Source organism: Streptomyces echinatus, from assembly GCF_014203595.1.
Classification (GTDB): domain Bacteria; phylum Actinomycetota; class Actinomycetes; order Streptomycetales; family Streptomycetaceae; genus Streptomyces; species Streptomyces echinatus.
In genome coordinates this window covers 115,344-172,713 of record NZ_JACHJK010000010.1, presented here as the reverse complement: position 1 = coordinate 172,713, position 57,370 = coordinate 115,344, and the positions used below count along the sequence as shown (strand labels likewise).

General features: G+C 72.4%; 47 protein-coding genes and 1 pseudogene (2 of these 48 only partly in view). 32 read left to right on the top strand and 16 right to left on the bottom strand.

Annotation, left to right across the window (positions count from 1 at the left end):
- Positions 1 to 390, bottom strand: partial view of a methylmalonyl-CoA mutase gene (scpA, locus tag FHS34_RS26640; protein WP_184969864.1) — the beginning only. It extends 1,785 nt beyond the left edge of the window; only the first 390 of its 2,175 coding nucleotides appear in the window; the start codon lies at positions 388 to 390; its stop codon lies beyond the left edge, outside the window.
- A complete protein-coding gene (locus FHS34_RS26635) occupies positions 390 to 2,195 on the bottom strand; it encodes a methylmalonyl-CoA mutase family protein (protein ID WP_184969862.1) in 1,806 nt (601 codons plus the stop codon). The genes scpA and FHS34_RS26635 overlap by 1 nt, the downstream gene beginning before the upstream one ends.
- A 633-nt stretch (positions 2,196 to 2,828) precedes the next feature.
- Here FHS34_RS26635 and FHS34_RS26630 point away from each other — a divergent pair.
- From FHS34_RS26630 to FHS34_RS26615, 4 genes are all read left to right on the top strand, one after another.
- Positions 2,829 to 3,218 carry a cell division protein SepF gene (locus FHS34_RS26630; RefSeq protein WP_184969860.1) on the top strand — a complete coding sequence of 130 codons (390 nt, stop codon included), beginning with the start codon at positions 2,829 to 2,831 and terminating at the stop codon, positions 3,216 to 3,218.
- Between the two features lie 191 nt (positions 3,219 to 3,409).
- The gene (locus FHS34_RS26625; RefSeq protein ID WP_184969858.1) at positions 3,410 to 4,660 is read left to right on the top strand and encodes an AAA family ATPase; all 1,251 of its coding nucleotides are present in this window, start codon (positions 3,410 to 3,412) and stop codon (positions 4,658 to 4,660) included.
- A complete protein-coding gene (locus FHS34_RS26620; RefSeq protein WP_184969856.1) occupies positions 4,657 to 5,034 on the top strand; it encodes a nucleotide pyrophosphohydrolase in 378 nt (125 codons plus the stop codon). The genes FHS34_RS26625 and FHS34_RS26620 overlap by 4 nt, the downstream gene beginning before the upstream one ends.
- A gap of 167 nt (positions 5,035 to 5,201) precedes the next feature.
- Entirely contained in the window at positions 5,202 to 5,687 is a 486-nt protein-coding gene (locus FHS34_RS26615) for a DUF6099 family protein (RefSeq protein WP_184970126.1), read from the top strand.
- A 72-nt stretch (positions 5,688 to 5,759) separates the two neighbouring features.
- Here FHS34_RS26615 and FHS34_RS26610 read toward each other — a convergent pair whose 3' ends face one another.
- Positions 5,760 to 5,945, bottom strand: a complete 186-nt coding sequence (locus FHS34_RS26610) for a hypothetical protein (protein ID WP_184969854.1) — start codon at positions 5,943 to 5,945, stop codon at positions 5,760 to 5,762.
- A gap of 237 nt (positions 5,946 to 6,182) precedes the next feature.
- Here FHS34_RS26610 and FHS34_RS26605 point away from each other — a divergent pair, with 237 nt between their 5' ends.
- Positions 6,183 to 7,106 (top strand): LLM class F420-dependent oxidoreductase, encoded by a 924-nt coding sequence (locus FHS34_RS26605; RefSeq protein WP_184969851.1) that lies wholly within the window; start codon positions 6,183 to 6,185, stop codon positions 7,104 to 7,106.
- Positions 7,107 to 7,253: 147 nt separating this feature from the next.
- Here the strand turns inward: FHS34_RS26605 and FHS34_RS26600 are convergent, their stop codons facing one another.
- Positions 7,254 to 8,207 carry a D-alanyl-D-alanine carboxypeptidase family protein gene (locus FHS34_RS26600; protein ID WP_184969849.1) on the bottom strand — a complete coding sequence of 318 codons (954 nt, stop codon included), beginning with the start codon at positions 8,205 to 8,207 and terminating at the stop codon, positions 7,254 to 7,256.
- A gap of 298 nt (positions 8,208 to 8,505) precedes the next feature.
- Between FHS34_RS26600 and FHS34_RS26595 the strand changes: the two genes are divergently transcribed.
- From FHS34_RS26595 to FHS34_RS26560, 8 genes are all read left to right on the top strand, one after another.
- Positions 8,506 to 9,984 carry a 3' terminal RNA ribose 2'-O-methyltransferase Hen1 gene (locus FHS34_RS26595; protein ID WP_184969847.1) on the top strand — a complete coding sequence of 493 codons (1,479 nt, stop codon included), beginning with the start codon at positions 8,506 to 8,508 and terminating at the stop codon, positions 9,982 to 9,984.
- Positions 9,981 to 12,524 (top strand): polynucleotide kinase-phosphatase, encoded by a 2,544-nt coding sequence (locus FHS34_RS26590; protein ID WP_184969844.1) that lies wholly within the window; start codon positions 9,981 to 9,983, stop codon positions 12,522 to 12,524. The genes FHS34_RS26595 and FHS34_RS26590 overlap by 4 nt, the downstream gene beginning before the upstream one ends.
- A gap of 50 nt (positions 12,525 to 12,574) precedes the next feature.
- Positions 12,575 to 12,712 (top strand): hypothetical protein, encoded by a 138-nt coding sequence (locus tag FHS34_RS26585; protein WP_184969843.1) that lies wholly within the window; start codon positions 12,575 to 12,577, stop codon positions 12,710 to 12,712.
- A gap of 2 nt (positions 12,713 to 12,714) precedes the next feature.
- Entirely contained in the window at positions 12,715 to 14,562 is a 1,848-nt protein-coding gene (locus tag FHS34_RS26580) for a RiPP maturation radical SAM C-methyltransferase (RefSeq protein ID WP_184969841.1), read from the top strand.
- Positions 14,559 to 15,098, top strand: a complete 540-nt coding sequence (locus FHS34_RS26575) for a DUF5825 family protein (protein WP_184969839.1) — start codon at positions 14,559 to 14,561, stop codon at positions 15,096 to 15,098. The genes FHS34_RS26580 and FHS34_RS26575 overlap by 4 nt, the downstream gene beginning before the upstream one ends.
- A 157-nt stretch (positions 15,099 to 15,255) precedes the next feature.
- Positions 15,256 to 15,921, top strand: a complete 666-nt coding sequence (locus FHS34_RS26570) for a hypothetical protein (RefSeq protein WP_184969837.1) — start codon at positions 15,256 to 15,258, stop codon at positions 15,919 to 15,921.
- Positions 15,922 to 15,941: 20 nt separating this feature from the next.
- Positions 15,942 to 17,525: an AbeC-like domain-containing protein gene (locus FHS34_RS26565; protein WP_184969835.1), complete on the top strand. Its 1,584-nt coding sequence runs from the start codon at positions 15,942 to 15,944 to the stop codon at positions 17,523 to 17,525.
- Positions 17,522 to 18,262, top strand: a complete 741-nt coding sequence (locus FHS34_RS26560) for a TIR domain-containing protein (RefSeq protein ID WP_184969833.1) — start codon at positions 17,522 to 17,524, stop codon at positions 18,260 to 18,262. The genes FHS34_RS26565 and FHS34_RS26560 overlap by 4 nt, the downstream gene beginning before the upstream one ends.
- A 78-nt stretch (positions 18,263 to 18,340) precedes the next feature.
- Here the strand turns inward: FHS34_RS26560 and FHS34_RS26555 are convergent, their stop codons facing one another.
- Positions 18,341 to 19,180 (bottom strand): macro domain-containing protein, encoded by an 840-nt coding sequence (locus FHS34_RS26555; RefSeq protein WP_184969831.1) that lies wholly within the window; start codon positions 19,178 to 19,180, stop codon positions 18,341 to 18,343.
- Positions 19,181 to 19,356: 176 nt separating this feature from the next.
- Here FHS34_RS26555 and FHS34_RS26550 point away from each other — a divergent pair, with 176 nt between their 5' ends.
- From FHS34_RS26550 to FHS34_RS26535, 4 genes are all read left to right on the top strand, one after another.
- Complete coding sequence (locus FHS34_RS26550) at positions 19,357 to 20,718, top strand: AfsR/SARP family transcriptional regulator (RefSeq protein WP_225817623.1); 1,362 nt, start codon at positions 19,357 to 19,359, stop codon at positions 20,716 to 20,718.
- Positions 20,719 to 20,915: 197 nt separating this feature from the next.
- Positions 20,916 to 22,139 (top strand): arginine deiminase, encoded by a 1,224-nt coding sequence (locus FHS34_RS26545; protein ID WP_184969829.1) that lies wholly within the window; start codon positions 20,916 to 20,918, stop codon positions 22,137 to 22,139.
- A 62-nt stretch (positions 22,140 to 22,201) separates the two neighbouring features.
- Positions 22,202 to 23,224 carry an ornithine carbamoyltransferase gene (gene argF / locus FHS34_RS26540; RefSeq protein ID WP_184969827.1) on the top strand — a complete coding sequence of 341 codons (1,023 nt, stop codon included), beginning with the start codon at positions 22,202 to 22,204 and terminating at the stop codon, positions 23,222 to 23,224.
- 111 nt (positions 23,225 to 23,335) lie between these two features.
- The gene (locus FHS34_RS26535) at positions 23,336 to 24,817 is read left to right on the top strand and encodes an amino acid permease (protein ID WP_184969825.1); all 1,482 of its coding nucleotides are present in this window, start codon (positions 23,336 to 23,338) and stop codon (positions 24,815 to 24,817) included.
- Here FHS34_RS26535 and FHS34_RS26530 read toward each other — a convergent pair.
- Complete coding sequence (locus tag FHS34_RS26530) at positions 24,777 to 25,229, bottom strand: ATP-binding protein (RefSeq protein ID WP_184969823.1); 453 nt, start codon at positions 25,227 to 25,229, stop codon at positions 24,777 to 24,779. The genes FHS34_RS26535 and FHS34_RS26530 overlap by 41 nt on opposite strands.
- A 295-nt stretch (positions 25,230 to 25,524) precedes the next feature.
- Between FHS34_RS26530 and FHS34_RS26525 the strand changes: the two genes are divergently transcribed.
- Both FHS34_RS26525 and FHS34_RS26520 read left to right on the top strand, forming a co-directional pair.
- A complete protein-coding gene (locus tag FHS34_RS26525; RefSeq protein ID WP_184969821.1) occupies positions 25,525 to 26,352 on the top strand; it encodes an enoyl-CoA hydratase family protein in 828 nt (275 codons plus the stop codon).
- A gap of 6 nt (positions 26,353 to 26,358) precedes the next feature.
- Positions 26,359 to 28,626, top strand: a complete 2,268-nt coding sequence (locus FHS34_RS26520; protein WP_184969819.1) for a bifunctional salicylyl-CoA 5-hydroxylase/oxidoreductase — start codon at positions 26,359 to 26,361, stop codon at positions 28,624 to 28,626.
- A gap of 117 nt (positions 28,627 to 28,743) precedes the next feature.
- Here the strand turns inward: FHS34_RS26520 and FHS34_RS26515 are convergent, their stop codons facing one another.
- Both FHS34_RS26515 and FHS34_RS26510 read right to left on the bottom strand, forming a co-directional pair.
- On the bottom strand, positions 28,744 to 29,556 hold the full coding sequence (locus tag FHS34_RS26515) for a PaaX family transcriptional regulator (RefSeq protein WP_184969817.1): 813 nt from the start codon (positions 29,554 to 29,556) through the stop codon (positions 28,744 to 28,746).
- Between the two features lie 15 nt (positions 29,557 to 29,571).
- On the bottom strand, positions 29,572 to 31,245 hold the full coding sequence (locus tag FHS34_RS26510) for an AMP-binding protein (protein WP_376773107.1): 1,674 nt from the start codon (positions 31,243 to 31,245) through the stop codon (positions 29,572 to 29,574).
- A 121-nt stretch (positions 31,246 to 31,366) separates the two neighbouring features.
- Here FHS34_RS26510 and FHS34_RS26505 point away from each other — a divergent pair, with 121 nt between their 5' ends.
- The 3 genes from FHS34_RS26505 to FHS34_RS26495 all read left to right on the top strand — a co-directional run bounded on the left by FHS34_RS26505 (position 31,367) and on the right by FHS34_RS26495 (position 33,663).
- Positions 31,367 to 32,497, top strand: coding sequence for an acyl-CoA dehydrogenase family protein (locus FHS34_RS26505; protein ID WP_184969813.1), 1,131 nt, complete (start codon positions 31,367 to 31,369; stop codon positions 32,495 to 32,497).
- Positions 32,494 to 32,892, top strand: a complete 399-nt coding sequence (locus FHS34_RS26500; protein ID WP_184969811.1) for a RidA family protein — start codon at positions 32,494 to 32,496, stop codon at positions 32,890 to 32,892. Before FHS34_RS26505 ends, FHS34_RS26500 begins: the two co-directional genes overlap by 4 nt.
- A 216-nt stretch (positions 32,893 to 33,108) precedes the next feature.
- A complete protein-coding gene (locus tag FHS34_RS26495) occupies positions 33,109 to 33,663 on the top strand; it encodes a DUF6299 family protein (protein WP_221509484.1) in 555 nt (184 codons plus the stop codon).
- Between the two features lie 26 nt (positions 33,664 to 33,689).
- Here the strand turns inward: FHS34_RS26495 and FHS34_RS26490 are convergent, their stop codons facing one another.
- A complete protein-coding gene (locus FHS34_RS26490; protein WP_184969809.1) occupies positions 33,690 to 34,505 on the bottom strand; it encodes a GntR family transcriptional regulator in 816 nt (271 codons plus the stop codon).
- A 303-nt stretch (positions 34,506 to 34,808) separates the two neighbouring features.
- Between FHS34_RS26490 and FHS34_RS26485 the strand changes: the two genes are divergently transcribed.
- The 9 genes and pseudogenes from FHS34_RS26485 to FHS34_RS26445 all read left to right on the top strand — a co-directional run.
- Positions 34,809 to 36,089: an extracellular solute-binding protein gene (locus FHS34_RS26485; protein WP_184969807.1), complete on the top strand. Its 1,281-nt coding sequence runs from the start codon at positions 34,809 to 34,811 to the stop codon at positions 36,087 to 36,089.
- Between the two features lie 100 nt (positions 36,090 to 36,189).
- Positions 36,190 to 37,185, top strand: coding sequence for a carbohydrate ABC transporter permease (locus FHS34_RS26480; RefSeq protein ID WP_184969805.1), 996 nt, complete (start codon positions 36,190 to 36,192; stop codon positions 37,183 to 37,185).
- Entirely contained in the window at positions 37,182 to 38,012 is an 831-nt protein-coding gene (locus tag FHS34_RS26475; RefSeq protein ID WP_184969803.1) for a carbohydrate ABC transporter permease, read from the top strand. Before FHS34_RS26480 ends, FHS34_RS26475 begins: the two co-directional genes overlap by 4 nt.
- An 8-nt stretch (positions 38,013 to 38,020) precedes the next feature.
- The gene (locus tag FHS34_RS26470) at positions 38,021 to 39,532 is read left to right on the top strand and encodes a glycoside hydrolase family 3 protein (RefSeq protein WP_184969801.1); all 1,512 of its coding nucleotides are present in this window, start codon (positions 38,021 to 38,023) and stop codon (positions 39,530 to 39,532) included.
- A 159-nt stretch (positions 39,533 to 39,691) separates the two neighbouring features.
- Positions 39,692 to 40,720: a phytanoyl-CoA dioxygenase family protein gene (locus tag FHS34_RS26465; RefSeq protein ID WP_184969799.1), complete on the top strand. Its 1,029-nt coding sequence runs from the start codon at positions 39,692 to 39,694 to the stop codon at positions 40,718 to 40,720.
- On the top strand, positions 40,717 to 42,006 hold the full coding sequence (locus tag FHS34_RS26460) for a DUF6271 family protein (RefSeq protein WP_184969797.1): 1,290 nt from the start codon (positions 40,717 to 40,719) through the stop codon (positions 42,004 to 42,006). Before FHS34_RS26465 ends, FHS34_RS26460 begins: the two co-directional genes overlap by 4 nt.
- A complete protein-coding gene (locus FHS34_RS26455; protein ID WP_184969795.1) occupies positions 42,003 to 43,319 on the top strand; it encodes a type III PLP-dependent enzyme in 1,317 nt (438 codons plus the stop codon). The genes FHS34_RS26460 and FHS34_RS26455 overlap by 4 nt, the downstream gene beginning before the upstream one ends.
- A 1-nt stretch (position 43,320) precedes the next feature.
- On the top strand, positions 43,321 to 43,848 hold the full coding sequence (locus FHS34_RS26450; RefSeq protein WP_184969793.1) for a GNAT family N-acetyltransferase: 528 nt from the start codon (positions 43,321 to 43,323) through the stop codon (positions 43,846 to 43,848).
- Positions 43,815 to 45,020 (top strand): annotated as a pseudogene (locus FHS34_RS26445) (MFS transporter); the annotation flags it as partial. The gene FHS34_RS26450 and the pseudogene FHS34_RS26445, both read left to right, overlap by 34 nt.
- Before the next feature lie 61 nt (positions 45,021 to 45,081).
- On the opposite strand, the gene sbnA reads toward FHS34_RS26445, so the two are convergent.
- From sbnA to FHS34_RS26420, 5 genes are read right to left on the bottom strand one after another with little or no spacing between them, the layout of a single operon-like run.
- Entirely contained in the window at positions 45,082 to 46,107 is a 1,026-nt protein-coding gene (gene sbnA / locus FHS34_RS26440) for a 2,3-diaminopropionate biosynthesis protein SbnA (protein ID WP_184969789.1), read from the bottom strand.
- A gap of 30 nt (positions 46,108 to 46,137) precedes the next feature.
- Positions 46,138 to 47,208: a 2,3-diaminopropionate biosynthesis protein SbnB gene (gene sbnB / locus FHS34_RS26435; RefSeq protein ID WP_184969787.1), complete on the bottom strand. Its 1,071-nt coding sequence runs from the start codon at positions 47,206 to 47,208 to the stop codon at positions 46,138 to 46,140.
- Complete coding sequence (locus FHS34_RS26430; RefSeq protein ID WP_184969785.1) at positions 47,205 to 48,206, bottom strand: TauD/TfdA family dioxygenase; 1,002 nt, start codon at positions 48,204 to 48,206, stop codon at positions 47,205 to 47,207. The genes sbnB and FHS34_RS26430 overlap by 4 nt, the downstream gene beginning before the upstream one ends.
- A gap of 43 nt (positions 48,207 to 48,249) precedes the next feature.
- Positions 48,250 to 51,522, bottom strand: coding sequence for a non-ribosomal peptide synthetase (locus FHS34_RS26425; RefSeq protein ID WP_184969783.1), 3,273 nt, complete (start codon positions 51,520 to 51,522; stop codon positions 48,250 to 48,252).
- A gap of 12 nt (positions 51,523 to 51,534) precedes the next feature.
- The gene (locus FHS34_RS26420) at positions 51,535 to 54,120 is read right to left on the bottom strand and encodes a Pls/PosA family non-ribosomal peptide synthetase (protein WP_184969781.1); all 2,586 of its coding nucleotides are present in this window, start codon (positions 54,118 to 54,120) and stop codon (positions 51,535 to 51,537) included.
- Between the two features lie 916 nt (positions 54,121 to 55,036).
- Between FHS34_RS26420 and FHS34_RS26415 the strand changes: the two genes are divergently transcribed.
- Entirely contained in the window at positions 55,037 to 55,393 is a 357-nt protein-coding gene (locus FHS34_RS26415) for a DoxX family protein (protein ID WP_184969779.1), read from the top strand.
- Between the two features lie 127 nt (positions 55,394 to 55,520).
- Here the strand turns inward: FHS34_RS26415 and FHS34_RS26410 are convergent, their stop codons facing one another.
- Both FHS34_RS26410 and FHS34_RS42735 read right to left on the bottom strand, forming a co-directional pair.
- Complete coding sequence (locus FHS34_RS26410; protein ID WP_184969777.1) at positions 55,521 to 57,131, bottom strand: class I adenylate-forming enzyme family protein; 1,611 nt, start codon at positions 57,129 to 57,131, stop codon at positions 55,521 to 55,523.
- 53 nt (positions 57,132 to 57,184) lie between these two features.
- Positions 57,185 to 57,370, bottom strand: the 3' portion of a protein-coding gene (locus FHS34_RS42735; protein ID WP_225817625.1) for a 4-hydroxy-3-methylbut-2-enyl diphosphate reductase. 1,998 nt of this gene lie beyond the right edge of the window; the window shows 186 of its 2,184 coding nt (coding positions 1,999-2,184); its start codon lies beyond the right edge, outside the window — the gene reads right to left on this strand; its stop codon occupies positions 57,185 to 57,187.

Below are 57,370 nucleotides of genomic sequence, written 5' to 3'. Positions count from 1 at the left end.
CGGGTGGTCGCTGTCGTAGCCCCGGTGCGTGGGCAGGTCGAAGGCGACCGACAGGCCCTTCTGGCCGGCCGCCAGGTTGCGCCGGTAGAACGCGTTGGACTCCTCGGCGGTGGAGAAGCCCGCGTACTGGCGGATGGTCCAGGGCTGGTTGACGTACATCGTCGGGTAGGGGCCGCGCAGGTACGGCGCCATGCCCGGGTACGTGCCGAGGAAGTCCAGGCCCTCCAGGTCACGGCCGGTGTACAGCGGCTTGACCCCGATGCCCTCCGGGGTCTCCCACAGCGGCTGCCCGGTCCCGGTGGCCCGCTCGACGGCGGCACTCCACTCGCCGTGGGTGCCGTCGGTGACCGGGGTTCCCAGCTCGATGCCGGAGAAGTCGGGGATTCCCATCAGGACACTCCCATGCGGTCGAGGGTCGCGGACAGCACGTCCACGGCGTCACAGCCCGCGTAGACGTACGAGTCGATGCCGGAGTGGTCGCCCCGGCCCGCGAGGAACACATGCCGGGCACCGGCCGCGCGCAGCGACTCGGCGGCCGGCCCGGCCTGTTCGGCGTAGACCGCGTCGCTGGAGCACAGCACGGCCTCGGTGGCGCCGCTGTCCTCGAAGCGGCCCTCGGTGACCGGTTCGATGCCGCCGGCCTGGAAGAGGTTGGCGGCGAAGGTCGCGCGCGCGGTGTACTCGGCGGCCGAACCGATCGTGGCGAGGAAGATCCGGGGCCGGGCGCCGGTCGCCGCCAGATGGGCGTCGGAGCGGGCGCGCAGCTCCTCGTACGCCTCGTCGCGGCGCACGCGCGGCAGACCGCCCGAGGGCGGCTCGGGCGCGGGCGCCCGCTCCACCGGCTTCTCGGCCAGCAGCGGGAACTCGCTGACGCCGGTGATGGGTTCGCGCCGCTTGGCGAGCCTCTTGGACCGCTCCGCCCAGGTCGTCGCCAGGTCGGTGCGGATCCGGCCGGAGCGCAGGCCGGCCGCCTGGCCGCCGTCGCGCTCGACGGACCGGAAGTACTGCCAGGCGGCCTCGGCGAGTTCGTCCGTCAGCCGCTCGACGTACCAGGAGCCGCCCGCCGGGTCGATGACCCGGGCCAGGTGGGACTCCTCGATCAGGATGGAGGAGGTGTTGCGGGCGATCCGCCGGGCGAACGCGTCGGGCAGCCCGAGTGCGTGGTCGAACGGCAGCACGGTGACGGCGTCGGCGCCCCCGACGCCGGCGGCGAGCGTCGCGACCGTGGTGCGGAGCATGTTCACCCACGGGTCGCGGCGGCTCATCATCACCGGCGAGGTCACCACGTGCTGCGCCTGCGCGCCCGCGGCCGGCGCCCCGCACACCTCGGCGACCCGCGCCCACAGCCGGCGCGCCGCGCGCAGCTTGGCGATGGTCAGGAACTGGTCGGCGGTGGCCGCGTAGCGGAACTCCAGCTGCGCGGCGGCCTGCTCGATGTCCAGGCCGGCCTCGGTCAGCTCCCGCAGATAGGCCACGCCGGTGGCCAGCGAGGCGCCCAGCTCCTGCGCCGCCGAGCCGCCCGCCTCGTGGTACGGCAGCGCGTCCACGGTCAGCGCGCGCAGGCCCGGGTACTGCTCGGCGCAGCGCGCGGCCAGCGCGGCGTACGGCGTGAAGCCGAGGGGTGTTCCGGTACGGGCCTCGTAGCCGAGCGGATCGCCGCCCAGGGAGCCTCGTACGTCCTTGGCGTCCACGCCCTTCTCCGCGTACAGCCGCAGCAGGGCCTCGGCGGCCTGCTCGGTGTCGCGGCCCGCGTCCAGGACGACCGGCGCCAGGTCGAGGTAGACACCGTCGAGGGCACGGTCCAGCGCGGAGACCGGGATGCCGCCCTCGCCCAGCACCAGCCAGAGCGAGGTGCCGCCGTTCTCCAGGTCGGCGAGCACGGCGTCCTCCGTGAGCGCCGTGTGCCGCTGCCGGACGTCCCAGCCGCTCGTGATGGTGCCTTCCGGCCGGCTGCCCCGCACGAAGGGGGCGAAGCCCGGCAGGCCGGGGTCGGGCGCGCTGTCGCGCGCGGTGTACAGGGGCCGGGTGCGCAGCCCGTCCTCCAGCGTCGTGGACAGGGCGTCCTCAGCTGCCTCGCCGGAGAGTTCCTTGCCCGACTTGCGCAGTACGCCCTCGACCAGGCGTTGCCACTGCTCGTGTGTCGCGTCAGGGAACTCGGCGGCCAGTGAGAGCCCGTCGTCAGGCAGGACCGTCATGCTGCGGATGCTAGGGCAGGGCGCCGAACAGGGGGTGGAGCACGGGCTGTGAGGTTTCTCTTCTTGCGGTGGTGACCTGTGCCGCTCCGCTCCCGCCGCGGGGGTGATACCCGACGGGCCGGGCGGGTTCCGGTCCCTCCGTGCGGGGTTTTGCCGGGGCCGGTACGGGGCCGGTACGAAGGACCGGCGAGAGGGCGCGCGGCCCGGGCGGGTGCCGCTGTCCGACGGTACCGCGAACGCGTCCGACGCGTACCGCGAACGCGTCCGGCGGTGCCCGGAGTTCGGCGATCGCCGTGGTGGTGCGGGGGCGAACCGGTGCCGGGCGCGGCGCGCGGGTTCCCGGACCGGCGGACACCGCCGACGATGTCCGCCGATCGGATGTCGCCTGTCGTTTTTCCGGCAGGCGCACGGCACCGGACGCTAGTGATGGCGGGTGGGCGGGGCGCCGAAGCCGGTGAAGAGTCGGGTAGGGGCCCGGTAAGGAACGGCCCATTTGGGACATAGGGCTTGAACTGCCCCGATGGATCCGTGCTGTAGCGGTCGCGCACCGTGTCGTTGTTGGGCCGAACAGGTGACTTGGCGTAAGAATTGGCTGGTGCAGGGATTGAGTGCGAGTCAGGTCGGGGGGAGCCGGTGAGCCGTTACGACGTCACCGATGAACAGTGGGAAGGGCTCGCCCAGGTCGTGCCGCTGCGGGGCCGGGACGCCTGGCCGTCCGCGGTGAGCCACCGCTCGCTGCCCGACGCCGAGACCGAGACCCGGCGCCGGTTCGTGGTTCTGCGCGTCAACGTCTTCGCGGACGCCCGGGAAGTCGCCGAGACCCTGATGGCCGGGGTGCCGGTCCTGCTCGACCTGTCCGGCGCGGAGGGCGACGTCGCCAAGCGCGTCCTCGACTTCAGCACGGGCGTCGTCTTCGGCCTGGGCAGTGGGATGCACCGCGTGGACCGCAACGTCTTCCTCCTCACCCCGCCCGGCACGGAGGTCAGCGGGCTGATGGAGGGCGCGGGCCTCTCGGGCGGCTGACACCCGGCCCGCACCGCCCGTGCCGCCTGCGTGGCCCGCGCTGTCCGTGCCGCTCGCGCCGCCCGTGCCGCCCGGGGTGGCGGCGGTCGCGTGGGCGTGGGTGGGCGCCTCGGGCGCCTGCGTCCCCCGATCGTAGGAAGGTGGCGGCGGCGAAACGGTTCGGCGTGCCTGCGGAGCCCTACGGTCCGCATATGGCCGTGCCCTCCGTGTCCGCCGAGCCCTCCGTGCCCTCCGTGTCCGCCGAGCTGTCGGCGGCCGATGTGTCCGCCGAGCCGCCGGCGGCCGATGTGTCCGCCGGGACCGTCCCCGCGCGGTCCCGCCCGCCCCTCGACATCCGCTGCCGGATCACCGAGCTGCGCCTGTCGGCCTTCGCCGGGCACCGGCGGGCCGGGTTCCCGCTGGGACCGGTCACCTTGTTCGCGGGGCCGAGCGGGGCGGGCAAGACGACCGCGCTCGCCGCGTACGAGGCGCTGGCACGGCTCGGCGGCGGCGCCCCGCTCGCGGAGGCGTTCTTGGACCCGGTCGCCTGCGTGCCGGAGCGGGCGCGCCCCGACGCGGAGGGGCGCCGGGGGTTCCGGATCGGGTGTACGGCCGACGGGGCGGAGGGTCCGGTCCGGCTCGACGTCGCCGTACAGGCCGAGCCGGACCTGCGGATCGTGGGGGAGCGGCTGACCGCGCGGGGCGTCGTCCTGCTGGAGACCGCGCTGCGCGACCCCGGGCGCCGTACCGTCCAGGCCGCCTGGCACACCGCGGGTTCCGCACCCGTGACCCGCGCCCCGCTCCCGGACGACCGCCTGGGCACCGCCCTGCTGCCGCTGCGCGTGGCCGGCAAGACTGACGGGCAGCGGCGTGTCCTCGCCGCGGCCGAGCAGATGGTCGTCGCCCTGCGCTCGGTCTTCCCCTGCGATCCCCGGCCCGAGCGCATGCGCGTCCCCGTCCCCACCGGCTCCGGCCGGCTGCTGCCCGGCTGCGACAACCTCGCCGACGTGCTCTGGCGTACGCGCGCGGAGTGCGCCCGCCGGCACGGCCGGCTGGTCGAGGTGCTGCACGCGGGGTGCGCGGGCCGGGTGGCCGACCTGGTCGCCGAGCCGCTGACCGACGGCACGGTACGGGCGCTGCTCGACCGCGGCGACGGCTTCCGCACCGACGTCGCCCGGCTCGGCGACGGTGAGCTGCGCTATCTCGCCCTGGCCCTGGTGCTGCTGACCGGGCCGGGCGTGCTGGCCATGGACGCCCCGGGCGAGGTGCCCGACGCCCTGCGCACGCTCACCGTCCTCGCCGACGGCTTCGACCGCGGCCTGGACCCCGGTCAGCGCCGGGAGTTGCTGCGGACGGCGGCCGGCATGGGCGAGCGTGGGCACATCCGCTGCGTGGCGGCGGTGAGCGACGCCTCCTGGTCCGCCGGGACCCCGGGCGTCACGGTGGTACACCTGAACCCGTGACGGAACACCCCGACCTGGCCCGACTCCAGCGCAGACTGGCCGAGTTCGCCGCCGCGCGGAACTGGCAGCCCTACCACACACCCAAGAACCTCGTCTCCGCCCTGTCGGTGGAGGCCTCCGAACTGGTCGAGATCTTCCAGTGGCTGACGCCGGAGGAGTCCGCCCGGGTGATGGACGACCCCGATGCGGCGCACCGCGTCACGGACGAGGTCGCCGACGTCCTGGCCTATCTGCTGCAGCTCTGCGAGGTCCTCGGCATCGATCCGCTGGCCGCCCTCGCCGCCAAGATCGACCGCAACGAACACCGCTTCCCCGTTCCGGGGGCCGAGGGACGGCGTGGCACCGGGCCGGAGGGCCAACAGTCGGAAGATTGAGTTCCGTTATCACTCTACGGAGTCAAAACCGCCGTTGAATCCGAATTGTTGTCCAGAGATTTCCGTCTTGCTCTGGCTTTTCGTCCCACTGACCCTCACTCTGGGTAGTGAACAGAGGAGTTCAGGCGGCCGTGCCAGATGACGCGGCGGACGGACGGGGGCATCACATGGATGCGGTACGGCTCATCCTCGCGAGCAGGCGCGCCCTGGCGGGTGGCACCGACGTGGCGGAGATGATGGCGGAGGTCTGGCAGGCACAGGCCCTGGCGCAGGCGATCGGGAGCCGCCTGGCGGTCTCCGGGCCGCCGGAACTGCGCGGCGAGGCACTGGGGCTGACCGAACTGGCGGGCCGGGGCTGCGGAGTCCTGGACCCGCCCGAACTGGACCCCGGCGACCTGCGCGCCGCTCAGCTCACCCGGCTGGACGACGCCCGCGAGACACTGCTCTGCCTCGGCGGTCTGCTCGGGGAGGTCGGCATCGCCCTGGTGGGCATGGCCAGTGCCGCCGCGGACGAGACGACGTACTGGCAGTGCATGGAGGCGATCGACGCGGCCGACGAGTCCCGCGACCGCGTCCGGGAGATGCTGCGCAAGCTGGCGGCACGGGAGGAGGTGTTACCGGAGGACACCCAGGACAGCCCGTCCGGGGTGTGAAGCGCGAGGAGGGGCCGCCCGGCGCGGCAGGCCCCGGGCCGGAAGGTGCGGCGGACGGACCGCGGGCGCGGTTCAGCGGGACTCGTCGGCCGCGTTCTGTCCCGGCGTCCCGGACTGCAGGTCCGCCAGCGCCGAAAGATCCGCGTTCAGTGCCGCCATCAGCTCCTCCATCTGCTCCAGGAGCCCCTTCGGGCGGCCGCTGGAGTCGTCGGGCCGGCCGACGGGGCCTTTCTGCCGGGGAACGGTCTCTTCGGACATGACGGCCTCCTCGGCCCCCGGCCCGGCAGGGCCGGCGCGGTGACGCGCGACGGCGGCCACCGTCCGGCGCGGGTGCCGGACGGCCCGGCTCCGACGGCCCAACGATCATCGCTCGGGCCGGTCACCGGCCCGGAGCGAGGCCCGCGCGCAGGGCGGACGATTTTCACCCGACCGGGGACGGCCGTGCCGGACGGTACCGGGGCGATTGACGCGGCGGGCGCCGTGCAGGATAGGTGTATGGACCTTCGAATCTTCACCGAGCCCCAGCAGGGGGCCGACTACGACACCCTTCTCACCGTGGCGAAGGCCACCGAGGACCTCGGCTTCGACGCCTTCTTCCGCTCCGACCACTATCTGCGCATGGGGAGCGCGGACGGCCTGCCCGGCCCCACGGACGCCTGGATCACGCTGGCCGGCCTGGCCCGCGAGACCAAGCGCATCCGCCTCGGCACCCTGATGACCGCCGGTACCTTCCGGCTGCCCGGCGTGCTCGCCATCCAGGTCGCCCAGGTCGACCGGATGTCCGGCGGCCGGGTGGAGCTCGGCCTCGGCGCGGGCTGGTTCGAGGAGGAGCACAAGGCCTACGGCATCCCGTTCCCGAAGGAGAAGTTCGCCCGCCTGGAGGAGCAGCTCGCGATCGTCACCGGGCTGTGGGCGACCGAGGTCGGCAAGACCTTCGACTTCCACGGCACGTACTACGACCTGACGGAGTCGCCCGCGCTGCCCAAGCCCGCGCAGAAGCGGGTCCCCGTGCTCATCGGCGGCCATGGCGCGACCCGTACCCCGCGGCTCGCCGCCCGGTACGCCACGGAGTTCAACATCCCGTTCGCCTCGATCGAGGACAGCGAGCGGCAGTTCGGCCGGGTCCGGGCCGCCGCGGTGGAGGCCGGCCGCGCCGCGGACGATCTGACGTACTCCAACGCGCTCGTCGTCTGCGTCGGCAGGGACGACCGGGAAGTGGCCCGCCGCGCCGCCGCGATCGGCCGTGAGGTGGACGAGCTGAAGGAGAACGGGCTGGCCGGCTCCCCGGCGGAGGTCGTCGACAAGATCGGCCGGTACGCCGAGATCGGCTCCCGGCGGATCTACCTCCAGCTTCTGGACCTCGACGACCTCGACCACCTGGAGCTGATCTCCGCCCAGGTCCAGTCGCAGCTGGCGTAGCCGCCGCGCGTGGCCCGGCCGTCACGGTCCCGTACCGGCCCGACGCGCCCGCACGTGCCCGCACCTGCGCGGCGCGCGCCCACGGGCCGGGCGGGGTGTGCCCGGCCCGTGGGCGCGGAAGGATCGGTGATTCCCCCCGGTCCCCGCTCAGCCGCGCTGGGTGAAGCCGTAGTCCAGGATCTTCTTCGCGTCCGTGAAGCGCTGGTCCGCCGAGGTGTCCGCGAGGACGGTGCCCACGATCGTCCTGGAGCCGCGGGTGGCCGCGAACACCAGGCAGAACTTCGCCTCCGGGCCGGAGCCGGTCTTCACACCGAACGCGCCCCGGTAGGAGGTGAGCAGCTTGTTGGAGTTGTTCCACGGCCGCATGGCGTGCGTACCGCCGCCGGGCCGGTACGACTGCATGTCGTCGTAGACCTTGGTGCCCACGACCGTCTTGAACGTCCTGTTCTTCAGGGCGGTCCCGGCCAGCCTGGCCAGGTCCCGCGGCGAGGAGTAGTTCTTCCCGTTGGACACCCCGTCGAAGGAGTCGAAGTGGGTGTCCTTCAGGCCCAGTTCGCGCGCCTTACCGTTCATCTTGGCGATGAACGACTTGGTCCGCTGGGCCGTCGTCGAGCCCGTGCCGTAGGTGTCCGCCAGCGCGTAGGCCGCGTCGCAGCCCGACGGGAGCAGCAGGCCGTACAGCAGGTCACCCACCGACATCGAGTCGCCGAGGATCAGATTGGCGCTGGAGTAGCGCTGCTGGTCCGTCGCCGGGTCGATGACGTAGTCGGTGTACTCCTTCTTGATCTTCACCTTCTTCTTGAGGTCCACGTTCCGCTGCGACAGCACCACGAGCGCGGTCATGATCTTCGTGGTGGAGCCGGTGCGCAGCCGGCCGGTCGGCGCCTTGCCGAAGAGCTGCTTGCCGGTGGCCGTGTTCATGGCGTACGCGCCCTGGGCCGACACCTGCGGCGCCGCCGTGACGGTGCGCGCCGGAGCGGCGGGCGGTGCCGTGTCCGCGTGGGCGGGAGCGGTCGCAAGGACCCCCGCGCCCAGGACGGAGCCGGCCGCCACCGCGACGGCGACTCCGCCGCGCATCCGGATTCCCTGGCCGATGGTCATGGTTCCCCCTCTGTCAGTGGTCAGTTGACGGGGTCTCACTCCATCAGGCCGGCGGCCCGGACGGCCATAACGGAGATCACATGAGCGTGCCGTGAGCACGGCGTGGCGGAACTGGGGTGCTGCCACAGCGCTCGTGATCCCGGGCGCCGGCACCTTCGAGCCGGGCGACCGCCACCGGGCGCACACCAGCCCCGTCCCCGGGGCGGCGGCCCGGCGGCCGGCCAGAGGCGGCCCGGCCGGCCGCGGACATGCGGAAAACCGGTGGTCGGCGGGGGCCCGACCGGCCAGACTCGACACCATGTTCGTGACGATCTCCACCACGGGTACGGCCGCGGCCCCGGCCACCGACCTGGGGTACCTGCTGCACAAGCACCCCGGCAAGGCACAGGCGTTCTCCACCTCGTACGGCACGGCGCACGTGTTCTACCCCGAGGCGGACGCCGAACGCTGCACGGCCGCCCTGCTGCTGGAGATCGACCCGGTCGCCCTGGTCCGCCGGGGGAAGGGCAAGGGCCGCGGCGGCGCACCCGACGCGGCCCTCGCCCAGTACGTCAACGACCGCCCCTACGCGGCCTCCTCCCTGCTCGCCGTCGCGCTGAGCGCCGTGTTCTCCAGCGCCCTGCGCGGAGTGTGCAACGCCCGCCCGGAGCGGGCCGCCGCCCCGCTGCCGCTGCGCGTCGAGGTGCCCGCGCTGCCCGCCCGCGGCGGCCCCGAACTCGTCCGGCGCCTGTTCGCGCCGCTCGGCTGGACCGTGACCGCCGACCCCGTCCCGCTCGACACCGCGTTCCCCGAGTGGGGCGACTCGCGCTACGTCCGGCTCCTGCTGGAGTCGGAGCGGCTGACCCTCGCCGAGGCACTGCGCCACCTGTACGTCCTGCTCCCGGTGCTCGACGACGCCAAGCACTACTGGGTCTCCGCCGACGAGGTCGACAAGCTGCTGCGGGCCGGCGAGGGCTGGCTGGCCGAGCACCCGGAGCAGAAGCTCATCACCAGCCGCTACCTCTCCCGCCGCTGGTCGCTGACCCGCCAGGCGATGGAGCGGCTGGAACTGGTGCGGCTCGCGGAGGCCGACGACAGCGAGGTCGAGGACATCGACAACGCCGTCGAGGCGGAGTCCGAGACGGAGGAGAAGCCCACCCCGCTCGCCGAGCTGCGACGCGACGCGATCATCGGGGTGCTCCGGGCGTCCGGCGCGTCCCGGGTCCTCGACCTGGGCTGCGGCCAGGGCCAGTTGATGCAGGCACTGCTCAAGGACGCGCGCTTCACCGAGATCGTCGGCGTCGACGTGTCGATGCGCGCCCTGACCATCGCCTCCCGCCGGCTGAAGCTGGACCGCATGGGCGAGCGGCAGGCCTCCCGCGTCAAGCTCTTCCAGGGCTCGCTCGCCTACACCGACAGCCGGCTCAAGGGGTACGACGCCGCCGTGCTCAGCGAGGTCGTCGAGCACCTCGACCTGCCCCGGCTGCCCGCCCTGGAGTACGCGGTGTTCGGCGCCGCCCGCCCGCACGCGGTCCTCGTGACCACCCCGAACGTCGAGTACAACGTCCGCTGGGAGTCCCTCCCGGCCGGCCACGTCCGGCACGGCGACCACCGCTTCGAGTGGACCCGCGAGGAGTTCCGGGCCTGGGCGCACGCCGTGGCCGGACGGCACGGATACACCGTGGAGTTCCTACCCGTGGGGCCGGACGACCCGGAGGTCGGCCCGCCCACACAGATGGCCGTCTTCGCGGCGGACGCGAACGGCACGAGGACCGAGAAGGAGGCGAAGCCGGCATGACCGGGACACAGCACACGGGACGGGTCCTGCCCGTCACCGACCTCTCCCTCGTCGTCCTCGTCGGCGCCTCCGGCTCCGGCAAGTCCACCTTCGCCCGCAAGCACTTCAAGCCCACCGAGGTGATCTCCTCCGACTTCTGCCGCGGCCTGGTCTGCGACGACGAGAACGACCAGAGCGCGACCCGGGACGCCTTCGACGTCCTGCACTACATCGCCGGCAAGCGGCTGGCCGCCGGCCGCCGCACCGTCGTGGACGCCACCAGCGTGCAGCAGGACAGCCGGCGGCAGCTGATCGAACTGGCCAAGAAGCACGACGTGCTGCCCATCGCCATCGTGCTGGACGTGCCGGAGGAGGTGTGCGCCGAGCGCAACGCGTCCCGCACCGACCGCGCCGACATGCCCCGCCGGGTCATCCAGCGGCACATCCGCGAACTGCGCCGGTCGCTGCGCCACCTGGAGCGCGAGGGCTTCCGCAAGGTCCATGTCCTGCGCGGCGTGGCGGAGGCCGAGCACGCCACCGTCGTCACCGAGAAGCGCTACAACGACCTGGCCCACCTCACCGGCCCCTTCGACATCATCGGTGACATCCACGGCTGCTCCGCCGAACTGGAGTCGCTCCTGACCGAGCTGGGCTACACCGACGGGGTGCACCCGCAGGGCCGTACCGCCGTGTTCGTCGGCGACCTCGTCGACCGCGGCCCGGACAGCCCCGGCGTGCTGCGCCGCGTGATGGCGATGGTGAAGTCGGGCAACGCCCTCTGCGTGCCCGGCAACCACGAGAACAAGTACGGCCGCCACCTCAAGGGCCGCAAGGTCCAGCACACCCACGGGCTCGCCGAGACCGTCGCGCAGATGGAGGGCGAGAGCGAGGAGTTCCGGGCCGAGGTCCGGGCGTTCATCGACGGGCTGGTCAGCCACTACGTCCTGGACGGCGGCCGGCTCGTGGTCTGCCACGCCGGGCTGCCGGAGAGGTACCACGGCCGCACCTCCGGCCGGGTCCGCTCGCACGCCCTGTACGGCGACACCACCGGCGAGACCGACGAGTTCGGACTGCCGGTGCGCTACCCGTGGGCGGAGGACTACCGGGGCCGGGCCGCGGTGGTCTACGGGCACACCCCGGTGCCGGAGGCGACCTGGCTCAACAACACCATCTGCCTGGACACCGGCGCCGTCTTCGGCGGCAAGCTGACCGCGCTGCGCTGGCCGGAGCGGGAGCTGGTCGACGTACCGGCCGAGCGGGTCTGGTACGAGCCGACGCGGCCGCTGCGCAGCGAGGCGCCCGGCGGGCACGACGGCCGGCCGCTGGACCTGGCGGACGTGCACGGCCGCCGGGCCGTGGAGACCCGGCACGCCGGCATGGTGGCGGTCCGCGAGGCGAACGCGGCGGCGGCCCTGGAGGTCATGAGCCGCTTCGCGGCCGACCCGCGCCTGCTGCCGTACCTGCCGCCGACCATGGCACCCACGGCGACCTCGCAGGTGGACGGCTACCTGGAGCACCCGCAGGAGGCGTTCGCGCAGTACGCGCGGGACGGCGTGGCACGGGTCGTGTGCGAGGAGAAGCACATGGGCTCGCGGGCCGTGGCCCTGGTCTGCCGGGACGCGGAGGCGGCGCGGAGGAGGTTCGGCGTGGAAGGGGTCACGGGTTCGCTGTACACCCGTACCGGGCGGCCGTTCCTCGACGACGAGCGGATGACCGAGGAGATCCTCGGCCGGCTGCGCTCGGCGGTCACGGACGCCGGACTCTGGGACGAACTCGGCACGGACTGGCTGCTGCTGGACGCCGAGCTGATGCCGTGGTCGCTGAAGGCCACGGGACTGCTGCGCGGCCAGTACGCGGCCGTGGGCGCCGCCGCCGGCGCGGTGTTCCCGGGCGCGCTGGCCGCCCTGGAAGCGGCCGCCGCGCGCGGTGCCGACGTGGACGGCCTGCTCGCCCGGCAGCGGGACCGGGCCGCCGACGCCACCGCGTTCACCGCCGCCTACCGCCGCTACTGCTGGACCACCGAGGGCCTGGACGGGGTCCGGCTGGCCCCCTTCCAGCTGCTCGCCGCCCAGGGCCGCAACCTCGCCGTACTGCCGCACGACGAGCAGCTCGCCCTGATCGACCGGCTGGTGGAGCACGACGCCGGCGGGCTGCTGCGGACCACCCGGCGGCTGTACGTCGACACCGGAGATCCGGAGTCGGTCCGCGCGGGCGTCGACTGGTGGCTGGAGATGACCGGCCGGGGCGGCGAGGGCATGGTGGTCAAGCCGCTCGGCGCGCTGGTGCGTGACCCGGAGGGGCGGCTGGTGCAGCCCGGCATCAAGTGCCGGGGCCGCGAGTACCTGCGGATCGTCTACGGTCCGGAGTACACCCGGCCGGACAACCTCGCCCGGCTGCGGCAGCGGTTCCTGAACCACAAGCGCTCGCTCGCCCTGCGCGAGTACGCCCTCGGCCTGGAGGCCCTGGACCGGCTCGCCGGCGGCGAGCCGCTGTGGCGGGTGCACGAGGCGGTGTTCGGGGTGCTGGCGCTGGAGTCGGAGCCGGTCGACCCCCGCTTGTGACCGCCTTCGTCACACGACGCCCTTGTGTCGTACACACTTCCGTCCCTAAGGTGGACGGCCGTGCGGCACAAGGGTGTTCGCATCCGAGGGGAGTCACGGGCGTGGAGATCAAGAAGATCGTGGTCCGCGAGGACCAGCAGAGCACCACCCGCCGGCCCGCCATCCTGGAGAAGCGGCCGACCCGCTGACCATGCGCGTCCACCTGGTCACGATGCCGTGGCATCCGCTCGACCTGCCCTCGCTGCAACTGGGCCTGCTGAACCGGATCGTGCGGCAGGCCCGCCCCGGCGACGAGGTCACCGAGTTCCACGGCTCCCTGCGCTGGGCCGAGTTCCTGCTGGAGCACTCCGGCGGCCGGCTGGGACCGGGGGAGTACGTGGAGGTCGGCAGCGACGCGATCTTCCACGGACTCGGCGACTGGGTCTTCTCCGGCGTGCTCTACGACGACCCCGGCTGGGGCCTGGCCCGGCTCCGGGACTACGCGGCCGGCCGGGACGTCTTCATCGACACGGCCCTGGCGATGCGGCCGTACGCGGCCTCCTTCGTCGACGCCTGTGCCACCGAGGTGCTGGCGGCCGGGCCGGACGTGGTCGGGTTCACCACCACCTTCATGCAGAACGTGCCGTCGCTCGCCCTGGCCCGCGAACTGAAGCGAAGACGCCCGGAGCTGACGGTCGTCCTCGGCGGCAGCAACTGTGACGGCCCGATGGGCCACGCGCTGCACCGCAACCACCCGTTCGTCGACCATGTGGTCCGCGGCGAGGCCGAGTACACCTTCCCGGCCCTGTTACGCCACCTGGACGCGGGCACCGACCCCACGGACGTCCCCGGCCTGTGCTGGTGGGACGGCACGGTGTCGCGGGCCAACACGGAGACCCGGCGGACCGTGGCCCCCGCCGACATACCCTCGCCCGACTACGACCAGTGGCAGACCGCCCTGGACGCCTCCCCGGTGCTGGAGTACATCCACCCGAAGCTGGTCGTGGAGGGCGCCCGCGGCTGCTGGTGGGGCGAGAAGCACCACTGCACCTTCTGCGGGCTGAACGGCACCGCCATGGCCTTCCGGGCCAAGCCGGGGGAGCGGCTGTGGACGGAGATCGACCGGCTGGTCCGCCGCCACCGCCTCCTGGACGTGGTCACCGTCGACAACATCATCGACATGGCCTACTTCCGCGACTTCCTGCCCCGCGTCGTCGACAGCGGCTGGGACCTGCGGCTGCACTACGAGGTCAAGTCCAATCTCACCCCCGCCCAGCTCCGGCTCCTCGGCGACTCCGGGACGGTGCACATCCAGCCCGGCATCGAGTCCCTCGGCAGCCGCGTCCTGGACCTCATGGACAAGGGCGTGACCGGCGCCCGTAACGTCCGCACCCTGCGCGAGTGCGAGAACCACGCGCTGACCTGCTCCTGGAACCTGCTGTACGGCTTTCCCGGCGAGACCGCCGAGGACTACACACCCGTCATCGACCAGCTCCCCGCACTGGTCCACCTCCAGCCGCCGAGCGGCGCCCACCGCATCCAGCTGGAGCGGTTCAGCCCGCACTTCACCGACCCGGGCCTCGGCTTCGGCAAACGGCGTCCGGCCGAGATGTACCAGCACGTCTACGACCTGCCCGAGGACGAACTCACCGACCTCGTCTACCTGTTCGACAGCGAGCCGGCGGGCATCGCCGGGCCGGCCGAGCGGCGGCTGCAGGAGGCGGTGGCCGCCTGGCGGGCCGGGCACGAGCACTCCCGGCTGCTGTTCGAGGAGGACGGCGCGGAACTGCTGGTGCACGACCGCCGGCACGGCCGCCCGCCCGCCACCCACCGCTTCACCGGCTGGGGCGCCGCGGCCCTGCGCCACCTGGAGGCCGGCCGCACCGTGTCCGCGCTGCGCCGCCTGCTGACGGCCGACGGGTACGAGCTGCCGGGCGAGGACCTGGCCGCCTGGGTCGGCCGGGCGCGGGAGCTGGGCCTGGTGTTCCGCGACGGCGCCACGTACGTGTCGCTGCCCACCTGGGGCGAGCCGGTCCGGCTGTCCGAGGGGGCCCGATGAGCGGGCTGCCCGGCACCGTGCCGCACCGGCTCACCGGCCGCCGGGTGGAGCCCGCGGGGCCCCTGGACCTGAGCGGGACCGGCCGCGCGACGGCGGAGGCGGTGCGGTTCCTGCGCGAATGCCAGGGCCTCGGCCTGGGCGTGAGCTGGCGGGCGGCGGGCGCACCGGCGTACGACCCCGGCCTGCTGAGCCACCTGCCTCCTCCCGCCGCGCCGGCCGCCGGGCACGACGGGTGGGCGGCCTGGCGTACGGGCCACGCCCACGGCACCCTCTACCACCGGCGCGGCCCGGACTTCGTCACGGTCCTGGACCGCAGGGAGCGGGGCGCGGCCGTCCGGCTGACCCTGGACCACCCCGCGCTGCACGCCACGTTCCTCCGGCTGCTGGAACCCACGCCGGTCGACGCGCTGGACGCGGACGGGCGGGAGGCGCTCGGGCTGCTCGCCGCCGAGCGGCTGGTCCTGGCCCGCGGCGGCTGGGCGGTGACCCTGCCCCCGCGGATCCGCCGGTGGCCGGTTCCCTGTACCGCCATCTGACCGCCCGTCAGACCCGTGCCTCGTGCGCACGGACGGATCGGAAGCGCATCGGAAGCGCGAAACCGGCTCCCGGGCGACGGATGTCGGGCAGAGTGACTGTCGTCATACCGACGGAACAAGCCACATCCCGGCGCTCTGCCGGGAGTTGCGAGGACCCATGAACCACACCTACGAGCCGCCGAGCCTGTTACCCGCCGGTGGCAGGGAGCGGACGTACGCTCTGCTCATCGGTGGTGTCCCCTTTCTGCTGATCCTGCTCATGGGCATCGCGCCCCACATCGGCTCGGACGACGGCAGCGACCCCGGCACCTCCACCTTCGACAGCCGCGGCGGCTACTCGAGCGGCTACTCGGGTGGCTACTCGGGCGGATACGACGCGTCGACCCCGGACATGCCGACACCGGACATCTCCGCGACGTACGACACCACCGACCCCTCGGAACCCACCTACAGCGCCGCCACCACGGACACGGACCCCATACCGTCCGAGACCGAGAGCACCGAGAGCACCGAGAGCACCGAGGCGACCGACACGGCCGGCCCCGACGGGACGGTCGGCCGCTTCTTCGACGCCATCAACGAGCGCGACTACGAGACCGCCTGGAACCTGGGCGGCAAGAACCTCGACGCGTCCTACACCTCCTTCGTCTCGGGCTACACGACCACCGAACGGGACGACGTCACCGTCGACTCCGTCTCGGGCGAGACGGTCTGGGTGCACCTCCTCGCCCTGCAGACCGACGGCACGCAGAAGTCGTACAGCGGCTGGTACACCGTGGTCGACGGGGTCATCACCGACGCCTCCATGAGCCCCACCGGCTGAACAGAGCGGAGCGACAGACAATGGCGAGCGACTTCCTCACCGTGCCCGCTCCAGCGCCGGAACCGGATGGTCCGGTTCCGGGCCGCCCGGCCGCGAACGCGACGAGCAACGCCACCCGGCTGCTGTGCGCGGGCACCTACCTCGACCCCGTCTACCGGGCCGGCGTCATCCGGGAGCTGCTGACCCACCAGTACCGGGTGGTGGCACCGGCGTACGGCTACGACGCGGTTCCCGTGCTCGCGCACGCCCTGGCGGCGCGCCGGCTCCAGCGTCTCCGGCTGGCCGTGCTCATCGCGGGCTTCGCCGTCACCTTCCTCCTCATGGTCGTCGGCGCCCTGGACGGGCTGGCCGCGACGCTGGCGGTGGTGTGGCTGCTCTGGGTCACCGCGTTCCTGCGGCGGGTCGTCACCCTGCAGACGCTCTCGCGCCGGCTGTCCGCCCCGGCCGGCGGCGCACGCCGGGGGAGGGGGTTCGACGGTTCGTACCCCGAGCACCCCGAGCTGACGCCCGAACTGGTCGACAAGATCGCGCGGGAGCAGGCCTCGGACGGCACCGTGATCCGCTACGGCGGCTACAAGCCGTTCGTCGGCGCGGGCAAGCAGGTGCGCCGCTGGTCCAACGCGGAACTGATGATCGGCGCACCGCTCGCGGTGTTCGACGAGCAGCCCGGCGCGGGCCGCATCGCGGTACCCGCCGCGACCGGCCAGGAGCCCCAGCGCAAGGAGGTCGTGCCCTTCACCGTGGAGGAGCTGACCGCCTACGTCGCCGACCGCATGACCGCCCGGCTGCGCGAACAGGCACGTCCGATGCAGCGGATCGAGGGCCTCGCCGTCGAGCGCAGCACCTTCAGCACCGCCGTCACGACGCTCCGGGGCGTCACGGAGCCGACCCCCGAGCAGCTCGAAGGCGGCCGCTGGAACGACGCCTACGACGCGGGACGCGACTACCTGTGCATCCGGGTGGGGTCCTGGAACCAGGAGCTGGTCACCACGGCCTTCGTGGGCTTCGACCTCAAGGGGAACACCCTGCACACCGAGTTCTACTCGTACGTGCTGGCGCCGATCGAGGAGAGTTTCCAGCTGGTGGACCGGCTCCCGGCCGCCCTGGACGAGCGGGTGCTGCTCAAGATGGCCTGGCACACCGTGCGCGGCACGCCCCACTCCGCCCTGCGGTCGGCCGCCGCCAAGGCGGCCGGTGCCCGGCTGCTTCCGCAGCTGCCGTGGAGCAAGAACCGGATCCGGGTGCCGCAGCCGGCCGACACCAGCGAGTTCGGCCTTGGCCGCTACGCGGACGCCCGCCTGAACCGAGGCGCGGTCACCAGCGTCCGGGAGATGGCGACCAGCAGCCGCTTCCACGTCTTCTTCCAGGAGACGGACACGATCAAGTACACGCAGATCGTGGAGCGCCAGCTCCTCCACGTCCTCCGTGACTTCCTGTACGAGCACAACGTCGACCTGGCGGAGCACGAGGCCCGCCAGACGAACATCCTCAACAACTACGGGCACAACAACAGCTTCGTGAACGGCAACAACAACACCACCAACTCGGGCACGCAGAACGACTTCCGCGGCCCGGGCGGCGGCAAGGGAGCGGGATCCGCATGACGCACACCTCCGCGGGCGGCAACAGCAGCGACTACGGGAGCAGGAACGACTTCGGGCGCAACAACAGCTTCGTCACCGGCGACAACAACACCACCAACTCCGGTACGCAGAACTACTACGGCGCACCTCCGGCCGCCGCCCCGGACGCCCGCCCGGACCGGGACGTCCCCTCGCCGGACCGCCGCCGCAACGTCTTCGTGGTCCACGGGCGCGACGAGGAGGTGCGGCTGAGGATGTTCGACCTGCTGCGCCTGCTCGATCTGCACCCGCTGGAGTGGGAGGACCTGGTCAGGGCCACCGGCAAGACGGCCCCCTTCCTCGGGGAGGTCGTCGGCAAGGCCCCCGAGCTGGCCCAGGCGGCCCTCGTGCTGCTCACCCCGGACGACGTCGTCCAGCTCCACCCGGACCTGCGCGGCAGGAGCGAACCGCCGTACGAGACCGAGCCGACCGGTCAGCCCCGGCCCAACGTGCTCATCGAGCTGGGCATGGTGCTGATGGCCTACCCGGAGCGGACGCTGATGGTGGAGGTCGGGGAGCTGCGCACGATCGCCGACATCGCGGGCCGGAACGTCATCCGGTTCGACGGCTCGGAGGGCGCCCTGCGCAAGATCGCCGAGCGGCTGAAGCTGGCGGGCTGCACCGTCGACGACACCCGCTCCGACTGGCTCCAGACCTGGCCGTACCGGCACCTGTCGGCGTACACCCGCACCGGGCGGGGAACGGCGCCGGCCCGCTGAGCCGCGGTACGGGCCCGGTGGACGTCCACAGTCGGGGGGCGGGCCCGTACCGCTCGGCGCCGTACCGTGTGTGACGGGTCAGACGTGGCGCCGGGCGCCCGCCGCCAGGCCCGCCAGGAACGCGCCGGTCTCCGGCAGGTCGATCCGCCCCAGCTCGCCGGGGCGGACCACCACCCGCAGCTCGCGGCAGACCATCCGCTCCCAGGAGTGCACGACGAAGGACAGCAGGATCAGCCGCAGCAGGCTGTCCTCGTCCAGGTCGTGCAGCCGGGCGAGCCCCGCGCCGGTCAACGGCATGGTGACGCGTTCCAGCTGGCCGTGCCGGTGGACGGCGTCCCACAGCCGGTCCAGGCCGAGCCACAGGTCCTGGACCTTGGAGGAGGCCACACAGTCGTTGCCCATCCGGCTGTAGGCGACGGCGAAGACCAGGTCGGGCCGGGTACCGAGGACGGCGACCGTGCCCACCGGATACCGCGCGCGCTTGCCCCGCGGCTTGTCCCGCTCGCTCTCCCACGCCACCGGGACCACCCCCGCCAGCGCGTCGGCCAGCTCCGCGTCCAGCCGGCGGGCGTCCCCCGCGTAGCGGCGTGCGAGCAACTGGCCCTGCACACTGTCGTCGTTGATGACGACACCGTCGTCCATCAGGGTGTCGAAGGTGTCGGTGAACCCCACCACCAGCTGGCCCGGCTGCTCGAAGAGGTCCCCCTCCTCGACCACCACCGTCATCCCCGGACGCGCGAACTCCTGCCGGACGGCCGCCTGAGGGCGCGCCCGGAGCAACCCCCAGGCCAGGCACAGGGTCACGGAACCGGCCAGCACCAGGCCGGGCCGGGACACGGCGTCCGGGAACAGCTGGCCGGTGAACTGCACGACGGCCGACACCCCGCCGAAGGCCGCCAGCACACTGCCCGTGAACACCCGCCGCCCGCGCCACGACCGCGGGAGACGGGGCCGCGCGGACCGTGACGACGGGCGCGGGCCGGTGAACCGCATGCTTGCCTCCAGGGCGACTTGGTACGCTGAGAGCACTGCTGACGGGACGTCACGCGGCGGAGGGGGCGAGGCGCGTGCAGACCCGTACACCGTGCATACGGGTGAGTGTCCTGGGCCCCGTCCGGCTGGACGTGAACGGCGCCGCGGTACACCTCACCCCGCTCACCGCCCGGTTGCTGGCCCGCCTGATCGCCGCCGACGGCGAAGCCGTGACCGCGCGCCGACTGTACCGGGACGTCTGGCGGCCGACCGTGGATCTGCCGCACCAGGACCTGCGCAACCGCAACGAGGTGCAGAAGCGGATCGTGGAGCTGCGGCGCGCCTTCGAGCAGGCCGGGCCGGGACACGGCGCCCGGATCGTGCACACCGGACAGCTGCCGACCGCGCGCGGTGTCGAGAGCACCTACCGCCTCGACCTGTCCGAGGACGAGCTGGACAGCGCCGAGTTCACCCGCCTGGTGGGCGACGCGCTCAGCGCGGCGCCGGCCTCGGCGGTCCGGCTGCTCGCGGACGCCCTGCGGCTCTGGCACGGCCGGCCGCTGACCGGGGTGCAGGACGAGGAGTTCGCGCGGGCGCCGGCCCGGCGGCTGACCCAGCTCCGGGAGACCGCGCTGCGGGAACTGATCGCCGGGCACATCGCGCTGGGCCGCTACGACCTCGCCCTGCCGGTGGCCGAACAGAACGCCCGGGAACGGCCGGACGACCCGGAGGCCGCCGCCACCCTCGCCCGGCTGGGCGCCCGGCTGCGCGAGCGGCACGGCGACGAACTGCTGCGCCACACCCTGCGCGGGCTGCGGGTGGACGTCGTCGTGGTGCGCGGTGACCTGTTCGACCAGGACGACGCCAATCTGGTCGTGGGGTTCTCCGACACCTTCGACACCTTCGCCGACGACGTCGTGATCAGCCGGGAGAGTGTGCAGGGCCAGCTGGTCGACCGGCTCTTCGAGGGCCGGCACCGGCTCCTGGACGACAAACTGCGGCGCGGGCTGAAGGAGTTCACCCCGCTCGCCACGGAGAGCGTCCGGGACAAGCGGCGCGGCCGCCGCACCCGCTACCCGATCGGTACGGCGGTGGCGGTCCCCGTCGGCAAACGCCGGGTCTTCGCCCTCGCCTACTCCCGGCTCGGCAACGACCTGCGCGCCCGGTCCGCGCCGGCGGACCTGCGGTTCAGCCTGGAACGCCTGTGGACCTCGGTCGCCCTGCACGGCCTGTTCAAGCCGGTGGCGATACCGCTGATCGGCGCGGGCCTGTCCCGGCTCGTCGAACTCGACCGCACCCAGCTGCTGCTGCTGATCGTCGAGACCTTCACCCACAGCCTGCGCCACGACCCCGCGGTCTGCTCCGAGCTGCGCGTCGTCCTGCGCGCCGCCGATCTGGAGCGGACCGATCTGCCGGCGGTCGAGGCCTTCCTGCGCGGGGTGGACGAGCGGGGGCCGGCACTCGGGCCGACCGGCGTCGGCTGATCCGGTCACGCCCCCAGCAAAGACCGGCTGCCGCTTCCGCGGACAGCCGCCGCCCGCTTCCGGAACGCTTCCGGTCGCCCCGGGCGGCCCGCGTGGGGGGACCGTCCGGCCGCCTTCCGTCACGGGGAGGGGAAGCCGAGGGCGCGGAAACCGGCGAGCGGAGGGTGAAGCGGGGCCTCGGTGGTCAGGATGGAGGCATGGGATTCCATGTCGACTCAGAGGCCGGGCGGCTGCGCCGCGTCATACTGCACCGGCCTGATCTCGAGCTCAAAAGGCTCACCCCCAGCAACAAGGACGCCCTGCTCTTCGACGACGTGCTCTGGGTGCGCCGGGCGCGCGCCGAGCACGACGGGTTCGCCGACGTACTGCGCGACCGGGGGGTCGTCGTCCATCTCTTCGGGGACCTGCTCGCCGAGACCCTGGCGCTCCCCGACGCCCGCACGCTCGTCCTGGACCGGGTCTTCGACGAGAAGGAGTACGGCCCCCTCGCGACCGACCACCTGCGCGCCGCCTTCGACCGGATGACCCCGGGCGAGCTGGCCGAGGCACTCGTCGGCGGCATGACGAAGCGGGAGTTCCTGGACGCCCACGCGGAACCGGCCTCCGTCCGCTTCCACGTCATGGACCTGGACGACTTCCTCCTGCCCCCGCTGCCCAACCACCTGTTCACCCGGGACACCTCGGCGTGGATCTACGACGGCGTCTCCATCAACGCCATGCGCCGGCCCGCCCGGCAGCGCGAGACGGTCCACTTCGAGGCGATCTACCGCCACCACCCCCTGTTCCGTGACGAGACGTTCCATGTGTGGTCCAGGGGGCAGGCGGACTACCCCTCCACCATCGAGGGCGGTGACGTCCTGGTGATCGGCAGCGGGGCCGTCCTGATCGGCATGAGCGAGCGCACCACCCCGCAGGCCGTGGAGATGCTGGCGCACAAGCTGTTCGCGGCCGGCTCCGCGCGCACCATCGTCGCGCTCGACATGCCCAAGCGGCGCGCCTTCATGCACCTCGACACGGTGATGACCATGGTCGACGGCGACACCTTCACCCAGTACGCCGGGCTCGGCATGCTCCGCTCGTACACCATCGAGCCGGGTGTCGGCGAACGGGAGCTGAAGGTCACCGACCATCCCCCGGAGCACATGCACCGGGCGATCGCGGCCGCGCTCGGCCTCGGCGAGATCCGGGTGCTGACCGCCACGCAGGACGTGCACGCCGCCGAACGCGAGCAGTGGGACGACGGCTGCAACGTCCTCGCCGTCGAACCCGGGGTCGTCGTGGCCTACGAGCGGAACTCCACCACCAACACCCATCTGCGCAAGCAGGGCATCGAGGTGATCGAGATCCCGGGCAGCGAACTGGGCAGGGGGCGGGGCGGGCCCCGCTGCATGAGCTGTCCGGTGGCACGGGACGCTGTATAGAAATGTGAAGGATCGTATAGACTTCCATAGTCCTCTGTAGCCCGACCTCTGGAGCGCCCGCCATGGCGACAGTCCCGACCGCCCTCGCCGGCCGCCACTTCCTCAAGGAGCTGGACTTCACCGAGGAGGAGTTCCGCGGCCTGGTCGAGCTGGCGGCCGAGCTGAAGGCCGCCAAGAAGGCCGGGACCGAGACCCGGCACCTGCGCGGGCGGAACATCGCGCTGATCTTCGAGAAGACCTCGACGCGCACCCGCTGCGCGTTCGAGGTCGCCGCGGCCGACCAGGGCGCCCACACGACCTACCTCGATCCGTCCGGCTCGCAGATGGGACACAAGGAGTCGGTGAAGGACACCGCCCGCGTGCTGGGCCGGATGTTCGACGCCATCGAGTACCGGGGCGACAGCCAGGCCAAGGTCGAGGAGCTGGCCGCGTACGCCGGCGTGCCCGTCTACAACGGCCTCACCGACGACTGGCACCCCACCCAGATGCTCGCCGACGTGCTCACCATGACCGAGCACAGCGCCAAGCCGCTGCGGAAGATCTCCTTCGCCTACCTCGGCGACGCCCGCTTCAACATGGGCAACTCCTACCTGATCACCGGCGCCCTGCTCGGCATGGACGTACGGATCGTCGCCCCGAAGTCCTACTGGCCCGCCCAGGAGGTCATCGACCGCGCCCGGGAGCTCGCCGCCGCCGGCGGCGCCCGTGTCACCCTCACCGAGGACGTCGCCGAGGGCGTCGCGGGCGCCGACTTCGTCGCCACCGACGTCTGGGTCTCCATGGGCGAGCCCGCGGAGGTGTGGGACGAGCGGATCACGGCCCTCACCCCCTACGCCGTGACCATGGACGTCCTGCGCGCGACCGGCAACCCGGACGTGAAGTTCCTGCACTGCCTGCCGGCCTTCCACGACCTCGGCACCGCGGTCGGACAGCGCATCTTCGAGACGCACGGCCTGCGCTCGCTGGAGGTCACGGACGAGGTCTTCGAGTCCGCCCACTCGGTCGTCTTCGACGAGGCCGAGAACCGCCTGCACACCATCAAGGCCGTGCTGGTGGCCACACTCGCCCGCGAAAGCCTTGCCTGACCCGGCTCACCAGGCCGTATCCTGACCGGCGGCCCGGAACCACCCACTCCGGAGCCGCCGCCGCAGCCGCACCACGGCTGCCCGCACCACCAGAAACGAGCACCACCCGCAATGCCCGCTCCCCGCATCAAGTCCCCGCAGCTGCTCGTCGCCGAATCCGGCGCCGACCGTGAGGGACACGGCCTGAAGCGCACCATGGGCCTCTTCCAGCTCATCTGCTTCGGCGTCGGCGCCATCGTCGGCACCGGCATCTTCGTCGGTCTCTCCGACTCGGTGGCCCAGGCCGGCCCGGCCGTCGTCGTCTCGTTCATCCTCGCCGCCCTGACCTGCGTCTTCACCGCCTTCTCCTTCGCGGAGCTGGGCGGCGCGATCCCGGTCTCGGGCTCCTCGTACTCCTTCGCCTACGCCGGCCTCGGCGAGTCCACCGCCTTCCTCGTCGGCTGGTGCCTGCTGCTGGAGTACGGCATCTCCATCTCGGCCGTCGCGGTCGGCTGGAGCCAGTACGTCAACGAGCTGCTGCACAGCCTCACCGGCTGGCAGCTCCCGGCCGCCCTGTCCGCCGGCCCCGGCGACGGCGGGGTCGTCAACCTCCCGGCGGTGATCGTCATCGCCATGGCCTCCCTGCTGCTGGTGCGCGGCGTGCGGGAGAGCGCCCGGGCCACGGCCGCCATGGCCGCCGTGAAGCTCGTGATCCTGCTCGCCTTCTGCGCCATCGGCTACAGCGCCTTCAAGGACGGCAACCTCACCCCGTTCTCCCCGGCCGGCCTCGGCGGCATCGGCGCGGGCACCACCGCCGCCTTCTTCTCCTACATCGGCTTCGACGCGATCACCACCGCCGGCGAGGAGGCCAAGAACCCCCGCCGGCACATCCCGGTCGCGATCCTCGTCTGCATGGGCCTGGTCACCCTGCTCTACTGCGCGGTCGCGCTCGCCGCGATCGGCGCCATCGGCGGCGACCAGGTGGCCGGGCGCCCCGCCGCGCTCTCCTACGTCGTCAACGAGGTCACCGGCTCCGCCGTCGGCGGCGGCGTCATCGCCTTCGGCGCGGTCGTCGCCATCGCCTCCGTGGTCCTCGCCGTGATGTACGGCCAGACCCGCATCCTGATGTCGATGTCCCGGGACGGACTGATCCCGCGCGTCTTCGAGAAGGTGTCCCCGAGGACGTCCACGCCGGTCGCCGGCACGCTGATCGTCGCGGTCGTCTTCGCGGTCCCGGCGGCCTTCGCCTCCCTCGACGCCGTGATGAACCTGTGCACCATCGGCACGCTCGCCATCATGGCCGTCGTCAACATCGTGGTGATCGCGCTGCGCCGCCGCGAACCGGGCCTCGACCGCAGCTTCCGGGTGCCGCTCTACCCGGTGGCCCCGCTGCTGGGCGTCGGCTTCTGCCTGTACCTGATGTACGAGACCGGCTGGCAGACCTGGCTGCAGTTCGCGGTGTTCCTCGTGGTGGGCCTGCTGGTCTACGGCGCCTACGGCCGCCGGCACTCGACGCTGGCCCGGCCGGCGGCGCAGGCCGCGCCGGCCGCGGAGGTCACGCCGGCCGCGGAGGTCACGCCGGCCGACGCTGAGCCGGAATCACAGGCAGTCTGAACCACACCGCCTTGCCCGACGGGGTGGGGCGGTGACCGCAGGACGAACTGAGGGCCCGGATCAGCAGCAGACCGCGCCCGCCCTCCTGATACGGGTCGGGTTCCTCGATCACCGGCCGGGTCAGGTGGCCGGGCGGCGCCGGGTCCGGGTCGTGCACCTCGACCTGGCAGCCGGTCGGCCGCAGCTCCACCACCAGCTCTATCGGGCCGCGCCCCGCGGTGTGCTCCACCGCGTTGGCCACCAGCTCGGCGGTGAGCAGCTCCGCCGTGTCGCAGTCCGCCAGGTGCTCCACCTCGGTGAGGGCCGTGCGCACCAGGGCACGCGCCACGGGCACCGCCGCCGCCGTGTGCGGCAGCGCGATGCGCCAGGAGGCCGATTCGGCGGGGCGTTCGTGCAAGGCGAGTCCGTTCATGGAGCAGGCTGTCCTGCTTTCGACTACAGGAATGGTACGGGCCCGGCCGCTGAGGACCGTCGGCGGGCTTCGCCCGGGACCCGAGGCCCCGGTACCGGCGGCCTACCCATCCGGGCCCGCCGCCTCGCCATTCCGAGCCCCTTGTTACCGCCCTGTCGACGACCGGTGACGGACGTGACCCGCTCCGGCCGGACCGGGCCCACGTGTCGCGTACCCGTGACGACAGTCACAAACAAGTGATAACTTCATGAGGCAGAGCAACGTACGGCACGCCCGCCCAAGGAGGCCGCACGTCATGAGTCCCTTCACCGGCTCGGCCGCCCGCACCGCCGACTGGGCACACCTGCGGGTCCGGCTCGACGACGGGGTCGCCACCGTCACCCTCGCCCGCCCCGAGAAGCTCAACGCCCTCACCTTCGGCGCCTACGCCGACCTGCGCGACCTGCTCGCCGAGCTGTCCCGCGAGCGCTCGGTGCGGGCCCTGGTGCTGGCCGGCGAGGGGCGCGGCTTCTGTTCCGGCGGCGACGTCGACGAGATCATCGGCGCCACGCTGTCCATGGACACCGCCCAGCTGCTGGACTTCAACCGGATGACCGGACAGGTCGTCCGGGCGATCCGTGAGTGCCCGTTCCCGGTGATCGCCGCGGTGCACGGCGTGGCGGCCGGCGCCGGTGCGGTCCTCGCCCTCGCGGCCGACTTCCGGATCGCGGACCCGTCGGCCCGCTTCGCCTTCCTCTTCACCCGGGTCGGCCTGTCCGGCGGCGACATGGGCGCGGCCTATCTGCTGCCCCGGGTCGTGGGCCTCGGCCACGCCACCCGCCTGCTCATGCTCGGCGACCCGGTCCGGGCCCCCGAGGCCGAGCGCATCGGCCTGATCAGCGAGCTGACGGAGGAGGGCGGGGCGGACGAGGCCGCCCAGACCCTGGCCCGCCGCCTCGCCGACGGCCCCGCCCTGGCCCACGCCCAGACGAAGGCCCTGCTGACGGCCGAGCTGGACATGCCCCTGGCGGCCTCGGTGGAACTGGACGCCTCAACCCAGGCCCTGCTGATGAACGGCGAGGACTACGCCGAGTTCCACGCGGCGTTCACGGAGAAGCGCCCGCCGAAGTGGCGGGGGAGGTGAGCGGTCATGCGCGTGGCGATCATCGGCGGTGGCCCCGGCGGGCTCTACGCCGCCGCCCTGCTCAAACGACTCGACCCCGCGAGGGAGGTCACCGTCTGGGAGCGCAACGCCCCCGACGTGACCTTCGGCTTCGGCGTGGTCCTCTCCGACGAGACGCTCGGCGGCATCGAGCACGCCGACCCCGTCGTGCACGAGGCCCTTCAGCGTGACTTCGTCCGCTGGGACGACATCGACATAGGGCACCGGGGAACCCGTTACCGCTCCGGCGGCCACGGTTTCGCCGCGCTGGGCCGCCACCGGCTGCTGCGCATCCTGCAGGACCGCTGCCGTTCCCTGGGCGTGGAGCTGCGGTTCGCCACCGAGGCGCCGGACACCGGCCGTCTCTCGCAGAGCCACGACCTGGTCATAGCCGCCGACGGCGTGCACAGCACCACGCGCCAGACCCACGCCCACGCGTTCGGCCCCCGGGTGACCGAACACCGCTGCCGCTACATCTGGCTCGCCGCCGACTTCGCCTTCGACGCCTTCCGCTTCGAGATCGCCGAGACCGAGCACGGCGTGATGCAGCTGCACGGCTACCCCTTCACGGCCGGGGACTCCACCGTCATCGTGGAGATGCGCGAGGAGGTCTGGCGGGCGGCGGGCTTCGACACCGCCACCCCGCAGGAATCCGTCGAGCGCTGTGCCAAGATCTTCGCCGACACCCTCGGCGGACGCCCCCTGCGCTCGAACAACTCGGCCTGGACCACCTTCCGCACGGTGGTCAACGACCACTGGTCGCACGGCAACGTCGTCCTCCTCGGCGACGCCGCCCACACCGCCCACTTCTCCATCGGCTCCGGCACCAAGCTCGCCGTGGAGGACGCCCTCGCCCTGGCCGCCTGCCTGCGGGAACAGCCCGACGTCCGCACGGCGCTGGCCGCCTACGAGGAGGAGCGCAAACCCGTCGTCGCCTCCACCCAGCGGGCCGCCCGGGCCAGCCTGGAGTGGTTCGAGAACCTGCGGCTGTACCTCGACCAGCCGCCCCGGCAGTTCGCCTTCAACCTGCTCACCCGCAGCCGCCGCGTCACCCACGACAACCTCCGGCTGCGCGACGCCCGCTTCACCGAGGCCGTGGAGCGCGAGTTCGGCTGCCCGGCCGGTACGCCCCCGATGTTCACGCCGTTCCGGCTGCGCGGTCTGACCCTGCGCAACCGGGTGGTGGTGTCACCGATGGACATGTACTCCGCCACCGACGGCGTCCCCGGCGACTTCCACCTCGTCCACCTCGGCGCCCGCGCCCTCGGCGGGGCCGGACTCGTGATGACCGAGATGGTGTGCGTCAGCGAGGAGGGCCGGATCACCCCCGGCTGCGCCGGGCTCTACACCGGCCGGCAGGCCGAGGCGTGGCGGCGCGTCACCGACTTCGTGCACCGCCAGTCACCGGGCACCGCGATCGGCGTACAGCTCGGGCACTCCGGCCGCAAGGGGTCCACGAGGCTCATGTGGGAGGGCATGGACGAGCCGCTGCCCGCCGGCAACTGGCCCCTCGTCGCCGCCTCCCCGCTGCCGTACCGGCCGGGCGGCCAGATACCGCGCCGGCTCTCCCGGGCCCAGCTCACCGACATCCGCGAGCAGTTCGCCGCCGCCGGCTGGCGGGCCGCCCGGGCCGGCTTCGACCTGCTCGAACTGCACTGCGCGCACGGCTATCTGCTCTCCGGCTTCCTCTCCCCGCTCACCAATCTGCGCACCGACGCCTACGGCGGCTCGCTGGAGCGGCGGCTGCGGTTCCCGCTGGAGGTCTTCGACGCCGTACGCGCCGTGTGGCCGGCCGAACGGCCGATGACCGTCCGGATCTCGGCCACGGACTGGGCGGAGGGCGGGACGACCGCCGAGGACGCCGTCCAGATCGCCCGCGCCTTCGCCGCGCACGGAGCCGACGCCATCGACGTCTCCACCGGACAGGTGGTGGCGGAGGAACGGCCGGAGTTCGGCCGGTCGTACCAGACGCCGTTCGCCGACATGATCCGGCACGAGGTCCGCGTCCCGGTGATCGCGGTCGGCGCGATCTCCTCGTGGGACGACGTCAACTCCCTGATCCTCGCGGGCCGTACGGACCTGTGCGCGCTGGCCCGCCCGCACCTGTACGACCCCCACTGGACCCTGCACGCGGCGGTCGAGCAGGGCTACACGGGACCTGGGGCGGTCTGGCCCGCTCCCTACCGCGCGGGCAGCCGCCGGCCGCGCACCGGACGCACCGACGATCCCAGGCCCCGTCTCACGCTCAGCGGCTGAACCGGGCCGTGGCCTTCCCGGCCCACGGCCGTGCAGGAGGGCCCAGGAGTGCCGTGCCGGTCGCACGCCGCGCCCGTGACGCGCACGGTTCCGGGCCGGCCCGCTGCGGACGCCCGACTACGGTCCCGCGAACTCCGCTCCCGCGTCCCGCAGCCGCTCGTGCAGCCCCCGGAAGACCTCCGCCGAGCGGACGCCCGGCCAGTCGGCGGGCAGCAGATGGGTGGGCAGGCCCGGGTCGGTGTAGGGGAGATGACGCCAGGAGTCGAGGGCGAGGAGGTAGTCGCGGTAGGCGTCCCCGGGCGGAGTGTCCGCACGGCGCTCCCAGGCGCGCAGCACGGGCTGGTGCGCGCCCAGGAAACGCTCGTGCTCCTTGGCGATGGCGGCCAGGTCCCACCAGCGGGCCACCGCCTCGGCCGTGGGCGCGAAACCCAGGTGCTCGCCGCGGAAGAAGTCCACGTACGGGTCCAGGCGCAGCCGGCGCAGGGTGTGCTCCGTCTCCTCGTGCAGGCGGGCCGGGGCGATCCACACCCCGGGGGCCGCGGTGCCGAAGCCCAGGCCGGCCAGCCGGGACCGCAGCACGTGCCGCTTCTGCCGCTCCGACTCGGGGACCGAGAACACCGCGAGCACCCAGCCCTCGTCCGCGACCGGCACCCCGGCGTAGATGCGCCGGTCGCCGTCCTCCATCAACTGGCGTGCCTCGGCCGAGAGTTCGTACCCGGCCGCGCCGGACTCCGTGCGGGCCGGCAGCAGCAGACCGCGCCGCTTGAGCCGGGAGACGGAGGAGCGCACCGAGGGCGCGTCCACCCCGACCGCGGCCAGCAGCCGGATCAGCTCGGCGACGGGCACCGGGCCGGGCATGAAGCGGCCGTACGCGCCGTACAGCGTGACGATGAGGGACCTGGGGGCGTGCTGCTCGGACACGTTGATCATTTTAGGTCGTCGGCATCACTGCCGGTCACCTTCGGTGCGCAGGAGGAACCGCTGCAGCTTGCCGGTGGCCGTGCGGGGCAGCGCGTCCAGGAAGACGAACTCGCGCGGGCACTTGTAGGGCGCCAGCTCGGAGATGAGGAAGGCGCGCAGCGCCTCCGGGTCGCGCGGGGCTCCGGCGCGCAGCACCGTGTAGGCCACGACCACCTGCCCGCGGACCTGGTCCGGCCGGCCGACGACCGCCGTCTCGGTCACGTCCGGGTGGCGCAGCAGCGCGTCCTCCACCTCCGGTCCGGCGATGTTGTAGCCGGCGGAGATGATCATGTCGTCGGCGCGGGCGACGTAGCGGAAGTAGCCGTCCTCGTCGCGGACGTAGGTGTCGCCGGTGACGTTCCAGCCGTCCCGGACGTACTCGCGCTGCCGCGGGTCGGCGAGGTAGCGGCAGCCGACGGGGCCGCGGACGGCCAGCAGGCCGGGCTCGCCGTCGGGCAGGGGCTTGCCGCCGGTGTCCTGGACGCGCGCCTGCCAGCCCGGTACCGCCATGCCCGTGCTGCCGGGCCGGATCCGGTCGTCGGCGGCGGATATGAAGATGTGCAGCATTTCGGTCGCGCCGATGCCGTTGATGATGCGCAGGCCCGTGCGGTCGTGCCAGGCCCGCCAGGTGGCCGCGGGCAGGTTCTCGCCGGCCGACACGCAGCGTCTGAGGGAGGAGACGTCGTGCCCGCTCAGCTCTCCCAGCATGGCGCGGTAGGCGGTCGGCGCGGTGAAGAGGACCGAGACGCGGTGGTCGGCGATCGCGGGGAGCAGTTGCCGGGGGCCGGCCTGTTCCAGGAGCAGGGTGCTGGCCCCGGCCCGCATCGGGAAGACCACCAGGCCGCCGAGCCCGAAGGTGAAGCCGAGCGGGGGGCTGCCGGTGAAGACGTCGTCCTGGTGGGGGCGCAGCACATGCCGGGAGAAGGTGTCGGCCGTCGCGAGCACGTCCCGGTGGAAGTGCATGCACCCTTTCGGGCGACCCGTGGTGCCGGAGGTGAACGCGATCAGGGCCACGTCGTCGGCCGCGGTGTCCACCGCGGCGAAGGGGGCGGCGGGAGCCGGGCGGCGCAGCAGGTCGTCGGGTGTGTCACCGCCGTACGTCGTGATCCGCAGCCCGGGTATCCCGGCCTTCGCCAGGTCGTCCACCGCCCGGATGTCGCACAGCGCGTGCCCGACCCGCGCGATCTCGCACATGGTCGCCAGCTCGTGCGGCCGTTGCTGGGCCAGCACGGTGACGGCGACCGCGCCCGCCTTCAGCACGGCCAGCCAGCAGGCGGCCAGCCAGGGCGTGGTGGGCCCGCGCAGCAGCACCCGGTTGCCCGGGACCACGCCGAGGGGCCCGGTGAGCACGTGCGCTATCCGGTCGACCCGGGCGCGCAGCTCGCCGTAGGTCCACGCGGGGCCCGTCGGGGTGCGGAACGCCGGGCGGGCCGGGTCGGCGTGCCCCAGCAGCTCCGCCGCGCAGTTCAGCCGATCGGGGTAACGCAGTTCCGGCAGGTCGAACCGCAGCTCCGGCCATTCGTCCGGCGGGGGCAGATGGTCGCGCGCGAAGGTGTCGACATGGGCCGAGAGATGCATGGCGGTCCGCCCCCTTGCCGTGACAGATGTCCGGACGGGCTTCCTGGTGGGCTCGCGCTCCCCCTGAGGGGCGACCACCAGCGTATCGTGTTGGTGACGGCAGTCAACTGTGCGCGATAACGTCGGGAAGCCAGGTGGGGAGGGGCCCGCCTCGGAAGGCGACGGGGGAGGCCGGGCCGGCCGCCCCGGAGGGAGGACGGCTGTGTCCGCATTCTCACTCGCACCGGAGCAATCCGCCTGGTGTGCCGAGCTGCGCGAGCTGGCCGCGAAGCGGCTGGGTCCGCTCGCCGACGAGGGCGAGCCCGGCCGCGTCAACCGGCCGCTCCTCGCCGAACTCGGCCGGCTTGGCCTGCTCGCGCGGCTGTTCGGCTCCGGCGCGCTGGACCTGTGCCTGATGCGCGAGTCCCTCGCCCAGGCCTGCACCGAGGCCGAGACCGCGCTCGCGCTCCAAGGACTGGGCGCCCACCCCGTGCACGCCCACGGCACCCCCGCCCAGCGCGAACACTGGCTGCCCCGGGTCGCCGACGGCAGCGCGGTCGCCGCCTTCGCGCTGAGCGAGCCCGGAGCCGGCTCGGACGCGGCGGCGCTGGCCCTCGCGGCCGAGCCCGACGGCGACGGCTGGCGGCTCACCGGCGCCAAGTGCTGGATCTCCAACGCCCCCGAGGCCGACTTCTACACCGTCTTCGCCCGCACCACACCCGGCGCCGGAGCCCGCGGGGTGACCGCCTTCCTGGTCCCCGCCGACCGGCCCGGACTCACCGGCAGCGCCCTGGAGATGCTCTCGCCGCACCCCATCGGCGCCCTCGGCTTCGACGCCGTGCCCGTCACCGCCGCCGATGTGCTCGGCGAGACCGACCGCGGCTTCGCCGTCGCCATGGGCACCCTCAACCTCTTCCGCCCCAGCGTCGGCGCCTTCGCGGTCGGCATGGCCCAGGCCGCGCTGGACGCCACCGTCGGCCACACCAGCAGGCGCGAGGCGTTCGCCGGCCGGCTGATGGACCTGCAGGCCGTGTCCCACCAGGTCGCCGAGATGGCCCTGCGCACCGAGGCGGCCCGGCTGATGGTGTACGCGGCGGCCTCGGCGTACGACGCGGGGGCCGAGGATGTGCCCCGGCGGGCCGCGATGGCCAAGCTGCTCGCCACCGAGACCGCGCAGTACGTCGTCGACGCCGCCGTCCAGCTGCACGGCGCCCGTGCCCTGCGCCGCGGCCACCTCCTGGAGCATCTCTACCGCGAGGTGCGCGCGCCCCGTATCTACGAGGGCGCCAGCGAGGTCCAGCGGGGCATCATCGCCAAGGAGCTGTACGCCACGGCGCGGAAGGAGGCCCGGTGACCACCGAACGCGTCAACCCGCCGGAGCTGTCCCCGCCGACGGGCTTCTCCCACGCCGTCGTGGCGTCCGGTTCCCGCGTGGTGTTCCTCGCGGGACAGACCGCCCTCGACACCGACGGCAAGATCATCGGGAACACGCTGCCCGAGCAGTTCGGCACGGCCCTCGGCAACCTCCTCACCGCCCTGCGCGCGGCCGGCGGCACCCCCGCCGACCTCGCCCGGGTCACCGTCTACGCCACAGACGTCGCCGCCTACCGCACCCACGCGCCGCAACTGGGCCGCATCTGGCGGGAGTCGGCGGGCCGCGACTATCCCGCGATGGCCGTCGTGCAGGTCGTGCGGCTGTGGGACGAGCGGGCGCTGGTGGAGCTGGACGGGTTCGCCGTACTGCCGTAGACCCGCGGGGCCGGTCCGGCCGCGTCCGCAGGCCCGCGGGCGGGTCGGGCCCCGGGCCGTGCGGGCCCCGGGCCGTGCGGGCGCGGGGGCCGCGCGTCTGCCGGGACAGGACCGGACGGTGTCATGACGCGCCACCGATGGAGTGACGGTCACGCCTGCCGACTCGGCCGCCCAGTACCAGTGGAGGCCCTCGATCCTGGAACCGGGAGACACCCCATGCCCGTACGTCCTGTCATCGCCACCGCCCTCGCCGCCGCGGCCCTTGTGTGCGCCGCCGTCGGCCCGGCCGGCGCCGACCCCTCCGAGCTCATCACCGTCGACCCCGTCGGCCTGATCGCGTCCGACGGAACGGTGACGCTCTCCGGCAGCTACCGCTGCGTCGGCGGCACCGGGCCGGTGCTCGTCAGCTCCTCGCTCAGCCAGGCGGACCCCGGTCTGAGGCACGGCATCGGCGGCAGCACCGCCCGCTGCGACGGCGCGGAACACCGCTGGGAGAACTCCGGCAAGGCCACGCCGGAGGTGCTGAAGTCGGGGGCGGCGCGGGTTGAGGCCACCCTCATGGAACTGCGTCCCTCCGGGATCCTCGTGCTGCCGGTCCTGCACGAGGCGACGGACCGGGACATCACGCTCGCCCGGAACGGCGCGTTGCCGGCGTCACCGAAGGCGTCGGCGAAGGCAGGGGCCAAGAAGTCGCCGAAGACCCCGGCCAAGGCATCGCGCAAGGCAGCCGCCGAGAAGCCGGCGAAGGTGCGCGGCAAGTCCGCCCGCTGAGCCGCGTCCGCCCGGACACCCCCTGTTCAGGCGCCGATGCCGTCCCGGTCCGGCGGAGCCGTCCTCCGTCGGACCACCGGGCCGTCCGGCCGGCGCAGGGCGGCGACGAACTTGTAGCGGGAGCCGCGGTAGACCGAACGCACCCACTCCACCGGGGTGCCCTCCGCGTCCCGCGAGTGCCGTGACAGCAACAGCATCGGCAGCCCCACGTCGGTGCCGAGCAACTGCGCCTCCCGCGGGGTGGACAGCGAGGTCTCGATGGTCTCGTCGGCCTCGGCGAGATGGACGCCGTACACCTCGGCGAGCGCGGTGTAGAGCGACGGACAGGTGGCCAGCGAGCGGCGCAGGCCGGGGAAGCGCCGGACGGACAGATGGGTCGTCTCGATCGCCATCGGGTCGCCGCTGGCCAGCCGCAGCCGCTCGATGCGCAGTACCTTCTCGCCGATCCCGATGCCCAGCAGCCCCGCCAGCTTCTCGTCCGCGGGGATCTCCCCGGTGTCCAGCATCTGCGAGGCCGGGGAGAGGCCCTGGGCGCGCATGTCCTCGGTGTGCGAGGTGAGTTGCAGCGTGCGGTAGAGCTTGGGCTGGGCGACGAAGGTGCCCTTGCCCTGGATCCGGTCGAGCCGGCCCTCGCCGACGAGTTCCTGGAGCGCCTGCCGGACGGTGGTCCGCGAGGTGCCGAACCGGACGGCGAGCAGACGTTCCGCGGGCATGGCCGAACCGGGCTGCAGCGCCTCGGCCATGGAGAGCAGCTGCTGTTTGATCCGGTAGTACTTCGGCACGCGCGCGGTGCGGCCGGGCGCCCCCCTGTGCGGCTGGGCGCTGCTGACGTCGGTGGTCATGCCTGCCTTCCCGGCTGTGTCGATGGGCTCCCGTTATAGCGACCAACTGCCCTATGGTCTAGTCCAACTGAACGCACCGGGCGAATGGGACGGAATGCGGACGGGAGCACTCCGGTGACTTTCTCGTAACGGCCTGGACCGGCTTCCCGAACCACCCTTGACACTCCAAAAGGTCTAGGCCAAGCTCCACCGTACTGGTCTACACCATTAGTGGCCAGGTCCCGAGCCCTTACGTGCAACAGCGTCGTACGCAGGTCACCGCCGAGGGCGTGGGGGGTTAGTGGCATCCCTGAGGAGGGTGGCGTGAAGCGCAAGCTTGCGGCCGCGATCGTGATCGCGGGCATGATGGTCTCCGTGTCGGCGTGCGGCGGGGACGACGGCGACGACAGCGGCAAGAACGCGGGACCGGACAGCTTCAAGGGTCAGACCCTGACGGTCTGGGCGATGGACGGCTCCACGCCGGACCAGTGGGTCAAGGACGTCACGGCCGCGTTCGAGAAGAAGACCGGCGCCAAGCTGAAGTTCGAGACGCAGAAGTGGGACGGGATCCAGCAGAAGATCACCACCGCCCTCTCCGAGTCCAACCCGCCGGACGTGCTGGAGGTCGGCAACACCCAGACCCCGGCCTACGCGGTCACCGGCGGCCTCGCCGACCTGAGCGACCTGAAGAGCGAGATCGGCGCCGACTGGACGCCGTCCGTCTCGCAGTCCTCCGTCTACGACGGCAAGCAGTACGCCGCGCCCTGGTACTTCACCAGCCGTGTGGTCATCTACAACAAGAAGATCTGGGCCAAGGCCGGCATCAAGGACATCCCGAAGACCCGGGACGAGTTCTTCAAGGACCTGGAGACCATCGGCAAGAAGACCGACGCGGAGCCGCTCTACCTGCCGGGCCAGAACTGGTACCTCTTCGACGGCATGATCATCGGCCAGGGCGGCGACCTGGTGAAGAAGGAGGGCGACAAGTACGTCTCCAACCTCGGTGACGCGAAGGTCGCCAAGGCCATGGAGGTCTACAAGAAGTTCCAGTCCTACTCCAAGGCCCCCAAGGACAAGGACGAGGCCAACCCGCAGCAGGCCGAGGTCTTCGCCAAGGGCAAGACCGGCGCCTTCATCGGCATGGGCTGGGAGGCCGGCACGGCCGTCACCGCCAACAAGGCCATCGAGAAGGACCTGGGCTACTTCCCCATCCCCGGCGAGACCGCGGCCAAGCCCGAGAGCGTCTTCCTCGGCGGCTCCAACCTCGCCGTCGCGCAGGGCAGCAAGAAGCAGGCCCTGGCCAAGGAGTTCCTGAAGATCGCCCTGTCCGACCAGTACGAGGGCGAACTGGCCAAGCTCAACGGCGTCATCCCGAACAAGAAGGCCCTGGAGAGCAACCTCAAGGGCAACGCCGTCGCCGAGGCCATCGCCCCGGGGGCCGCGGTCGGCGGCACCACCCCGCTGATCCCCGAGTGGGGCGCGGTGGAGAACACCCCGAACCCGATCAAGGCCTACATGACGGCCGTGCTGAACGGCAAGTCCCCGGCGGACGCCGCCAAGCAGGTCGAGGCCGAGATCAACAAGCGCCTGGCCCAGGAGAACTGATCACCCGCCGGGGGCGCCGTCACGACGCGCCCCCGGCTCCATGCGCCGCACGCACGCCCGGCACATGGAGTTCGTACGGCCACGGGAGAGATGGCAACTCATGTCAGTGCAGACCGAAGGCACGGACACGGCCGGGGGGCCCGCTGTCCGCAAGGCCCGGGTACCGGCGCCGCGGGGTGAGACCCCCGCCCCCGGCACCCCGTCCCGCCGCGGGGCCGCCGCCCCCTACCTGCTCCTGCTGCCCGCGCTGCTGGCCACCGTGGTCTTCCTCGGCTGGCCCCTGGTCAAGAACGGCATGCTGTCGTTCCAGAACCTCAACCCGCGGCAGCTCATCCAGCACCTCACCGAGTGGAACGGCTTCGACAACTACCGGGATGTGCTGTCCGAGGCGGAGTTCTGGCACGTCGTCGAGCGCTCCGTCCTCTTCACCGCCGCCAACGTCGTCCTCATCATGGTGCTCGGCACCCTGACCGGACTGCTGCTGGCCCGGCTCGGCAAGCGGATGCGGCTGCTGCTCCTGGTGGGCCTCGTCCTGGCCTGGGCGATGCCCCCCGTCGCCGCCACCACCGTCTACCAGTGGCTGTTCGCCCAGCGCTTCGGCGTCGTCAACTGGACGCTGGACAGGCTCGGCTGGCACTCCATGGCCGACCACAACTGGCTCAGCAGCCAGTTCTCCACGTTCGCCGTGGTCCTCCTGCTGCTCGTGTGGGGGTCGGTCCCGTTCGTGGCGATCAACCTGTACGCCGCCACCACCACGATCCCCAGGGAACTGTACGAGGCCGCGTCCCTGGACGGCGCCGGCGCCTGGAAGAGCTTCACCTCGGTGACCCTGCCCTTCCTGCGGCCCTTCCTGTACGCCACGACGTTCCTGGAGGTCATCTGGATCTTCAAGTCGTTCACCCAGATCTTCGCCATCAACGAGGGCGGCCCCGACCGCCTCACCGAGACCCTGCCGATCTACGCCTTCGTCGAGGGCGTCGGCAACCAGCACTTCGGGGTCGGCGCGGCGATCTCCTTCCTGACCATCCTGGTCCTGCTCGTCATCACCGCGTACTACCTGCGCATGGCGCTCAAGCAAGAGGAGGACGAGCTGTGAAGCGCTCGCTCTTCGGCCGTATCTGGCCCAACGCGACCGCCGTCGTCCTCTTCGTCGGTTTCGCGTTCCCCGTCTACTGGATGTTCGCGACGGCCTTCAAGCCGACCGGCGACATCATCTCCGAGAACCCGGTGTGGTTCCCGACGGACGTCACCTTCGACCACTTCAAGAAGGCGGTCGACGCCGACCACTTCTGGACGCTCGTCCTCAACTCCGTCACCGTCACGGTCCTGTCGGTCGTCTTCTCGCTCGTCATCGCCCTGTTCGCGGCCTTCGCGCTCGCCCGGATGCGGTTCCGGGGCCGGCGCGGGCTCATCGTGACCTTCATGCTGGCGCAGATGGCCCCCTGGGAGGTCATGATCATCGCCATCTACATGATCGTCCGTGACAACGACATGCTGAACAGCCTGGTCCCGCTCACCGTCTTCTACACGGTGATGGTGCTCCCGCTGACCGTCCTGACGCTGCGCGGCTATGTGGCCGCCGTGCCGAAGGAGCTGGAGGAGTCGGCGATGGTCGACGGCTGCACCCGCACCCAGGCCTTCGTCCGGGTCATCTTCCCGCTGCTGGCCCCCGGCCTGATGGCGACCTCCCTGTTCGGGTTCATCACCGCCTGGAACGAGTTCCCGCTCGTCCTGATCCTCAACAAGGACGTCGAGAAGCAGACCCTGCCGCTGTGGCTGTCCCAGTTCCAGACCGCCTTCGGCGACGACTGGGGCGCCACGATGGCCGCCTCGTCCCTGTTCGCGCTGCCCATCCTGATCCTCTTCATCTTCCTGCAACGCAAGGCTGTCAGCGGTCTGACCGACGGCGCCGTGAAGGGATGACCCCGCCGATGACCACCATCGCCACCACCGCATCGGGCAGCGGCTCCGCCGCGGGCGACACCCTCACCCGTGATGCCCTGGCGGTGCTGCAGCCGGGATTCGACGGCACCACCGCCCCCGACTGGGTGCGCCGCCGCATCGGCGAGGGCCTCGCCTCCGTCGCCCTGTTCGGCCGCAACGTCGTCAGCGAGGCCCAGGTCACCGCCCTCACCGCCCAGTTGCGGGCCGAACAGGACGACCTGCTGGTCGCCATCGACGAGGAGAGCGGCGACGTCACCCGCCTCGACGTGCGCACCGGCTCCTCCTTCCCCGGCAACCACGCCCTCGGCGCCGTCGACGACCCCGGCCTCACCCGGGCCGTCGCCCGCGAGCTCGGCCGCCGCCTGGCCGCCTGCGGCGTCAACTTCGACTGGGCGCCCTCCGCCGACGTCAACGCCAACCCCGACAACCCCGTCATCGGCGTCCGCTCCTTCGGCGCGAGCCCCGGCCTGGTGGCCCGGCACACCGCCGCCTGGGTCGAGGGCCTGCAGTCCACCGGCGTCGCCGCCTGCACCAAGCACTTCCCCGGACACGGCGACACCAACGTCGACTCCCACCACGCCGTCCCCCGGATCGACGTCGACGCCGACACCCTCCACGAGCGCGAACTGCCCCCGTTCCGCGCGGCGATCGCCGCCGGCACCCGGGCGATCATGAGCGCCCACATCCTCGTCCCGGCCCTGGACCCGGACCGCCCCGGCACCCTGTCCCGGCGCATCCTCACCGAACTGCTGCGCGGCGAACTCGGCTACCAGGGCCTGATCGTCACCGACGGCATGGAGATGCGGGCCATCGCCGGCCCGTACGGCCTGGAGCACGGTGTGGTCCTCGCGATCGCGGCCGGCGCCGACGCCATCTGCGTGGGCGGCGGGCTGTGCGACGAGAAGACCGTGCTGAGCCTCAGGGACGCCCTCGTGACCGCCGTACGCTCCGGTGAACTCCCCGAGGAGCGGCTCGCCGACGCGGCCGCCCGGGTGCGCGATCTCGCCGCCTGGACCGCCGCGTCCCGCGGTCACGCGGAGAAGACCGAGCCCGACCCGGAGGTCGGTCTGGCCGCGGCCCGCCGCGCGCTGACCGTGACCCGGGCCGGCGCCGCCGCCGCGGTCACCGGACCCGTCTACGTCGCCCAGTTCAACCCGGCCCCCAACATCGCCGTCGGCGACCAGACCCCGTGGGGCGTCGCCGCCGAACTGGAGCGGCTGCTGCCCGGCACCGGCTCCGGCTCCTTCACCGGCGACGACGCCGGTGCCGCCGTCCTCGCCGCGGCCGGCGGACGCCGGATCGTCGCGGTGGTCCGCGACGAACACCGGCACGACTGGATGCGCTCCGGGCTCGACACCCTGCTGGCCGCCCGCCCCGACACCGTCGTCGTGGAGATGGGCCTGCCGCAGGCCGCCCCGCGCGGCGCCCTGCACATCGCCACCTACGGCGCCGCCCGCGTCTGCGGGGTGGCGGCGGCCGAGGCCGTCCTCGCCGGCTGACCCACCCACCCGGCCGCCCGCGCCTGCCCGCGGGCGGCCGTACTCCTTGCCTCCCGCGGAACCCGGTGGCCCTTTCTCGCGCCCCGCCGCTTGCCACCGGCACATGTCTCACGTCCGACCCCAAGGTGTTGTCGTCCCGACCAACCCCGGAGTGAACGCATGCCCGAGCCCGCCCCCTACCTCCACCGAGCGGCGACCGGCCGCCCCTACTTCAGCGCCGACGGCGAGACCTACCTCGCCCCGACCCCCCTGCGCGACCTGCGCAAGACCGAGCCGCTGCGCGTGCTGTCCGAGGAGGACTTCGCCTTCTGGCAGACCTACGGCTACGTCGTCGTACGCGAGGCCGTCACCCCCGGCGAGGCCAAGGCCCTGCTGGACTTCGCCTGGCGGTTCCAGGGACTCGACCCCGACCGCCCCGGCACCTGGTACGAGGAGCCCGCGTTCCGCTCCGAACTCGACCGGCACCTCTACATATACGGCTTCGTCGAGGCCTACCACCACCAGTTCATCTGGGACAGCCGGCAGAGCCGACGGGTCTACGACGCCTTCGTGGACGTGTGGGACAGCCCGGAGCTGTGGGTCACCCTGGACCGGCTCAACCTCAACCCGCCCAACCGGCACACCCGTTCGCGCTCCCTGATCGAGCCCACCGACGAGGGCTTCGACATCGAACTGCACTGGGACGTCGACACCACCCTCGCCGTGCTGCCGCAGCGCGTCCAGGGCATCATCGCCCTCAACGACACCCGGCCCGAACTCGGCGGCTTCCAGTGCGCCCCGGAGCTGTTCCGCCGCCTGGAGGAGTGGCGCGTCGCCCAGCCGCCCGGCCGCGACCCGGTCCGCCCGAACACCGACCGCGCCGAGTTCCCGGTGGTCCGCCCCGACCTGCAGGCCGGCGACCTGCTGATCTTCAACGGGCTGCTCGCCCACGGCGTGGCACCGAACCTCTCCGACAACGCTGTCCGAGCCGTCCAGTACCTGTCGATGATGCCCGCGCTGGAGGAGCACACGGCCCTGCGCGACTCCCGCGTGGACTCCTGGCGCACCCTCGCCACCCCCGACTGGAACGGCACGCTGCTCGGCGACGCCCGCGAACCGGAAGCCCTCCGCTACGGCCCCGCCGAACTCACCGACCTGGGGCGCAGACTGCTCGGCCTCGACTCCTGGGCCACGGAAGGCGCCCGGTGAACCGGATCTGCCTCTGCCTGCCCACCAACCGGGCCTGCTCCGCCACCCTCACCGCCCTGCACGCCGAGGCCGGCTACGCCGCCCGCCGGTTCGGTGCCGACGTGCACCTGCTGATCCTGGACTCCGCCGACGACCGCACCCGGGCCGCGCACACCCGCACGGTCGCCGCCCTGCCCCCGCAGGCCGGCGTGACCGTCCGCCACCTCGACGAGGAAGCCCAGCGGGACTTCCTGCGCCGGGCCGTCCGGCGGGCCGGCCTGCCCGAGCCCGGCCGGCTGCTCCGTCTCATGCTCCCGTCCGCCGTCTCCTACGGCGCCTGCACCAACCGCGCCTTCCTGCTGGCCGCCGCCCTCGGCTGCGACTCCGTGCACCGCCGGGACTCCGACAGCACCTACCAGACCCATGCCGGACAGCCGGTGTTCCCCGTCCACCACGAGCTGCCCTGGCTGGGCCGCCCGGCCGCCGAGGTGTCGGCCGCGGTCTCCCGCACCGACCTCGACCCGGCCCACACCGGACGTCCCGTGTCGCTGGCCGGCGCCTCCTTCATCGGTGAACTCTCCGTCGACATCGGCGAGATGAGAAGCCTGGACGAGGGCGTCTACCACGACGTGGTCGGCCTGTGGGCGCCCGCCGACGCCTCCGCGGAGCAGCGGCGCGCACTGGTCGAGGAGTCCTTCACCGGGGCGGGCACGGCCCCCTTCACCGGCGACCACTCCACCCTGGCCCTCGTCGACCCCATGCGGATCGACATGTGCAACATCGCCCTCCACCGCGACGTGTACGAGGTGATGCCGCTGCCCCCGGCGACCGACACCATCGGCAGCGACTACTTCCTCACCCACCTGGTCCACGACGCCACGCTCCCCGGCATCCTGCACAACCGGCACATCGAGAACTTCTACACCCCGGAGCGCCGCACCGACGCCGGCTTCCTCGCCTACCAGACCCGCTTCGTGAAGTTCCTGCTGTCGATGCTGTACTTCCATCACGTCTACGACCGGATGGCCACCGAGGGCGCCGGCCTGCTGGACGACCGGCAGCGGGTCCGGCCCGACCGCGTCGTGGAGTTCCTGCGGGAGAGCACGAGCCTGGACCGCGCCGAGAACATCTGGCGACTGGACCGGGTCGACACCGCGTACCGGAAGCTGGGCGGACGGTACGCGGCCTTCGCGGACCGACTCGCCACGCAGCGGGACCGCTTACTCGATCAGGCCGAGCAGGACATCCACGACTTCGCCCACCTGACCGAGGCGTGGCCGACCCTGATCAAGGCGGCCCGCACATGACCACCCCGCACACGGGCGCCCCGAAGGGGCGCGGGGCCCGTTCTGATCTGCGGCTACCGCCGGGTGGGCGCGACCAGCGACAACAAACCCGCACCCGCGCGACGGCATTCCCCGGCACCCCCCTAGGCACCCTCGGCCACCACCTAGCCGCATCCGAGACCGACCGCGTCATCTACGACCTCACCGGCATAGAGCACCAGTACGACACCCTGCTGGCAGAACTCCCCGGTACGGACATCCGCTTCGCCCTCAAGGCCTGCCCCGTCGACGAAGTCCTCCGCTGCCTCACCGAGCGCGGCGCCGGCTTCGACGCGGCGAGCCCCGCCGAGATCAGGCAGGCACTGAGCGCCGGCGCCCCCGCCGACCGCATCCACTACGGCAACACCGTCAAGTCCGACCACGACATCGCCGAGGCCCACCGCCTGGGCGTCCGCACCTTCGCCACCGACAGCGTCGAGGACGTCACCGCGATCGCCGCACACGCCCCCGGCGCCCGGGTGTTCTGCCGCCTGGCCACCACCGGCGAGGGCGCCCTGTGGGGCCTGAACCGCAAGTTCGGCTGCGCCCCCGAGGACGCCGTCCGCGTCCTGGTCACGGCCCGCGCGGCCGGCCTCGTCCCGGCCGGTCTGTCCGTGCACGTCGGCTCCCAGCAGATGACCGGCGAGGCCTGGCAGCGGGCCCTGGACTCGCTCGCCGAGACGCTCGTGGCGCTGCACGGGCCGGGCATCGCACCGGACCACGTCAACCTCGGCGGCGGCCTGCCCGCGCGCGGCTACCTCGACCGGCGGGGCAACCCCCTCGACCCGCCGCTGGACAAGATGTTCGCGGTGATCCGCGAGGGCATGGAGCGGCTGAACGGCCTGACCGCCGCCCCGCTCCGCCTCGTCATGGAGCCGGGCCGCCACCTGGTCGCCGACCACGGCGCCGTCCGGGCCCATGTGTACCGGCTGACCGAGCGGGCCCAGCCCGACGGGACCCGCGCCCGCTGGCTGTACCTGAGCACGGGCAAGTTCAACGGCCTGTACGAGATGGACCGGATACGTCACCGGCTGGTCTTCCCCACCCGGGCGGACGACGTCGGCGAGGACGACGAGGCGTACGTGCCGGCCGTCGTCGCGGGCCCCACCTGCGACAGCGACGACGCCTACGGCGACGGCCGGCACCCGGTGCGCGTGCCCCGCGCCCTGGCCTCCGGCGATCCGGTCTGGATCCTGTCCGCCGGCGCCTACGCCACCAGCTACACGACCCAGGGGTTCAACGGTATCCGCCCGCTGCCGTGCGTCTGCGCACGCGCCCCGGAAGGACAGCACTGACATGAGAGACCTGATACGGGGCATCACCGAGGCCGACTGGCCCCAGCTCGTGGCCCTGGAGAGCGAGGCGTACGCGAACCTCTCCCTGGCCGAGGGCGAGCGGCTGCTGCGCTCCCGGGCCCGCGCCTCGGCCGGCACCTGCTTCGTCCTCGATCTCGACGGCCGGCTCGCCGGCTATGTCCTCGCCCTGCCCTACCCCCGGTTCCGCTGCCCCGACCTGGCCCGCCCGGAACAGGCCGTGCACCGCACCACCAACCTGCACCTGCACGACCTGGTGGTGAGCGCTCCGCTGCGCCGCCGGGGGCTCGGCACCCGGCTGGTGCGCCATCTGACCGGGGTGGCCCGGGCCCGCGGCTTCGCCACCGTCTCCCTGGTCGCCGTCGCCGGCAAGGAGCCGTTCTGGCGCGCCAACGGCTACCACGCGCACCCGGCGGCCCCGGTCCCGCCCGACTACGGCGGCGGCGCGGTCTACATGTCGGCCCGGGTGGCCGCCGTACCCCACCCGTACCAGGGCCGGGAGGCCGTCTGATGTCCGAGCCCGCCTTCCCGCGCGCCAAGTGGTCCATCGCGGCGCTGTTCTGCTTCCTCGGCCTCCAGTACGGCACCTGGATCTCCCGCCTGCCCGCGCTGAAGACCCGGCTGGACCTGGGCGCGGGCGAGGTGGGCCTCCTGCTGATGGCCTGCGGGGCCGGCGCGGCGGCCTCCTTCCCGCTGGTCGCCGTCCTGATGCGCCGGCTCGGCTCCCGGAGCCTGTCCCTCGCCTCCGCCGGATGCCTGATCGCGGTCCTGGCCGCGCTGTCCGCCGTACCGAACTACCCGCTGGCGCTGCTCGCCGTGTGCGCCGACGGAGTCGCCGTCGGCTGTCTCAACGTCGCCATGAACGCGCAGGGCGCCGCGCTGGAGAAGGCGTACGACCGCACGGCGATGTCCCAGCTGCACGCCACCTTCAGCGCCGGTCTGCTCGCCGCCGCCCTGCTGGCCTCCGGCGTCACCGCGCTGACCGGATCCGTCCCGGCCCACTTCACGGTCGCCGGGGCCCTGCTGCTGCTCCTGCTCGCCGGCGCCCGGCCCGGCCTGCTGACCCACCGGGAGCCGGGTTCCGCGGGCGCGGACGAGCCGAAGCGGAGCGTCCGCCGCGCCCTCACCTCCGGCACGACCCTCCTCATGGGCTGTGCCATGGCCTTCGGCACGGTCACCGAGGGCGCGATGAACGACTGGTCGACGCTCTACCTGAAGGACGTCGTCGAGGCGTCGGCGAGCGTCGCGCCGCTCGGCATCGCGGTGGTCTCCGTGATGATGCTCCTGGCCCGCGTGTGCGCGGACCGCTGGCGCACCCGCTGGGGTGACGGCCGCGTCGTGCGCACCGGCAGCGCGGTGGCCGCCGCCGGCCTGGCCCTCGCCCTGCTCACCGGCGGGGTGGTGCCCACGCTGCTCGGCTTCGCCCTCGTCGGCCTCGGCGCGGCCGCCGTCACCCCGTGCGTGTACGTGGCGGCGGCCGAACGCGGCTCCGACGCCCTCGCCCTGGTCGCCGCGATGGGTACCACCGGTCTGCTGGGCGGGCCGGCGCTGATCGGCTTCGTCGCGGGCGCGGCCGGCCTGACCCTCGGCATGGCCACGGTGGCCGCCTCGGCCCTGATCGTCACGGTGACCGCCTTCTGGATCCCGTGGCGGGCCAGGGCCGCCGTGCTCGTGGACTCCTGAGCCGGGGGAGGGGCCCCGGGCACGGTGCCCGGGGCCCCTCTGTGGACCGCCCAGGGCCTCCCTACGGCCTTCTGCGGTGCTCCGGCGTCCGGGACGACGCGGACTTCTCGTCCCAGGAGGACTCCAGACCGGCGGAGTCGAGAAGGTGCTCGCCGTAGAGGTCCTGCAGCCAGTTGGTCTGGTAGATCGTGTCGAGGTAGCGCTCGCCGAGGTCGGGCGCGACGGCCACCGCGGTGAGGTCGTGCCGGTCGTGCTGCGCCAGCCAGTCCGTCGCCGCGCTGACCACCGTCCCCGTCGAACCGCCGAACAGGAAGCCCCGTCGTGCCAGGCGGTGGCAGGTGCGGATGGTGTCGGCCTCCTCCACGCGGATCACCTCGTCCACGTACGACTCGTCGAGCAGCGGAGGACGCATGCTCATGCCCAGGCCGGGGATCATCCGGCGGCCGGGCTTGCCGCCGAAGGCCACCGAGCCGACGCTGTCCACGGCGACGATCCGCACCGGCCGGTGCCACTCGCGGAAGTAGCGGGCGCAGCCCATCAGCGTCCCGGCCGTGCCCGTCCCCAGGAACAGCACGTCCAGGCGCGGGAACTGGCCGGCGATCTCCGGCGCCGTGGTGCGGTAGTGCGCCCGCCAGTTCCCGGCGTTGGTGTACTGGCTGAGCCACACGTACCGGTCGTCGGAGGCGCACAGCGAACGGACGTACTCGAGCCGCGTGCCCAGGAAGCCGCCGTTGGCGTCCAGGTCGGTCACCACGTGGACCTGGCTGCCGAGGGCCTCCATCAGCAGCTTGGTCGACAGATTGCACCGGCAGTCGGTCACGCACAGAAACCTGTATCCCTTGCTCGCCGCGATCATGCTGAGCGCGACGCCCAGGTTCCCGGAGGACGACTCGACGAGGATGGAATCCGGTGTCAGGCTTCCGTCCCGCTCGGCGCTCTCCACCATCTCGTTCGCGGCCTTCAGCTTGATGGAGCCGGCGAAGTTGAAACCCTCGCACTTGAGGTAGAGGCGGTATCCGAATATCGACGCCAGATCGACGAAGAGGCTTCCTTCGTTGAAGGCGTGGGGTGCGGAGATGACGGGCACGGCAGGCCTCCTGATACCAGGGCTACGGCCTCAGCCGTGCCGGCGCAAATCGTGGAAGAAGTCGTCGATGAGGCGGAGCTGACCCGCCCGGGCCACTTGGTCGTAGACGTACTTGCCGACGGCCAGGTCGAGGACGCCGAGGCCGAAGGGCGAGAAGATCACCGGCTGGTCGTGCGGCGGGGCGGCACGGCCCAGCATGACGTCGTTGAGGGTGCCGTTGAGGAAGTCACGGTTGCCCGTGCGCTGCTCGACCAGGTGCGGTGAGGTGTCCGCCTTCAGGCAGTGCTCGACGTCGTCGACGAAGTTCGCCGACTCGAGCAGGACCTCGGGGGCGAGGTCGCGCAGGGACACGTGCAGCACCAGCGGGTTGTGCTTGAACCAGCCCGGCGTCGTGACGTGGGGCCGGCCCGCGACGGTGGCGAACACCACCAGGTCGCTGGAGCGGATGAGGTTCTCCGCGCTGTCGTGGACGGTGACCGGCTCCGGGGCACCGGTCTGCCGCAGGTAGCCGCAGAAGCCCTCGGCACTGTCGGCGGACACGTCGTGCACGCCGATCGCGTCGAACGACCAGCCGGTGCGGGCCAGGAAGGTGTGGATGTAGCGGGCGATCAGGCCCGTACCGCAGAACCCGACGCGGCGGGGCCGGGGCCGGCCGCGGCTGAGCCAGTCGGCGGCCAGCGCGGCGGACGCGGCGGTCCGGGTCGCGCTGATGATGGAGCTCTCCAGGCAGGCGAACGGGTAACCCGTGTCGTGGTCGTTGAGGATCAGCACCGCGGAGGCCCGTGGGAGCCCGGCGCCCACGTTCTCCGGGAAGCTGGAGATCCACTTCAGCCCGTCCACGCGGACGGACCCGCCGATGGAGGCCGGCAGCGCGATGATCCGGGCCGTCGGACGGTCGGGGAAGCGCAGGAAGTACGACGGCGGGTTGACCGAGTCCCCGGCACCGTGCAGCCGGTAGGTGGCCTCGACCAGCTCCACGAGCTCTTTCTCGCTCCCCTCCAGCGCTCTTTTCACCTGCTCACCGGAGATCACCGCGAAGCTCGGAACCGAGGGCGGTTCGGATCCCGCGGTGTGGGCCGTGCTGGACAGCAGATCGGTCATCGTCCGCTCCCTTCGGCGGGGCTGCCGTCGGCCAGGCGCCGCGGCTCGGCCATGCCGACCAGGACCCGGCGCTCCCCGGTGAACGGCTCCCTGCTGTGCGCGGTGCGGATGTTGTCCACGAGCATCAGGTCACCGGCCTGCCAGGGCTCGCGCCGGGTGTGCTCCTCGTACGTGACGTTGACGGTCCGGACGACGTCCTCGCCGATCGCGGTGCCGTCCCCGTAGCGGGTGTTGAACGGCAGCCCATCGGCGCCGTACTCGTCCACGAGGTACTCGCGCACCTCGGGGGCCAGCGTCCACTCGTTGAGGAAGGCGATCTGGTTGAACCAGCAGCGCCTGCCCGTGAGCGGGTGCCGCACGACGGCCGCGCGGCGCTGCTCGGTGCGCAGGGAGCCGTCGGGCCGCCAGCTGAAGTCGATGGCGTGGGAACGGCAGTAGCTCTCGATCGCGTCGCGGTCGTCGGTGCCGAACGACTCCGCCAGGGACGCCCCGATCTCCTCGTTGTAGGTGCGGGTCAGCAGCCAGCCCTCCCGCTCGAACCGTTCCGTCAGCTCGGCGGGCAGGGCCCGCAGGACCTGCTCGGCGTCGGCCACCGCCGTCGCCCCGCCCTCCTCGGGCGCGGTCAGGCACGCGAACAGCATCAGGCCGGGCACCTCCACCGGGTAGCTCAGCTCGTGATGCATGCACATGGGCTGGTTGGCCGGCCAGGGCGTGGAGGAGTACAGCCCCGGGCCCTCGGCCTCGCGGGGCGCGAACGCCTCCGTCTCCGTCATGAGCCCGCCGGACAGGCGCCCGAGGACGGCACCGGCCCGGTCCACGTCCTTCAGGCCGAGGCCGCGCACGATCAGCGCCCCGTGCTCGGTGACCAGTGCGCGCAACGCCTCGCGGTACTCGGCCGCCCAGCTCGCGGTGTCATCCGGCGGGTCGACGCGCAGCAGCGCGGGCCGGTCCGGCCGCAGCTCCACGTCGAGCGGTGCTGCCAGGGATGAGGACGGCATCTCGGTTTCCTTTCGGGTAGCCCGTCGGGTGGAGGAACGGGCCTCAGGTGGAGGCCAGGGGTACGGCCGCGCTCAGGACGGCCTGCGCCGCCTCGGCCGGGCGGGTGCGGAGGAAGTAGTGGCCTCCGTCGGCCAGCTCGTGCAGATCGACGTGCTCGGCCAGGAGCAGCCAGTCGCGGTGACGTTCGGCATGACCGGCCGTGTGCGGGTCGTCGGCGGCGACGACCACCGAGACGGGCACCGACAGCTTCACCGGCGGCGGGGATTCCAGGGCAGCCAGGAAGTAGCGGTGCGCGGCCACGCAGTCGTGCCGGTAGGCGGCACCGATGTGCTCGGCGTGCCGCTCGTTCAGTTCGGCGAGCTCCGTGTAGCCGCTGTCCGCGGTCAGCCCCGCCGCGATCTCCGCGTCGTCGCGTCTCGTCAGACCGGCGATGGCGGCGCTCCGCTCGGCGGCGGTGCCGAGCAGCTGCGCGCCGAGGAACACCCGCGTCACCCGCACGCCGTGCTCCTGGAGCCGCCGGGCCGTCTCCAGGGCCGGTGCCGCGCCCGAGGAGTGGCCCCACAGCATGACCCGGGTCAGGCCGCGGGCCACGATCTCGGCGGCGACCCGGCCGGCCACCTCCGCGATCGACGCGAACGGCTCGCGACGCTCCGCCAGGTCGTGACCGGGCAGGTCCACGGCGAGGACCGTCAGGCCGCCGCCCGCCAGGGCCGACGCCATGGGCCGGTAGTTGACGGCGTTGCCGCCCGCGTACGGGAAGCACACCAGGGCGCTGTCCGGCGCACCGCCCGCTTCCGAGACGGGCTGCAGCAGCTCCGTGCGCCGCCGGGCGGTGCCGTCGAGGACGGCGGCCAGGTCGGCCAGCACCGGGTGGCGGGTGATGTCCTTCAGGGAGACCGCGCGGTCGAGGGCGACGCTGAGTCTGACGGCCGTCAGGGAGGTGCCGCCGGAGTCGAAGAAGTGGTCCGTCCGGCCGATCCGGTGCTCGGGCACGCCCAGCAGCTCGGCCCAGGCCGCCGCCAGCCTCCGCTCGGTCGGGCCGAGAGCCTCCCGTGCCGCGCCGTCCCGCTCGGCGGCCGGCGCGGTCCGCGCGGCCTGTTCGGCCTGTTCGGCCTGTGCCGTCAGGGCCTTGCGGTCGATCTTGCCGTTGGGGGTCAGCGGCAGGCCGTCCTGCCAGTGGAAGGCCGAGGGGACCATGTAGGCGGGCAGCGCCGCCGCGAGCGCCTCGCGCAGCACCTCAGGCTGGTGCCGCCGGCCGGTGTGGAAGGCGATCAGGTGCTTGTTCCCGCCACCGCGCTCGACGACCACCACCGCACCGTCCCGCACCCCGTCCACCCGCAGCAGGGTGTTCTCGATCTCGCCGATCTCGATGCGGAAGCCGCGGATCTTGACCTGGTTGTCGCGGCGGCCGAGGAACTCCAGCTTGCCGCCGGGATGCCAGCGGCCCCGGTCGCCGCCCAGGTAGAGCCGCTCGCCGGGCCGGTACGGGTCCGTGCGGTAGGCCTCCCGGGTCCGCTCGGGGTCGTTGACGTATCCCCGGCCCACGCAGATGCCGGAGAACGCGATGAGCCCCGGGGCGCCCAGCGGCACCAGCGACAGACGCTCGTCCACGACGTAGACGCGTACGTTGTTCACCGCACGGCCCAGCAGCACGCGGTCGGGCACGCCCTGCAGCACCTCGTGGTTGGTGTCGTCCGAGGTCTCGGTCAGACCGTAGGCGTTGAGCAGCCTGATCCCCGGCTGGATCGCGAACCAGCGCTGGACCAGCTCCCGCTTCAGCGCCTCCCCGGTCACCGACACGCACCGCAGGTCCGGCAGCTTGCGGGGGCGCTGCTCCAGGTACGAGACCACGACCTCCAGGTAGGAGGGCACGACCTGGGCCACCGCGACCCGGCCGTGCTCCAGCGTGTCGACGAACCGCTCCACGTCCACGACCACGTCCTGGCCGACCAGCAGGGTCCGCCCGCCGACCAGCAGCGCCGACACCAGCTGCCACAGTGAGATGTCGAAGCACTGCGGGGCCGTCTGCGCCACCACCGACCCCTCGCCGATGCCCAGGTCGTCGATCTTGGCGTAGAGGTGGTTGAGCATGCCCGCGTGCTCGCACATCGCCCCCTTCGGCTCACCGGTGGAGCCGGAGGTGAAGTAGATGTAGGCCAGCCGCCCGGCCTCGACCCGGATCCCCGGGTCGTCGTCGGCGTGCGGTTCGGCGTACGCCGTCTCGACCGGCAGCTTCTCGGTTCCCGGCAGGTCCGCCAGCGCCTCGTCGAGGGTCTCGGTGCTGCCGGACTCGGTGAGGACCAGCCGGCAGTCCGCCCGTGACAGCATGGCCGCGATCCGGCCGGCCGGGAAGTGCGGCTCGATCGGCAGGTACGCGCCGCCCGCCTTGAACACCGCCAGCGTCGCCGCCAGCCAGTCCAGGTTCCGTTCGGTGACGACGGCGACCACGCCCTCCGGACCCAGCCCGCGCTCCAGCAGCGCCCGCGCCAGCCGGTTGGCGCGCGCGTTGAGCTCCGCGTACGTCCACTCGTGCTCGCCGTGCACCGCGGCCACCGCGTGCGGGTGCGCCCGTACCCGCTGCTCGAACAGCTCGTGCGCGCGGGCGTCCGGCAGCGCCCGACGGGGTCCCGCCAGCCCTTCCAGCTGCTCACGCACCTCGCCGGCCGACAGCAGGCTCTGCTGGGCGTGCTCGGCGTCCGGGCCGGCCGCCAGCAGGCGGAGCGCCTTCAGGTGGTAGCCGCCGATCCGGGTCGCGCCGTCGGCGTCCAGCACGTCCGTGCGGCAGCGCAGGCGCAGCACCAGCCGTCCGCCCCGGTCGCACCAGCGCACGTGCAGCACCCCGTCGTCGGCGTGCGCCTCGTCGGCACCCATGGGGCCGAACACCACCTCGTAGGCGGGCTCGGTCACCCCCAGTTCCCGCCGCAGCTCAGCCACCGGGAACTCCCGGTGGGCCAGCACGTCCGCCTCGGCCCGCTCGGCGGCCGACACCAGGGCCCGCCAGGACCCCGCCGGCACCTCCAGGCGGCACGGCAGCGGCTCGCCGCGTACTCCGGCGGTGTAACCGGTCACCACCTCGTGCTCACCCGACAGCGCGGCCAGCACCTTGGCGTGCGCCGCCAGCAGCAGCGAGCTGAGCGGCAGTCCCGAGCGCCGCACCAGGGCGCGTACCGAGGTCGCCACGTCCTCCGGGACCGGCACCTCCTGCTCCAGCGTGCCCGGCACCGGCTCCCGGACCCAGCGCGGCACGGCGGTGCCGCCGCCGGCGGTCAGTACCCGGCGCCAGAATTCCCGGTCGGCTTCCACGCGCGTTCCCATCGATGGCCTTCCTCAACTCGTGGCAGCCGCGGTGGCGCCGGTCGCTTGCACGGCACGGCCCGGACCGCCGGGCCGGCTGCCGGCCTCGGGCATGTCCACGGCCGGGTTGCCGCCCCAGTGCGCGTTCGGGGGGACCTCCTCGCCCTTCATGAGGAAGGAGTCGGGGGCCAGCACCGAGCCGTCGCCCATGGTCACGCCGTAGTGCACATGGGCGGCGACGCCCAGCGTGCATCCGGCGCCCAGCGTGATGCCGTCGGACTTGAAGGTGCCGTCCTCTTGCGAGTGGCACTGGATCTTGGTGCCGGCGTTGAGGGTGCACTCGTCGCCGATGACCGCGAGGGTCCGGTCGGTCACGTAGCAGCCGTCGTCGAACACCCTGCTGCCGATGCGGACGCCCATCAGGCGCCAGACGAGAGCCTTGAAGGGTGTGCCGTTGAAGATGTTCAGCCAGTGCGAGGGGACCTTCCACAGGCGCTCGATCTGCCAGAACCTGCGGTCGTAGATGGAGCACAGCTCGGGTCTCAGCCTGCGGAACCTCAGCAGGCAGCGTTCCAGCAGGATGTAGTACGCGGTGGACAGCGCCAGTGTCAGCGCCAGATAGACGGCGATCACGACGTCCCCGATCACGCCGTACAGGTCGATGGAGGCGAGGGCGAGCAGGGTGAGCCCGAAGGTGTGCAGCCAGCGTACGAACAGCATCAGGGCCATCGAGCGGAGGTTGTACCGGTTCTTCGCGGCGAGACGGGTGCGCAGTGTCTCGCCCGACCTGAGGTGGTCGAACCGTGAGTCGCGGTCCACCGAGCGCGGAATCTCGAAGGACGGCGAACCGAGGAGCCCCACGCCTTCGCGGACCTCGCCGTCGAGGGGAATCATCACCTTCGTCGCGAGGAGGCAGTTGTCACCCGTCCTGCCGCCCGCGGGATAGGCAATGTTGTTGCCCAGGAAATTGCGCGGCCCGATCGTCACCCGGGAAAGCCGGAAGGACGTACTGGAGTAGTCCGCGTTGACCACGGAAAGACCGTCGGCCACCATCGTTCCGGTGCCGACGGACACCAGCAACGGAGTTTCGTGCCCCATTTCCGTGCCGAAATTGGATCCGGTCTGCTCGATCCGTGACAAATCATATCCGATCGCGCGCAGATAGTGCACGATGTAGGAGCTGTCACCGAAGAGCCAGGCGAAGAACTTGATGTTCGTCAGGCGGGCCGTCGCCCGGTGCGCCGCGTAGCGGAATCCGTAGAGCGGATAGGTCCGGTCGGGCTTGACGACCAGTCCCACCAGCCGCGGAACGGCGTACAGCGCGACCACGGCCAGTACGACGAAACCGCAGAACAGGGCGAGGGAGACGGCGAGCGCGTCGGTGATCAGTTGGGACCGGGACAACGCGGCCGTCTCCGGATCGAGCCGCTTGCCGACAGCCGGTACCTCGGTGAAGAACATGTACACGCCGCCGATGGCGAGCGGGACGTACAGGAAGATCATTTGCAGCATGGTGACGAGGCCGAACCAGGCCCGGCGTCCGGTGCCGACCTTGGCCGGAGCGATCCGCAGGTAGTCGATGTGCGTGGGCTCCGCCGGGGATCCGTGCCAGTGCCGGCCGTCCGGCACCGCCTGGCCGCGGTGCAGCGAGGAGGTGTGGCCGAGCTGTGCGCCGTCGCCCATCGAGGTGTCGATGTCCAGGACGGTCTTCTCACCGATGTACACGTCCCGGCCGAGCGTGACCGGGCCGGTCTGGATGAGGCCCGCGTGGGCCCGGTAGCCCAGGAAGAAGGACTCCTTGCGGATCACCGTCCCGGCGCCGACCGTCAGCAGGTCGGTGCAGACCGGGACGGAGCGGGAGAGGATCGTGACCCCCTTGCCGATCCGTGCGCCGAGGGCCCGCAGGTACAGCACGTACAGCGGCGTGCCGGCGAGGAACACCATCGGATTCGCGTGCAGGAGTGCCTTGACGAACCAGAAGCGCAGGTACGTCAGGCCCCAGATGGGGAACTCGCCAGGTTTCCACCGGCCGATCAGAAGCCATTTCGCCACGACCGGGAAGGCGCACAGCGCGAGGAAACCGCCGCTTCCGAAGACGAGCGACCGCAGATAGATCTCGAGCGCGCCCGAACCGGCGGCGATCCACTCGTATCCGGCGGCCGTGACGAATCCGGAGACCAGCGAGTACACGAGGAAGATCAGCAGTTGGGAGGTTCCGCACATCAGATGGGTCAGCCGGCTCGCGCGGGTCACCCGGACCGGTGGCACCACGGGTGCCGGTACCGGTGTCCCGTTCGCCGTACCGGTGGCCGGGGCGGCCGGCGCGAGGGCCGCCGTCAGGCTCCGGATCGTGGGGTGCCGGTAGATGTCCCTGATGGAGGGAGAGGGCAGATCGGGATTCTTCCGCAGCCGGGCGCAGAACTGGGCCATGACCAGGGAATTGGCTCCGAGGTCGGTGAAGAAGTGACTCTCGGCCGGAACATGTTCGGTGCCGACGAGTTCGGCGAGCGCTGCCGCGAGTTTCTTTTCGGTCTCCATGCTGCCGGGACCGGTGTCGCTCAGGGAGACGGCAGGTTTACCCGGCCCTGATATGGGGACCTCGGAGGATTGCTCCACCATTCGAGCTCCTGAGGACGTGTGGATATTGTCAGCCGGCCGGATCTCTGATCACCAACCGCCTGTTTCAGTCTGTACAGGCAACCAGAAGGCTGCCACTTAGCGCGGCACCCCGGGCGAGCCCGAAATACGCGCCGAGTCCGTGTCCCTTGGTATTACTACGAACCAGGACGCCTGATGGTTCACTCGAACAGCGGCCCCCGCACGACGGCGCGGACCCCGACAGCCCACCACACCTCACCACGTCTCGCCCAGGCCTCTGACCTGCGGTGGCGGTGACGCTCGGGCTTCTGACCAGGGAATTTGAGGACGGGCGGCCGCAGCCCCGCGAAGTGACGACATTTTCCGGTCGAGTAAAAGACCCGTAACTAGTTTCACCCTGAAAGAACGTGAGGGAATTCGCGCTCGGACGGCGCCGTGGGGACGGGCTCATGAAGGGCGGAGACCGGGCGCGGATGAGCGCGGCCGCACGCCGCTCCGTCGCCCCGTACGTCCGCGCACGTCCCGGCACGTGTCACCGACGATCGAGACGGCGCCGGAACCCCGCGCCGCCGCCCGCCGGCCGCAGATCTCGGACCGCCTCGTCGCACCCGCGAACTCTCGCCCGGGGCCGACTCGTTGAGCCACCGCCGCTCGCGTCGGTCCGCCGGCCCGGAGGCCTCACGAGAGCTGAACGAGTACCGCGTAAGGCCAGTTGCCCGCGCCGGGGCGGGCTGTACGATCAGCAGCGCACGGCAAGCACCTCAGCCCCCGACAGCGCCATCGCGTCGCGGTGTTGCGCAGCGGCTACCAGGCGTTCGGGCCACTGGCACACCCGGCGGCCGGCCGATGCCGCGAATCGAGCCGCCGGCTCGATGTCCGGGGAACGGCATCCACGACGGGGCGCCCGGCGACACCGCCCCCACAGAGCGGAGAGAACGTGTTCATCGCCTTCGTCACGGTCACCATCCTCGGCGTGGTCTTCAACGGTGCCGCCGCCGTCACGTACCTGATAGGCCACGAATACCCCAAGACCCAGGCGGACATGAAGGGCATACCCCGGAAGTACGTGCCGGTCCTCGGCTCTTTACTGGCCGCGGGCACCGTGGGCCTGCTGGCCGGGCTCGCCGTGCCGCTGCTGGGGACCCTCGCCGCCTCCGGCCTCGTGCTGTACTTCATCGGCGCCATCATCGCCCACGTGCGGGTGGGCTCCCGCGACATCGTCGGCGGGATCGTGTTCCTGGCCACCGCGCTGGCCGTCCTGATCCTGGGCCTGCTCCACCACGGCGCCGTCTGACCGCGGCCCCTCGACGGCCTCACGCGCAGGCCCCGCACCACGCACCGCCGCCCACCGGCGCGCGGGCGGGGTGGGCGGCGGTGGCGTCGGGCCGGGGCGAGCGCGGACGCGGGCCCCGGCACCGGCTCTACCGGCCGGCCGCCAGGCGCTGGGAGAGTTCGACCCGGCGGGTCTTCAGCGTGGCGGTGCGCGGCAGTTCGGCCAACGGGATCTGGACGGGATCCGCCAGCTGCGGGTACGCGGCCGTGGCGGCGCGCCAGCGGTCGGGGTCCAGCGGCTCGTCGCGGTGGGTGCAGACGACCGGGACCGCCTTGGACCCGGGGCCCGGCACCACGACGACCTCGGCCAGCTCCGCCAGCTCGTCCAGCAGGATGTCCTCGATCTCGAGGTTGCTGCCCACCCCGGGGATCGTGTCGAAGTCCCGGTCGAGCATGTGCAGGCAGCCGAACGAGGTGCGGTAGCCGACGTCCCCGGTGCGCCACCAGCCGTCGCGCAGATTGGCGTCGTAGCGCTCCTGCTCGCCGTGGTACGTCTTGGCTATGCCGTCCCAGCGGACCTCGATGAAGCCGGGGTTGTGCTGCGAGGGCCGTCTGCCGTTCCGGCTCACCAGCCTGACCCGGGCGCTGCCCGGCAGGGCGTAGCCCACGCAGCGGCCGTCCATCCGGTGGGCGAACCGGCGGAAGTAGGGCCGTCCGGCCGCCGGACCGACCTCGCTCTGCCCGTAGATCTGGAAGAACTGCGCCCGCTGGCCGGAGGCGTGCAGCAGCCGGCGCACCGTCCGCGGGTGGATCGCGTCGAAGGTGCTGCTGAAGTACTTTACCGACGCGAACGGGCGGCGCGCGTCATCGGCCAACTCCTCCCAGGCCAGGAAGGAGTTGGGCAGCGCCTCGATCAGCCAGGGGCGGCGCTCGGCGAAGAACCCGGCGACGGCGTCCGGGGCGCCGTCCCTGACCAGCAGCGCCGGCATCCCCTGGAGGAGGCAGAGCGACATCGCCGCGAACGTCCGGGAGTGGCCGAAGGGAAGGTGGATCGCGACGGTCCCCCGCTTCCTCATCAGCCCCAGCAGGAACAGCTGCGGGCGCAGCCGGGAGCGCATCGTCCGCGGTGTGTGCACCACCAGCTTGGGCAGGCCCGTGGTACCGGAGGTGTGCGTGATCATGGCCGGCTCGTCCAGACCGCGCAGCACCGGCCGCACCGGCACCGAGCCGTCCAGCCCGGCGAGCGCCACCGCGCCCGGACCGGCGTCACCCACACCGATCACACCCCGCGTCAGCCCCGCCAGGTCCACACCGTCCTCGGTCAGGGAACGGAGCTTGGGCCCGTCGGTGATCAGGTGCGGCCGCTCCAGCCGGGCCAGCAGCGCGGCGAGGGCCTCGGAGTCCAGGTGCTGCGAGAGCATGACCGGCACCGCGCCGATGCGCTCCACCGCCGTCGCCAGCAGCCAGAGGTCGAAGTTGGGGGCCTTGCAGATGACCGCGTGGCCGCCGGGGCGCAGCCCGGCGACGGCGAGCCGGTTCGCGATGTCCGCTACGTGAACTGCAAGTTGACTTACCGTCAGGCGACGTCCGGCCTCCGGCAGGACGTCGAGGTCGTGGTCGAGGACGAGCGGCATGCCGCCGCGGGCGCGCGCGGCTCGCTCCGGTACGACACCGAGATAGAGGCCGTGCCGGTGTACCGACGTACGGGCCTGTGCACGAGTGGGCCGGTGACTCAGCTTGTACAACAACGTGCCTGCCATGAAGGTCTCCCTGGACGTCCGAGTGGGCTGGGGTACGGGGTGCGGATGCGGCATCAGCGGTCGCGGTAGGCGACCATGTCGGCCAGTTCCTCCAGCCGCCGGCGCCAGTGGTGCGGCAGGCCGGCGTCCGCCAGGGCCGCGCGGGCGTCGGCGACCAGGGCGTCGATCCGCTCCTCGACCTCCGCGCGCACCCCGGAGGCGAGCAGCGCGGCACGGAGTTCGGCCGGGTTCCAGTCGGC

Excerpts from the sequence above, each read along its gene's own strand:
- FHS34_RS26560 (WP_184969833.1), top strand. The coding sequence starts at position 17,522 with ATGACGCACACCTCCGCGGGCGGCAACAGCAGCGACTACGGGAGCAGG.
- FHS34_RS26530 (WP_184969823.1), bottom strand. The coding sequence starts at position 25,229 with ATGAACGGACTCGCCTTGCACGAACGCCCCGCCGAATCGGCCTCCTGG.
- FHS34_RS26410 (WP_184969777.1), bottom strand. The coding sequence starts at position 57,131 with ATGGCAGGCACGTTGTTGTACAAGCTGAGTCACCGGCCCACTCGTGCA.
- FHS34_RS26615 (WP_184970126.1), top strand. The coding sequence starts at position 5,202 with ATGGATGCGGTACGGCTCATCCTCGCGAGCAGGCGCGCCCTGGCGGGT.
- FHS34_RS26490 (WP_184969809.1), bottom strand. The coding sequence starts at position 34,505 with ATGACCACCGACGTCAGCAGCGCCCAGCCGCACAGGGGGGCGCCCGGC.
- FHS34_RS26430 (WP_184969785.1), bottom strand. The coding sequence starts at position 48,206 with ATGCCGTCCTCATCCCTGGCAGCACCGCTCGACGTGGAGCTGCGGCCG.
- FHS34_RS26600 (WP_184969849.1), bottom strand. The coding sequence starts at position 8,207 with ATGACCATCGGCCAGGGAATCCGGATGCGCGGCGGAGTCGCCGTCGCG.
- FHS34_RS26605 (WP_184969851.1), top strand. The coding sequence starts at position 6,183 with ATGGACCTTCGAATCTTCACCGAGCCCCAGCAGGGGGCCGACTACGAC.
- FHS34_RS26580 (WP_184969841.1), top strand. The coding sequence starts at position 12,715 with ATGCGCGTCCACCTGGTCACGATGCCGTGGCATCCGCTCGACCTGCCC.
- FHS34_RS26545 (WP_184969829.1), top strand. The coding sequence starts at position 20,916 with ATGGGATTCCATGTCGACTCAGAGGCCGGGCGGCTGCGCCGCGTCATA.
- FHS34_RS26465 (WP_184969799.1), top strand. The coding sequence starts at position 39,692 with ATGCCCGAGCCCGCCCCCTACCTCCACCGAGCGGCGACCGGCCGCCCC.
- FHS34_RS26480 (WP_184969805.1), top strand. The coding sequence starts at position 36,190 with ATGTCAGTGCAGACCGAAGGCACGGACACGGCCGGGGGGCCCGCTGTC.
- FHS34_RS26520 (WP_184969819.1), top strand. The coding sequence starts at position 26,359 with ATGCGCGTGGCGATCATCGGCGGTGGCCCCGGCGGGCTCTACGCCGCC.
- FHS34_RS26565 (WP_184969835.1), top strand. The coding sequence starts at position 15,942 with ATGGCGAGCGACTTCCTCACCGTGCCCGCTCCAGCGCCGGAACCGGAT.
- FHS34_RS26450 (WP_184969793.1), top strand. The coding sequence starts at position 43,321 with ATGAGAGACCTGATACGGGGCATCACCGAGGCCGACTGGCCCCAGCTC.
- FHS34_RS26470 (WP_184969801.1), top strand. The coding sequence starts at position 38,021 with ATGACCACCATCGCCACCACCGCATCGGGCAGCGGCTCCGCCGCGGGC.
- argF (WP_184969827.1), top strand. The coding sequence starts at position 22,202 with ATGGCGACAGTCCCGACCGCCCTCGCCGGCCGCCACTTCCTCAAGGAG.
- FHS34_RS26570 (WP_184969837.1), top strand. The coding sequence starts at position 15,256 with ATGAACCACACCTACGAGCCGCCGAGCCTGTTACCCGCCGGTGGCAGG.
- FHS34_RS26425 (WP_184969783.1), bottom strand. The coding sequence starts at position 51,522 with ATGGGAACGCGCGTGGAAGCCGACCGGGAATTCTGGCGCCGGGTACTG.
- FHS34_RS26625 (WP_184969858.1), top strand. The coding sequence starts at position 3,410 with ATGGCCGTGCCCTCCGTGTCCGCCGAGCCCTCCGTGCCCTCCGTGTCC.
- FHS34_RS26535 (WP_184969825.1), top strand. The coding sequence starts at position 23,336 with ATGCCCGCTCCCCGCATCAAGTCCCCGCAGCTGCTCGTCGCCGAATCC.
- FHS34_RS26420 (WP_184969781.1), bottom strand. The coding sequence starts at position 54,120 with ATGGTGGAGCAATCCTCCGAGGTCCCCATATCAGGGCCGGGTAAACCT.
- FHS34_RS26575 (WP_184969839.1), top strand. The coding sequence starts at position 14,559 with ATGAGCGGGCTGCCCGGCACCGTGCCGCACCGGCTCACCGGCCGCCGG.
- FHS34_RS26590 (WP_184969844.1), top strand. The coding sequence starts at position 9,981 with ATGACCGGGACACAGCACACGGGACGGGTCCTGCCCGTCACCGACCTC.
- FHS34_RS26495 (WP_221509484.1), top strand. The coding sequence starts at position 33,109 with ATGCCCGTACGTCCTGTCATCGCCACCGCCCTCGCCGCCGCGGCCCTT.
- FHS34_RS26515 (WP_184969817.1), bottom strand. The coding sequence starts at position 29,556 with ATGATCAACGTGTCCGAGCAGCACGCCCCCAGGTCCCTCATCGTCACG.
- FHS34_RS26455 (WP_184969795.1), top strand. The coding sequence starts at position 42,003 with ATGACCACCCCGCACACGGGCGCCCCGAAGGGGCGCGGGGCCCGTTCT.
- FHS34_RS26610 (WP_184969854.1), bottom strand. The coding sequence starts at position 5,945 with ATGTCCGAAGAGACCGTTCCCCGGCAGAAAGGCCCCGTCGGCCGGCCC.
- sbnB (WP_184969787.1), bottom strand. The coding sequence starts at position 47,208 with ATGACCGATCTGCTGTCCAGCACGGCCCACACCGCGGGATCCGAACCG.
- FHS34_RS26635 (WP_184969862.1), bottom strand. The coding sequence starts at position 2,195 with ATGACGGTCCTGCCTGACGACGGGCTCTCACTGGCCGCCGAGTTCCCT.
- FHS34_RS26525 (WP_184969821.1), top strand. The coding sequence starts at position 25,525 with ATGAGTCCCTTCACCGGCTCGGCCGCCCGCACCGCCGACTGGGCACAC.
- FHS34_RS26595 (WP_184969847.1), top strand. The coding sequence starts at position 8,506 with ATGTTCGTGACGATCTCCACCACGGGTACGGCCGCGGCCCCGGCCACC.